General features: G+C 45.4%; 41 protein-coding genes. 28 read left to right on the top strand and 13 right to left on the bottom strand.

The annotated features are described in order from the left end of the window. Positions 1-140 precede the first annotated feature (140 nt). A complete protein-coding gene (locus R7P80_RS28395) occupies positions 141-1,319 on the bottom strand; it encodes a 2-octaprenyl-3-methyl-6-methoxy-1,4-benzoquinol hydroxylase (RefSeq protein ID WP_047102050.1) in 1,179 nt (392 codons plus the stop codon). 257 nt (positions 1,320-1,576) lie between these two features. Here R7P80_RS28395 and miaB point away from each other — a divergent pair, with 257 nt between their 5' ends. The 5 genes from miaB (at position 1,577) to lnt (ending at position 7,195) form a co-directional block, all read left to right on the top strand. Continuing rightward, positions 1,577-3,001, top strand: a complete 1,425-nt coding sequence (miaB, locus tag R7P80_RS28390; protein WP_005373038.1) for a tRNA (N6-isopentenyl adenosine(37)-C2)-methylthiotransferase MiaB — start codon at positions 1,577-1,579, stop codon at positions 2,999-3,001. 73 nt (positions 3,002-3,074) lie between these two features. Further along, positions 3,075-4,172, top strand: coding sequence for a PhoH family protein (locus tag R7P80_RS28385; protein ID WP_005373033.1), 1,098 nt, complete (start codon positions 3,075-3,077; stop codon positions 4,170-4,172). A gap of 2 nt (positions 4,173-4,174) precedes the next feature. Beyond that, positions 4,175-4,639, top strand: a complete 465-nt coding sequence (gene ybeY, locus R7P80_RS28380; protein ID WP_005373030.1) for an rRNA maturation RNase YbeY — start codon at positions 4,175-4,177, stop codon at positions 4,637-4,639. A 105-nt stretch (positions 4,640-4,744) separates the two neighbouring features. After that, positions 4,745-5,644: a CNNM family magnesium/cobalt transport protein CorC gene (corC, locus tag R7P80_RS28375; protein ID WP_005384118.1), complete on the top strand. Its 900-nt coding sequence runs from the start codon at positions 4,745-4,747 to the stop codon at positions 5,642-5,644. Positions 5,645-5,677: 33 nt separating this feature from the next. Further along, on the top strand, positions 5,678-7,195 hold the full coding sequence (lnt, locus tag R7P80_RS28370; protein WP_225492192.1) for an apolipoprotein N-acyltransferase: 1,518 nt from the start codon (positions 5,678-5,680) through the stop codon (positions 7,193-7,195). Positions 7,196-7,279: 84 nt separating this feature from the next. Here lnt and R7P80_RS28365 read toward each other — a convergent pair whose 3' ends face one another. Continuing rightward, positions 7,280-7,750: a zinc ribbon-containing protein gene (locus R7P80_RS28365; RefSeq protein WP_005373024.1), complete on the bottom strand. Its 471-nt coding sequence runs from the start codon at positions 7,748-7,750 to the stop codon at positions 7,280-7,282. Between the two features lie 153 nt (positions 7,751-7,903). Here R7P80_RS28365 and leuS point away from each other — a divergent pair, with 153 nt between their 5' ends. The 12 genes from leuS (at position 7,904) to lipA (ending at position 20,437) form a co-directional block, all read left to right on the top strand. Beyond that, the gene (leuS, locus tag R7P80_RS28360; RefSeq protein ID WP_005384121.1) at positions 7,904-10,477 is read left to right on the top strand and encodes a leucine--tRNA ligase; all 2,574 of its coding nucleotides are present in this window, start codon (positions 7,904-7,906) and stop codon (positions 10,475-10,477) included. A gap of 152 nt (positions 10,478-10,629) precedes the next feature. Next, positions 10,630-11,169, top strand: coding sequence for an LPS assembly lipoprotein LptE (gene lptE / locus R7P80_RS28355; RefSeq protein ID WP_005373019.1), 540 nt, complete (start codon positions 10,630-10,632; stop codon positions 11,167-11,169). Between the two features lie 5 nt (positions 11,170-11,174). Continuing rightward, on the top strand, positions 11,175-12,194 hold the full coding sequence (gene holA / locus R7P80_RS28350) for a DNA polymerase III subunit delta (protein WP_017635667.1): 1,020 nt from the start codon (positions 11,175-11,177) through the stop codon (positions 12,192-12,194). Positions 12,195-12,282: 88 nt separating this feature from the next. Continuing rightward, positions 12,283-12,600, top strand: a complete 318-nt coding sequence (gene rsfS, locus R7P80_RS28345; RefSeq protein ID WP_005373015.1) for a ribosome silencing factor — start codon at positions 12,283-12,285, stop codon at positions 12,598-12,600. 4 nt (positions 12,601-12,604) lie between these two features. Continuing rightward, positions 12,605-13,075: a 23S rRNA (pseudouridine(1915)-N(3))-methyltransferase RlmH gene (rlmH, locus tag R7P80_RS28340; protein ID WP_017821762.1), complete on the top strand. Its 471-nt coding sequence runs from the start codon at positions 12,605-12,607 to the stop codon at positions 13,073-13,075. A 29-nt stretch (positions 13,076-13,104) separates the two neighbouring features. Beyond that, positions 13,105-15,021, top strand: a complete 1,917-nt coding sequence (gene mrdA / locus R7P80_RS28335) for a penicillin-binding protein 2 (protein ID WP_005384126.1) — start codon at positions 13,105-13,107, stop codon at positions 15,019-15,021. After that, positions 15,021-16,142: a rod shape-determining protein RodA gene (gene rodA / locus R7P80_RS28330; protein WP_225492190.1), complete on the top strand. Its 1,122-nt coding sequence runs from the start codon at positions 15,021-15,023 to the stop codon at positions 16,140-16,142. Before mrdA ends, rodA begins: the two co-directional genes overlap by 1 nt. A gap of 2 nt (positions 16,143-16,144) precedes the next feature. Further along, on the top strand, positions 16,145-16,948 hold the full coding sequence (locus R7P80_RS28325; RefSeq protein WP_017635670.1) for a septal ring lytic transglycosylase RlpA family protein: 804 nt from the start codon (positions 16,145-16,147) through the stop codon (positions 16,946-16,948). A 91-nt stretch (positions 16,949-17,039) separates the two neighbouring features. Beyond that, on the top strand, positions 17,040-18,218 hold the full coding sequence (locus R7P80_RS28320; RefSeq protein WP_005384132.1) for a serine hydrolase: 1,179 nt from the start codon (positions 17,040-17,042) through the stop codon (positions 18,216-18,218). Between the two features lie 139 nt (positions 18,219-18,357). Further along, complete coding sequence (ybeD, locus tag R7P80_RS28315; protein WP_005384135.1) at positions 18,358-18,636, top strand: DUF493 family protein YbeD; 279 nt, start codon at positions 18,358-18,360, stop codon at positions 18,634-18,636. Between the two features lie 176 nt (positions 18,637-18,812). Then, positions 18,813-19,475: a lipoyl(octanoyl) transferase LipB gene (gene lipB, locus R7P80_RS28310; RefSeq protein ID WP_005384137.1), complete on the top strand. Its 663-nt coding sequence runs from the start codon at positions 18,813-18,815 to the stop codon at positions 19,473-19,475. Next, positions 19,472-20,437, top strand: coding sequence for a lipoyl synthase (lipA, locus tag R7P80_RS28305; RefSeq protein ID WP_005391329.1), 966 nt, complete (start codon positions 19,472-19,474; stop codon positions 20,435-20,437). The genes lipB and lipA overlap by 4 nt, the downstream gene beginning before the upstream one ends. 461 nt (positions 20,438-20,898) lie before the next feature. Here the strand turns inward: lipA and glyA are convergent, their stop codons facing one another. After that, positions 20,899-22,149, bottom strand: a complete 1,251-nt coding sequence (glyA, locus tag R7P80_RS28300; RefSeq protein ID WP_005381985.1) for a serine hydroxymethyltransferase — start codon at positions 22,147-22,149, stop codon at positions 20,899-20,901. Between the two features lie 347 nt (positions 22,150-22,496). Between glyA and R7P80_RS28295 the strand changes: the two genes are divergently transcribed. The 3 genes from R7P80_RS28295 (at position 22,497) to R7P80_RS28285 (ending at position 25,741) form a co-directional block, all read left to right on the top strand. After that, on the top strand, positions 22,497-23,099 hold the full coding sequence (locus R7P80_RS28295; RefSeq protein WP_213964612.1) for a YitT family protein: 603 nt from the start codon (positions 22,497-22,499) through the stop codon (positions 23,097-23,099). A 90-nt stretch (positions 23,100-23,189) separates the two neighbouring features. Beyond that, a complete protein-coding gene (locus R7P80_RS28290) occupies positions 23,190-24,710 on the top strand; it encodes a transcriptional regulator (protein WP_225492188.1) in 1,521 nt (506 codons plus the stop codon). A 131-nt stretch (positions 24,711-24,841) separates the two neighbouring features. Further along, complete coding sequence (locus tag R7P80_RS28285) at positions 24,842-25,741, top strand: hypothetical protein (RefSeq protein WP_222716747.1); 900 nt, start codon at positions 24,842-24,844, stop codon at positions 25,739-25,741. Positions 25,742-25,844: 103 nt separating this feature from the next. On the opposite strand, the gene treC is transcribed toward R7P80_RS28285, so the two are convergent. From treC to gmhB, 4 genes are all read right to left on the bottom strand, one after another. Next, the gene (gene treC / locus R7P80_RS28280) at positions 25,845-27,530 is read right to left on the bottom strand and encodes an alpha,alpha-phosphotrehalase (RefSeq protein WP_151514563.1); all 1,686 of its coding nucleotides are present in this window, start codon (positions 27,528-27,530) and stop codon (positions 25,845-25,847) included. 87 nt (positions 27,531-27,617) lie between these two features. Continuing rightward, positions 27,618-29,042: a PTS trehalose transporter subunit IIBC gene (gene treB, locus R7P80_RS28275; RefSeq protein WP_005381959.1), complete on the bottom strand. Its 1,425-nt coding sequence runs from the start codon at positions 29,040-29,042 to the stop codon at positions 27,618-27,620. 176 nt (positions 29,043-29,218) lie between these two features. After that, positions 29,219-30,166 carry a trehalose operon repressor TreR gene (treR, locus tag R7P80_RS28270; protein WP_033905853.1) on the bottom strand — a complete coding sequence of 316 codons (948 nt, stop codon included), beginning with the start codon at positions 30,164-30,166 and terminating at the stop codon, positions 29,219-29,221. A gap of 74 nt (positions 30,167-30,240) precedes the next feature. Next, positions 30,241-30,792: a D-glycero-beta-D-manno-heptose 1,7-bisphosphate 7-phosphatase gene (gmhB, locus tag R7P80_RS28265; RefSeq protein WP_005381961.1), complete on the bottom strand. Its 552-nt coding sequence runs from the start codon at positions 30,790-30,792 to the stop codon at positions 30,241-30,243. A gap of 341 nt (positions 30,793-31,133) precedes the next feature. Between gmhB and metN the strand changes: the two genes are divergently transcribed. Genes metN through R7P80_RS28250 form a run of 3 tightly spaced genes read left to right on the top strand, consistent with a single transcriptional unit; the run spans position 31,134 to position 33,677 of the window. After that, the gene (gene metN, locus R7P80_RS28260; RefSeq protein ID WP_005381962.1) at positions 31,134-32,168 is read left to right on the top strand and encodes a methionine ABC transporter ATP-binding protein MetN; all 1,035 of its coding nucleotides are present in this window, start codon (positions 31,134-31,136) and stop codon (positions 32,166-32,168) included. After that, entirely contained in the window at positions 32,158-32,835 is a 678-nt protein-coding gene (locus tag R7P80_RS28255) for a methionine ABC transporter permease (protein WP_005383604.1), read from the top strand. Before metN ends, R7P80_RS28255 begins: the two co-directional genes overlap by 11 nt. 32 nt (positions 32,836-32,867) lie before the next feature. Continuing rightward, positions 32,868-33,677, top strand: coding sequence for a MetQ/NlpA family lipoprotein (locus tag R7P80_RS28250; protein WP_005381966.1), 810 nt, complete (start codon positions 32,868-32,870; stop codon positions 33,675-33,677). A gap of 126 nt (positions 33,678-33,803) precedes the next feature. Here the strand turns inward: R7P80_RS28250 and R7P80_RS28245 are convergent, their stop codons facing one another. Together R7P80_RS28245 and syd are read right to left on the bottom strand one after the other, a co-directional pair. Continuing rightward, positions 33,804-34,580: a Zn-ribbon-containing protein gene (locus R7P80_RS28245; protein WP_005383605.1), complete on the bottom strand. Its 777-nt coding sequence runs from the start codon at positions 34,578-34,580 to the stop codon at positions 33,804-33,806. Positions 34,581-34,582: 2 nt separating this feature from the next. Continuing rightward, positions 34,583-35,128 (bottom strand): SecY-interacting protein, encoded by a 546-nt coding sequence (gene syd / locus R7P80_RS28240; RefSeq protein ID WP_005381970.1) that lies wholly within the window; start codon positions 35,126-35,128, stop codon positions 34,583-34,585. Positions 35,129-35,236: 108 nt separating this feature from the next. On the opposite strand from syd, the gene queF reads away from it, so the two are divergent. From queF to xni, 5 genes are all read left to right on the top strand, one after another. Beyond that, positions 35,237-36,082: an NADPH-dependent 7-cyano-7-deazaguanine reductase QueF gene (queF, locus tag R7P80_RS28235; RefSeq protein WP_225492186.1), complete on the top strand. Its 846-nt coding sequence runs from the start codon at positions 35,237-35,239 to the stop codon at positions 36,080-36,082. A 164-nt stretch (positions 36,083-36,246) separates the two neighbouring features. Then, positions 36,247-38,529 carry a tetratricopeptide repeat protein gene (locus R7P80_RS28230; RefSeq protein ID WP_017635678.1) on the top strand — a complete coding sequence of 761 codons (2,283 nt, stop codon included), beginning with the start codon at positions 36,247-36,249 and terminating at the stop codon, positions 38,527-38,529. 98 nt (positions 38,530-38,627) lie between these two features. Next, complete coding sequence (locus R7P80_RS28225) at positions 38,628-40,193, top strand: sensor domain-containing diguanylate cyclase (RefSeq protein ID WP_033905849.1); 1,566 nt, start codon at positions 38,628-38,630, stop codon at positions 40,191-40,193. A 291-nt stretch (positions 40,194-40,484) separates the two neighbouring features. Next, positions 40,485-41,861, top strand: a complete 1,377-nt coding sequence (gene ppnN, locus R7P80_RS28220; RefSeq protein ID WP_005383611.1) for a nucleotide 5'-monophosphate nucleosidase PpnN — start codon at positions 40,485-40,487, stop codon at positions 41,859-41,861. Between the two features lie 58 nt (positions 41,862-41,919). Further along, entirely contained in the window at positions 41,920-42,702 is a 783-nt protein-coding gene (gene xni / locus R7P80_RS28215) for a flap endonuclease Xni (RefSeq protein ID WP_054579049.1), read from the top strand. Between the two features lie 109 nt (positions 42,703-42,811). Here xni and rlmM read toward each other — a convergent pair whose 3' ends face one another. From rlmM to R7P80_RS28195, 4 genes are read right to left on the bottom strand one after another with little or no spacing between them, the layout of a single operon-like run. Further along, on the bottom strand, positions 42,812-43,903 hold the full coding sequence (rlmM, locus tag R7P80_RS28210) for a 23S rRNA (cytidine(2498)-2'-O)-methyltransferase RlmM (RefSeq protein ID WP_017820611.1): 1,092 nt from the start codon (positions 43,901-43,903) through the stop codon (positions 42,812-42,814). Continuing rightward, positions 43,900-44,298 (bottom strand): DUF423 domain-containing protein, encoded by a 399-nt coding sequence (locus R7P80_RS28205; protein WP_047010151.1) that lies wholly within the window; start codon positions 44,296-44,298, stop codon positions 43,900-43,902. The genes rlmM and R7P80_RS28205 overlap by 4 nt, the downstream gene beginning before the upstream one ends. Then, a complete protein-coding gene (locus R7P80_RS28200; RefSeq protein WP_053302995.1) occupies positions 44,288-44,911 on the bottom strand; it encodes an alpha/beta fold hydrolase in 624 nt (207 codons plus the stop codon). Before R7P80_RS28200 ends, R7P80_RS28205 begins: the two co-directional genes overlap by 11 nt. Continuing rightward, positions 44,892-45,812: a transcriptional regulator GcvA gene (locus tag R7P80_RS28195; RefSeq protein WP_005383616.1), complete on the bottom strand. Its 921-nt coding sequence runs from the start codon at positions 45,810-45,812 to the stop codon at positions 44,892-44,894. The genes R7P80_RS28200 and R7P80_RS28195 overlap by 20 nt, the downstream gene beginning before the upstream one ends. Between the last annotated feature and the right edge of the window lie 526 nt (positions 45,813-46,338).

Here is a 46,338-nt window from a genome sequence, read left to right as displayed (position 1 = left end):
AGCAAGGACGATGGTAGCAGAGTCCGTAGATATCTATAATCAAATGAGGCCTCATACGGCTTTAAAATACAAAACGCACGATGAAGTACATCGAGCGTTTTAGTTAAAAAGTGTCAACCCATATCAGGACGGGTCACTTACTACATACCTAACGCGTATTTCAGTACTTGAGCCTTAATTGGCCCTGAGTTTTCAGCAAGCTTCAATGCAGCATTACGTACGAACTTCAATGGCCCTAGATCGTTGCTAAAACCTTTATAGAAAAAGTCCATGCCCGTCTGCATGAGTAAGTTGTCAGGTCGACGTGCGCGTTCGTATTTCGCGAGTAAGGTATCTTCCAGCTTTTCTTGTTGTTCTGTTACCGAAAGGAGAACGTCTACATCTTTGAAGCCTAAGTTTACCCCTTGCCCTGCAAGCGGGTTGATCGTATGGGCAGAGTCACCCACTAACACGCAATTTTTGCTTGAGTAGCTTTGCGCATGACGACGAGTGAGTGGGAATGAGCCAAACTGTAAAACTTCAATATCGCCTAATTCAGCAGGGAAATGACGTAAAATTTCTTCTCTTAGTTGAGGTTTACTCATCGCACACAGTTGTTTAATACGTTTAGGCGAGTCATACCAAACCAAAGAACCTTGGCCTACTACTTGACCATCGTCGTTACTCAAAGAGCACAGAGGTAAAAATGAACGTGGGCCTGAAGGTGTAAATTGTTGCCAAGTAATATCTTGCTGAGGCAATTCTGTTTTCACGTTAATCAACATGCAGTGTTGTCGGTAATCCCACGCAGTTACACCAATTCCAGCCAATTGACGAACTTTAGAGTTTGCACCATCAGCACCAATCACCCAGTTAGCTTCAAACTGCTCCCCACTTTCTAGTGTCACAAGATTTACATCTGCAAACTCAATGGCTTTTAATCGCTCAGGACACATCACGGTTAGATTTTCATACTGAGAGAAGACTTGCCAAAGACCTAATTGGATTAGGCGATTTTCAACGATGTAACCTAGCTGATCCAATGACAATTCATCAGAGTGAAAACGAGTACGGCACTCTGGGTGCTCCCAAGTTTCTAACCGCCGATAAGGACAAACTCGCATGCTCTTGATCTCTGACCATGCTCCGAGTGAATCAAGTAACTCCACCGACTGGTGCGAGATTGCAGATACACGAATATCCATCGCCTGAGCGGCATCAAAAACTTTAGGTTTTGTACCTTCAACCAAGACAACGCTTCTGCCCTGCTTGGCAAATCCAACAGCGACGGCTGCCCCGACCATACCGCCACCGATCACGGCGATGTCATACTTGTTCATTTTTCACTCTTCATCGTGCTGATTAATTGGCGTTTTTTATTGTACTTTCCATGGCTATTTTTACAAAATTGTTTAACAAAAAACCTTGTTCTGCATAGGGCGAAAAACTAGATTTCATCAGGCTTTGCAGAGAATTAGCTAGATCACTAGTCAGGTGCTTTTTAAAGCAGTACAATACGCCGCTTACCGCCGTGATGGCGGCTATAATTTGAGCAATAGCTCTCCGATTTAAGTACAACTGAACGAGCGAAAGTGAGATGAGTAAGAAACTGCTAATTAAAACCTGGGGCTGCCAGATGAACGAATACGATTCATCAAAAATGGCCGACCTGCTTAATGCTGCAAACGGCTACGAGCTGACGGAAGAGCCAGAGGAAGCAGACGTACTTCTACTTAACACCTGTTCGATCCGTGAAAAAGCGCAAGAGAAAGTTTTCCACCAGTTAGGCCGCTGGAAAACACTAAAAGATAAAAAACCTGGCGTAGTTATCGGTGTAGGTGGTTGTGTAGCAACGCAAGAAGGTGACCATATTCGTGAACGTGCACCATACGTTGACGTTATTTTTGGCCCACAAACTTTGCACCGCCTACCTGAGATGATCAAACAATCTCAGTCCGATGATGCACCAGTTATGGACATTTCGTTCCCAGAGATCGAAAAATTCGACCGCCTACCTGAACCTCGCGCTGAAGGTGCGACAGCATTCGTTTCTATTATGGAAGGCTGCTCTAAGTACTGTACTTACTGTGTCGTACCGTACACTCGTGGTGAAGAAGTAAGCCGTCCAATGGATGACGTACTGTTCGAAATCGCCCAACTTGCTGAACAAGGCGTACGTGAAGTAAACCTTCTGGGTCAAAACGTAAACGCGTACCGTGGTCCTATGCACGATGGTGAGATATGTTCATTTGCAGAACTGCTTCGTTTGGTTGCGTCTATCGATGGTATCGACCGTATTCGTTTCACGACGAGCCACCCGTTAGAATTCACAGACGACATCATCGCAGTATACGAAGATACGCCAGAACTTGTGAGCTTCCTGCACTTACCTGTGCAAAGTGGTAGTGACCGTATCCTAACGATGATGAAACGCCCTCACACCGCTATCGAATACAAATCGATCATCCGTAAACTGCGTAAAGCTCGTCCTGATATCCAAATCAGTTCAGACTTTATTGTTGGTTTCCCTGGTGAGACAGACAAAGACTTCCAAGACACCATGAAGCTAATCAAAGATGTAGACTTTGACATGAGCTTCAGCTTTATTTTCTCTCCACGTCCAGGTACGCCGGCAGCGGATTACCCTTGTGATGTGTCAGAACAAGTGAAGAAAGAGCGCCTTTACGAACTACAGCAAACTATCAATGCTCAAGCGATGCGTTACTCTCGCTTAATGCTTGGCACAGAACAACGTGTTCTAGTTGAAGGTCCTTCGAAGAAAAACCTAATGGAACTACGCGCTCGTACAGAAAACAACCGTGTAGTAAACTTTGAAGGTAGTGCAGACCTAATTGGTCAGTTCGTTGATGTGAAGATCGTAGACGTATTTGCAAACTCACTGCGTGGTGAGCTAGTACGTACTGAAAAAGACATGGATCTTCGTAGTGTGATTTCCCCAACGCAGATGATGGCGAAAACACGTCGCGAAGATGAGCTGGGTGTAGCTACTTTTACGCCGTAAGCTCGTATAAATAGCCATAGAGAGCCTGGTCGTTATCAGGCTCTCACTAAGTGGCAAAAAATGAGAGGCAACATTGAGCAATAAAATCGTAACTCTAGAAATTAACCTAGAACCTTCAGACAACCGCCGACTAGCTAGCCTGTGCGGTCCATTCGATGACAACATCAAGCATTTAGAACGCCGCCTAGGCGTTGAAATTAACCACCGTAGTGACCACTTTACGATTGTCGGTAAACCTCATACCGCATCAGCTGCGCTGGATATCCTGAAAACTCTATATGTTGATACCGCACCTGTACGAGGTGAGATCCCAGATATTGAGCCTGAGCAAATCCATCTAGCGATCAAAGAGTCTGGTGTTCTTGAGCAGAATACTGAGTCTAATATCGAGCATGGTAAAGAAGTCTTCGTCAAAACCAAGAAAGGTGTGATCAAACCACGTACGCCAAACCAAGCGCAGTACTTGGTTAACATGGTCACGCATGATATTTCTTTTGGTATTGGCCCGGCTGGTACAGGTAAAACCTACCTTGCTGTAGCAGCAGCTGTTGACGCACTAGAGCGCCAAGAGATCCGTCGTATTCTACTTACTCGTCCAGCGGTTGAAGCTGGTGAGAAATTGGGCTTCCTACCTGGTGATTTAAGCCAGAAAGTCGACCCATACCTACGTCCGCTATACGACGCCCTATTTGAAATGCTGGGCTTTGAGCGCGTAGAGAAGCTGATTGAACGTAACGTGATTGAGGTCGCCCCTCTTGCTTACATGCGTGGTCGTACTCTAAACGACGCCTTCATCATTCTTGATGAGAGTCAAAACACCACTGTTGAGCAGATGAAGATGTTCCTAACACGTATTGGTTTTAACTCTCGCGCGGTTATCACTGGTGATGTCACGCAGATTGACTTACCTCGTGGTGCGAAATCGGGTCTTCGTCATGCTATTGAAGTACTAAGCGAAGTTGACGACATCAGCTTTAACTTCTTCTTGGCCGACGACGTTGTACGTCACCCTGTGGTTGCTCGTATCGTTAACGCGTACGAGAAGTGGGAAGCACAAGACCAGAAAGAGCGTAAAGAGTTCGAGAAACGCCGTCGTGAAGAACGCGATGCGAAGTTACTAGAAGCAGCAAAAGCCGAACTGAATGCACAAGTTGCTTCAACTAAGGAATAACCATGGCGATTGAACTTGATCTGCAACTGGCAGTCGAAAATGAAGAAGGTTTGCCTTCGCAGCAAGATTTCCAATTGTGGCTAGATAAGACCATTCCTCTCTTCCAACCACAAGCCGAAGTCACCATTCGTATTGTTGATGAACAAGAAAGTCATACGCTCAACCATGAGTATCGCGGCAAAGATAAACCAACTAATGTGTTGTCATTTCCATTTGAAGCACCTCCTGGTATGGAAATAGATTTACTTGGTGATTTGATTATTTGCCGCCAAGTTGTTGAAAAAGAGGCGGTTGAACAGAGCAAGCCTCTGCTAGCACATTGGGCGCATATGGTTGTACATGGCAGCTTGCATCTGCTAGGTTATGATCATATAGAGGATGACGAAGCCGAAGAGATGGAGTCCCTCGAAACCGAAATCATGCAAGGTATGGGTTATGAAGATCCTTACATTGCTGAAAAAGAGTAGCTATTGGCCACTCGACAGGGAAAGGCGAACCACCTAAATGACTCTCGTGTTCGCCTCTCTATGTGTGCTATCACACTTCTGATAGCGTTACTTAATTGAGAAACAATGAACGAAGATAATTCTCCCTCTTCTAACGAAGATAAGAAAGAAAAGGCAGAAGGTCCGAGTAGAAAGTCCTTCTTTGAACGTCTAGGTCAACTATTTCAGGGCGAACCAAAAGATCGCCAAGAGCTTGTGGATGTTATCCGCGACTCTGAAGTTAACGACCTGATTGACCATGACACTCGCGATATGCTCGAAGGTGTTATGGAAATCTCCGAAATGCGTGTGCGTGACATTATGATCCCGCGTTCGCAAATGGTTACAGTTGAGCGTACTCACGACCTTGATACCTTGGTTGCTTTGATTACCGATGCTCAACACTCTCGCTACCCTGTGATCAGCGAAGATAAAGACCATGTGGAAGGCATACTTCTAGCGAAGGACTTACTTAAATACTTAGGCTCAGGCAGTAATCCATTTGATATCGAAGAAGTCATTCGACCAGCGGTTGTGGTACCGGAAAGTAAACGCGTTGATCGACTGCTGAAAGAATTCCGTGAAGAACGTTATCATATGGCCATTGTTGTCGATGAATTCGGTGGTGTTTCTGGTCTTGTGACCATTGAAGATATCCTTGAGGAAATCGTCGGGGATATTGAAGATGAATTCGATGAAAGTGAAGAGACGGACATTCGTAAGCTGAGCAAGCATACGTTTGCTGTCAGAGCGCTGACAACCATCGAAGAGTTTAATGAGACATTCGGAACCAACTTCAGCGATGAGGAAGTTGATACCGTTGGTGGTATGGTCATGACTGCCTTTGGTCACTTACCTTCTCGTGGTGAACTGGTTGAAATTGAAGGCTACAACTTCAAAGTCACCGCTGCCGATAACCGTCGTGTCATTCAACTCCAAGTGACGATCCCAGACGAAGAAACCCTGGTTGAAGCCACTCAAGAGTAACGCGATACCCATTGGGAATCTCAGAAAATTACAATGATGAATGAACTCTTTCATCGCCTTAAGCGGCCCTTAGTGGCCGCTTTTGTTGGCGCCTCTACTACACTCGCTTTCGCTCCTTACCAGCTGTGGCCTATTGCCATTCTTAGCCCAGCAATTCTACTGATTCTTCTTGCTAACCAAACTCCGAAACGCGCACTATGGATTGGTTATGCTTGGGGGTTAGGTCAATTTGCAACTGGCGTTAGCTGGGTTTACGTCAGTATCTCCGGTTTTGGCGGTATGCCGCTCATTGCCAATTTATTTTTAATGGGCTTACTTGTTGCCTACTTGGCTGTTTATTCAGGCTTATTTGCTTGGCTCAACAACAAGCTGTTTCCTCAATTTACGCTCACAAAAGCACTTCTCGCTGCACCTGCTTTATGGCTGATCAGTGATTGGTTGCGTGGTTGGGTGATGACCGGCTTCCCTTGGTTATGGCTAGGCTATAGCCAGATAGATGCTCCACTCGCAAGCTTTGCACCAATTGGCGGCGTAGAACTGCTTACTCTATTTATCCTTATCAGCGCAGGGGCGTTAGCCTATGCATGGATTCATAAGCAGTGGCTGGTGGCGATTATCCCTGCGGTGCTACTCAGTACTGGCTTTGGGATTCGCAACTACGATTGGGTAACACCCCGACCAGAAGACACGACTAAGCTCGCGCTGATTCAAGGTAACGTAGACCAAAACCTAAAGTGGCTACCAAGTCAACGCTGGCCAACCATCATGAAGTACGCTGACTTAACTCGTGAAAACTGGGATGCTGACATTATCGTTTGGCCAGAAGCAGCAATTCCCGCTTTTGAAATTGAAGTGCCTTCATTTTTGAGCAATATCGACAGCGCTGCAAAAATGAATAACAGCGCAATCATCACCGGTGTCGTCAACCAAGCTGAAGATCGACAGTTCTACAACAGTATTCTGTCCCTCGGCATCACACCATACGGTGACTACAGCTTCGATTTAAGCGAACGTTACCATAAGCATCACCTACTACCGTTTGGTGAGTTTGTACCATTTGAAGATATTTTGCGCCCATTAGCGCCATTCTTTAACCTACCGATGTCATCGTTTAGCCGTGGGGCTTTTGTGCAGCCAAACATCGTTGCGAATGGCATGCACATGGCACCAGCGCTTTGCTATGAGATCATCTTTAATGAGCAAGTGCGTCAAAATGTGACTGACGAAACAGACTTCATTCTAACGCTTTCAAACGATGCATGGTTTGGTCACTCTATCGGCCCTCTTCAGCATATGGAGATCGCCCGTATGCGTGCCTTAGAGTTGGGCAAACCGCTCATCCGCTCGACTAACAATGGATTAACAGCGGTAACCGATCACAAGGGTAAAATCGTTGAGCAAGTTCCGCAGTTTGAAACTGCAGTACTGCGCGCAGAGCTCACCCCAACCGATGGGAAAACGCCATATCGAATCGTTGGTACTTGGCCATTGTATATTTGGGTAGGGTTAAGTTTAGCGCTGGCTTTCGGTTTAAGAAGAAAACAGAGCTGATAACAGCTTGAAAGTAGAAAAGACAAAAAAGAGGCGACTAAGCCTCTTTTTTATTCATTGCATTATACAGTCGTTACTCGCCATTTATGGCTTTAATGACTGACGAGTAAAGCCTTTGTGACCACATTTAATACACGGAATGATTACAGTTGGGTGGTTATACGTTGTCTTGTGACCACACTCATCACAGACTAAAGTGCCTAAGCCTATCACCTCTCCTGCTTCATATAGCCCTTGATGCTCTAAGTCATCGAACAACTCAACCCACTCAACTTTAGTTCGGTCAGTAATCTCTAACAGCCCTTGCCATATCGAGTCCGCAATCGTTAAGTAAAACGGGCCGCTTTTGCTATCCTCGTAACTCTCTGAAAACTCTTTTAAGTCTGCTTTAAGGTACGCTTTGATTAAAGCCAATTCATCTTTGGTCAAGTCATTAGCAGCATCCACCACTTTGCCCGACGTCTCAATCGCTTTGTTAACTTCTTCCGGACTGTGCTTCAAGGTTTCAATCACATCCTCGAGCATTTCCTCATAACCTGTTTTACGTTTAGGCATAACTGACCTCCATCTTTCTCCTACCTGCGTCACTTAAGGGCGCATGGGTACAGATTGGCTATTGTTGTGATCCCTAGCTTTAGGTATTCTATGACGATCTATTTAAGTCTGTTCTAACCGAACTCACAAATTCCAAGATAACGGATACCATCGATGCAAGAACAATACAACCCACAAGATATTGAACAAAAAGTTCAAAAGCACTGGGATGACAACAAAACCTTTGTTGTAAGTGAAGACCCAAATAAAGAAAAATTCTACTGTCTGTCCATGTTCCCATACCCAAGTGGTCGACTGCACATGGGTCACGTGCGCAACTACACTATCGGTGATGTAGTATCTCGTTTCCAACGCCTACAAGGCAAAAACGTGATGCAACCAATCGGTTGGGACGCATTCGGTCTACCTGCAGAAAACGCAGCAGTAAAAAACAAAACTGCGCCAGCACCTTGGACTTACGAAAACATCGAATACATGAAGAACCAACTTAAGCTTCTAGGCTTTGGTTACGATTGGAACCGTGAATTCGCAACATGTACACCGGAGTACTACCGCTGGGAACAAGAGTTCTTCACTAAACTTTACGAGAAAGGTTTAGTTTACAAAAAGACTTCTTCTGTTAACTGGTGTCCTAACGACCAAACTGTTCTTGCAAACGAGCAGGTTGAAGACGGTTGTTGCTGGCGTTGTGATACGCCTGTAGAGCAAAAAGAAATCCCTCAATGGTTCATCAAAATCACTGAGTACGCTCAAGAGCTACTAGACGACCTAGATAAGCTTGAAGGTTGGCCTGAAATGGTAAAAACCATGCAGCGCAACTGGATTGGTCGTTCTGAAGGTGTTGAACTGAAGTTTGAAGTTAAGGGTCAACAAGACCTAGAAGTTTACACAACACGTCCAGATACGCTAATGGGTGTGACTTACGTGGGTATCGCAGCCGGCCACCCTCTTGCAGCTCTTGCAGCAGAGAACAATCCAGAGCTTGCAGCGTTTATCGACGAATGTAAGAACAACAAGGTTGCAGAAGCTGAGCTAGCGACAATGGAGAAGAAAGGTATGGCAACTGGCCTTACTGCTATTCATCCATTGAACGGCCGCGAAGTACCAGTATACGTAGCAAACTTCGTACTGATGGACTACGGTACAGGCGCGGTAATGGCTGTACCTGCACACGACCAACGTGACTACGAGTTCGCAACGAAGTACGGTCTAGACATCGTGCCAGTTATCAAGCCTGCTGATGGCAGCGAGCTAGACATCTCTGAAGCGGCATATACAGAGAAAGGTGTACTGTTCGATTCAGGTGAATTCGATGGCCTAGAATTCCAAGCGGCGTTCGATGCAATTGCAGCGAAGCTAGAAGCAGAGGGCAAAGGCACTAAGACTGTAAACTTCCGTCTACGCGACTGGGGTGTATCTCGTCAACGTTACTGGGGCGCACCAATCCCAATGGTAACGACTGAAGACGGTGAAGTTCACCCAGTACCTGCTGACCAACTACCAGTGATTCTTCCAGAAGACGTGGTAATGGACGGCGTAACGAGCCCAATCAAAGCAGACAAAGAGTGGGCGAAGACAACCTTTAACGGCGAACCTGCTCTACGTGAGACAGATACGTTCGATACGTTCATGGAATCTTCTTGGTACTACGCGCGTTACTGTTCACCACAAGCGGACGACATCCTAGACCCAGAAAAAGCAAACTACTGGCTACCAGTAGATCAGTACATCGGTGGTATCGAGCACGCTTGTATGCACCTACTGTACTCACGCTTCTTCCACAAACTACTGCGCGATGCGGGTTACGTAACGTCTGACGAACCGTTCAAGCAACTACTGTGTCAAGGCATGGTACTGGCTGATGCGTTCTACTTCGAGAACGAGAAAGGCGGCAAAGAGTGGGTAGCTCCAACAGACGTAGCCGTTGAACGTGATGGTAAAGGCCGCATTACTTCTGCTAAAGACACTGAAGGTCGTGATGTAACGCACTCAGGCATGATCAAGATGTCTAAGTCTAAGAACAACGGTATCGACCCTCAAGAAATGGTAGACAAGTACGGCGCTGACACAGTACGTCTATTCATGATGTTCGCGTCTCCAGCGGACATGACACTTGAATGGCAAGAGTCTGGCGTAGAAGGTGCGAACCGCTTCCTAAAACGTGTTTGGAAACTAGTGAAAGAGCACACAGCGAAAGGCGCAGCAGAAGCAGTAGATACCTCAGCGCTTTCTGGTGATCAAAAAGCACTTCGCCGCGACGTTCACAAAACTATCGCGAAAGTGACGGACGATATCGCTCGTCGTCAAACATTCAACACCGCGATCGCAGCGATCATGGAGCTGATGAACAAACTAGCGAAAGCGCCTCAAGAATCTGCGCAAGATCGTGCAATCCTTGACGAAGCACTGAAAGCTATTGTTGTCATGCTTTACCCTATTACTCCGCATATCTCATACGAGCTATGGGCAGCACTAGGTGAAACAGACATTGATAACGCGGCATGGCCAACGTTTGACGAAAAAGCGCTAGTTGAAGACGAAAAAACTATCGTTGTTCAAGTTAACGGTAAGCTACGTGCGAAGCTAACAGTCCCAGCGGATATCTCTAAAGACGATATCGAACAGCTTGGTCTAAACGACGAAAACGTGGTTAAGTTCACTGATGGCCTGACTATTCGTAAAGTTATTTACGTTCCAGGTAAACTGCTGAACATCGTTGCAAACTAATCACAGCTTGCAATTTGTCTCTGTTTAGCGAACTTATTTGTTAACCAAGAGTCATTAAACAGGGTAGTTCGCTACCCTGTTTATTTACCTCAAACCATTCACATGAGTGGTTTAAGGTAAATAACCCCTTCAATTTAGGATGAATACAATCAATGCGCTTTTTCTCTTTGATTAAACTACCAGTGGTATTGGTATTAGCGGGGCTTCTTTCTGCCTGTGGTTTTCACCTTCGCGGCGAGTATTCCGTACCGGAAGAGCTGCACACTATGTCTTTCTCCAGCTACGATGAATACAGTGAATTAACTCGCTATGTTCGCTCTCAACTCGAACTGAACAAAGTTGAACTTGTTCAACCATCATCGACGGTACCCAACCTTCATTTGACGGAAGCGACAATCGATGAGCGTACACTATCGCTTTATCAAAATAGCCGTGCAGCAGAAAAAGAGCTGACATACGTAGTAAAATACCGTGTGACAATTCCTGGCTATGGCTCTAAAAACTTTACGACAACAGTAAACCGCAACTACCTAGACAACCCGTTGACGGCACTTGCAAAATCTGTTGAACGTGACGTAATTGAAGACGAGATGCGCTTGCAAGCTGCAAAACAGATGATGCGCCAGTTGGGCCGTATTCGTGCCGAATATGAAGCAGGACAAATCTCTGAGCCAGCGAACACAAACTCTTAATCACTATGCGAATTTATGCCGATAAATTAACGGATCATTTAACTAAACACGTTAAACAGGTTTACCTAATCTTTGGTAATGAGCCGTTACTGATTCAAGAGAGCCGCCAAGCAATCCAAAAGGCAGCGTTTCAACAAGGTTTTGAGGAAAAACACCGTTTTGCGGTAGACGCAAGCATCGACTGGAATCAAGTTTACGATTGCTTCCAAGCGATGAGCCTGTTCTCAAACCGTCAATTGATCGAGCTTGAAATTCCAGAGAGTGGCGTGACAACCGCCGTCAGCAAAGAGCTGCAAACACTGTGTGATATGCTGCATGATGACATCATGCTCGTCATTGTTGGTAGCAAACTGACCAAAGCCCAAGAAAATGCGAAATGGTTCAAAGCATTAAGCTCAAAAGGCGACTGGGTAAGCTGTTTGTCGCCAGATCTACAACGCTTACCTATGTTCATTCAGGCACGTTGCCGCACGTTGGGCCTAAAACCCGATCAACAATCACTGCAAATGTTGGCTCAATGGCATGAAGGTAACCTATTTGCATTGACACAAAGCTTAGAGAAATTGGCCCTACTCTACCCGGATGGTGAGCTGACCATCATACGTTTAGAGGAAGCCCTAAGTCGCCATAACCACTTCACTACCTTTAACTGGATCGACGCCTTACTGGCAGGTAAAGCAAACCGTGCACAACGTATTCTTCGCCAACTTGAGGCGGAAGGGGTTGAGACCGTGATCTTGATTCGAAGTGTACAAAAAGAGTTGAGCCAACTTTTAAATATGCATCAAGACTTAACTCAAATGGGAATGAACCAGGTATTTGAGAAATATCGAGTTTGGCAAAACAAGCGTCCACTCTATAACGCAGCACTGGCCCGCTTATCAGCGAGTCGTATTTGTGCATTGCTCTCCTTGTTGGCTCAAGCCGAGATAAAAGCCAAAACTCAGTATGACGAGTCTGTATGGCCAACTATTCATCAGTTGAGCTTAGAAACCTGCTCTCCTGATATTAAGCTGGCAATTTAAAAATCAAAGCGTGATATAGTGCGCGACCTGTTTTGCAAGCAAGAATGTAAAACACTGTAGAGATAAGAGACAAACCGAGGAAAACCGAGTGCTTCGCGAAGAACTGAAAGACTTTTTAGCTGATAAAGCCGACGACATGAAAGCGGAAGACATTATCGTCCTAAATGTGGAAGATAAATCAAGCGTGACAGATTACATGATCATCTGTACTGGTACATCCAAACGCCACGTTTCATCCATCGCTGACCATGTTGCAACAGAGGTGAAAAAAGCCGGTCTTGAGCCACTAGGAATGGAAGGTGAAAACGAAGGTGAATGGGTAGTCCTTGATATGGGCGACGCCATGCTTCACGTGATGCAAGAAGAGCACCGCGAACTCTACCAGCTAGAAAAACTCTGGGGTTAATCTTTTGAAAATTCAACTAATTGCTGTTGGCACAAAAATGCCAAAATGGGTTGAGGAAGGCTTTCAAGAATATCGTCGCCGTTTCCCGCATGATATGCCGTTGGAGTTGATTGAAATCTCTGCTGGCAAGCGTGGTAAGAATGCCGATATCGCTCGCATCCTGCAAAAAGAAGGGGAAGCGATGCTCGCTGCGGTACCAAAAGGCAACCGTATCGTCACGTTAGATATCCCAGGTAAAAAATGGGACACTCCTCAACTCGCTGAGCAGTTAGAAGCTTGGAAATTAGATGGCCGTGATGTATCAATATTAATCGGCGGTCCTGAAGGACTCGCTCCTGCATGCAAAGCTGCAGCAGACCAAAGCTGGTCATTGTCTGCCTTAACGCTACCCCACCCTCTAGTGCGTATCGTAATGGCAGAAAGCTTGTACCGAGCGTGGAGCATCACCGCTAACCACCCTTATCATCGCGAATAATCGTTGTTTAACTTTAGAGCCAAGCGTTAATGATTCGTAAACGCCGCAGTCAAATCCGAGATTATCAAGCCGAAGCGCGTCTGTTTGCCAGCCGCGCTATTGTTGCTTTTATCGGCATTGTTGTCTTGATGGGAGCTCTGGTTGCCAACATGTACAACATTCAGGTGAACCAGTTTCAAGACTATCAAACCCGCTCGAACGATAACCGCATCAAAGTGGTGCCTATCGCGCCTAACCGAGGTCTAATTTATGACCGAAATGGCGTTTTACTGGCAGAGAACCGTCCCGTCTTTAACTTAGAACTGACCCCAGAAAAAATTAAAGACATTGATGCAACCATCCAAGAATTACAAACTATTCTGGAAATTACACCAGACCAGATTGAACGTTTCCACCACGAGCGTAAACGGACTCGTCGATTTAAATCGGTCCCACTGCTTACCCAACTGAACGAAAAACAAGTAGCGGTATTCTCCGTCAATCAGTACCGCTTTCCAGGTGTGGAAATAAGTGCGACCTTAAAGCGCTACTACCCTTTCAGCGAAGTCTTAACCCACGTGATTGGGTATGTTTCTCGAATTAATGATCGCGACATGCAACGCCTGATCCGAGAAGAAAAAGACGCAAACTATCAAGCCACTCGCGACATTGGTAAGCTGGGTATTGAAAAATACTACGAAGACCTCTTACACGGTACAGCCGGATATCAAGAAGTCGAGGTAAACAGCCGCGGCCGAGTAATTCGTACCTTAAAGTACGTTCCACCTGTACCCGGAAAAGACATCGTTTTAAACCTTGATATCAACTTGCAGTTGTACGTACACCAATTGTTGGACGGCCGCCGAGGCAGTGCTGTAGTAATCGATCCTAGAGACAACGGCGTACTGGCTATGGTTTCAAGCCCTAGCTACGATCCTAACTCGTTCGTGCACGGAATCTCAGGTAAAGATTATCGCGCCCTTTTGAACGATAAAAACCGTCCTTTGGTCAACCGCACTACACTTGGCATTTACCCTCCGGCCTCTACCATCAAACCATTTATGGCGGTAGCCGCGCTGCAAGAAGGTGTCGTCACACCTAACACCACACGAAATGATCCTGGTTATTGGCGCATACCAAACTCTAACACACGTCCGTTCCGGGACTGGTTGCGTTGGGGACACGGACGCGTCGATATCATTAAGTCGATCGAAGAGTCTGTTGATACCTTCTACTATCAAATCGCTTATGACATGGGCATTGACCGTATTTCGAATTGGATGATGATGTTCGGTTTTGGTGATTACACTGGCATTGATATCTACGAAGAAAGTAAGGCGAACATGCCGACTCGTGACTGGAAAATGTCTCGCCATAAAACCCCGTGGTATAAAGGTGATACGATCCCTGTAGGTATCGGCCAAGGATATTGGACAGCAACACCAATGCAAATCGCCAAAGCAACCTCCGTATTAGTAAACGAGGGAGAAGTGATCGCACCTCACTTGCTCAAAGCGACGATAGAAAATGGTAACGACTTCGAAGAGCAGCAAACGACAGAATACGTGACTTACCCACCAATCAAGAATGTGCCTAAAAAGTACTGGGATATGGCGAAAGAAGGCATGCGTCGGGTAAACCATGGCACGCGCGGAACAGCTCGTCGCTCATTCTACAAAATGAATTATGAAACAGCGGGTAAATCAGGTACTGCACAGGTCTTCGGTCTGGGTGAAAACGAAGAGTACAACGCCGATGAGATCGCCGAGCACTTACGTGACCATGCGTTATTTACTGGCTTTGCACCATTTGATGATCCTAAAGTGGTCGTCACTGTAGTACTAGAAAATGCCGGTGGTGGTTCTAGTAACGGTGCCCCAGTAGTAAGGAAAATTTTTGACCGAGTCGTTCTTGGCCCAGAAGAAATTGAGCCTGAAAACAATGCGAAGAAAGAGGTAAAACAGTAATGAAGATGGATCCCTCTACAGGTAAAAATCGCGCCCTGTTTGAACGCTTCCATATCGACTTACCACTCCTACTTGGCATACTGGCCCTGATGGGGTTTGGCCTGGTGATCATGTACAGCGCCAGTGGCCAAAGTTTACTGATGATGGATCGCCAAGCCATGCGAATGGTGCTTTCACTCGTTGTGATGCTCGTCCTTGCACAGCTTTCTCCACGAACTTACGAAAGCTTGGCACCTTTGATGTTCGTTGGTGGCGTTATACTGCTTTTCGGCGTGCTGTTTTTCGGTGAAGCATCGAAAGGCGCGCAGCGTTGGCTTAACCTCGGTTTTGTGCGCTTTCAACCGTCAGAGCTATTGAAGCTCGCGGTGCCATTAATGGTGGCTCGCTATGTTGGTAGACAGCCCCTTCCACCAACGCTAAAAACACTCATTATTGCACTGATTATGGTCTGCTTACCAACCATTCTCATTGCAAAACAGCCTGACTTAGGTACCTCGATCCTGATCGCGGCTTCCGGTATTTTTGTTATCTTCCTCGCCGGCATTAGCTGGAAAATAATTGCTGGTGCTGCGATTGCATTAGGTGGTTTCATTCCAATTCTGTGGTTTTTCTTGATGCGAGAGTATCAAAAAGTGCGAGTTCGTACTCTATTTAACCCGGAGTCTGATCCGCTAGGAGCGGGTTACCACATTATTCAGAGTAAAATTGCGATTGGCTCCGGCGGTATTTCCGGCAAAGGTTGGTTGCAAGGTACGCAGTCACAACTAGAATTTCTTCCTGAACGACACACTGACTTTATCTTTGCAGTAATTGCTGAAGAATGGGGTATGATTGGCTTCCTTTGCCTTTTAGCCATCTATCTATTTATTATTGGACGAGGTTTATATCTCGCCAGCCAAGCGCAAACCGCATTTGGACGAATGATGGCAGGCAGTATTGTACTCAGCTTCTTCGTGTATATTTTTGTAAATATTGGCATGGTAAGTGGCATCCTACCTGTAGTAGGTGTACCGTTGCCACTCATCAGTTATGGCGGCACATCAATGGTAACCTTGATGGCTGGTTTTGGTATTCTGATGTCGATTCATACGCACCGAAAAGCATTCTCTAAGGCGACCTAGACATGCAAAAACGCGCTTTATATTCCTTGGTTTTCTCTGCTCTTATTTTGGCAGGCTGTTCATCAACTAGCCAAAAAGAACAAGAAGGCCGTTACGAACTCGAATCCGATGTTGCACCGGATACACCGCTTTCAGTCGAACACATCGAGGATGCGCATCCTAAATATGAACCGTACAGCCTAGGTGGGAACAAAGATTACCACTTACGTGGCAAAGACTACAAAATAGTTCGCAATGCGAAAGGCTTTAAAGAAAAAGGCCGAGCATCTTGGTATGGGAAAAAATTCCAAGGTCATTTGACTTCTAATGGCGAAATCTATGACATGTACTCAATGACGGCAGCGCATAAAACGCTACCGTTACCAAGTTACGTAAAAGTTACCAATACTGACAACGGCAAAACCACCATAGTACGAGTTAATGACCGAGGTCCTTTTCACGATGGCCGTATCATTGATTTAAGCTATGCCGCCGCGCACAAGTTAGATGTCATAAAAACAGGCACCGCGAACGTGGAAATTGAAGTGATCAGTATCAATCAGCCCACGGATAAAAAGTCATTAGAAGCGCACCCTAGGTACGTTATTCAAGTGGCATCATCAAAAAATGAAGAACGCGCGCGAACTTTAGGTACCGAGCTTGGTCAAAAATTGGATACAGAAACTTTCCTAGAGAGTGCGAAAGAGTCTTATCGCTTGTTGTTAGGGCCATTTACTGACTATTCCCTGACGCAAGCCACATTAGATAAAGTAAAGTTGCTCGGCTATTCGTCTGCATTTATTAAAAAACACAACACTGCCAAATGACCTCGTGTCATGAATTTCTCTTTGATCCCCCTCTTACATAACTAGGGATTCTGATAAGATGTCTGCAGTTAACCCAAAAATTTGAATTACCATGAATAAAAATAAGTTTGTGAAATCTATTCTCGTTTCTTCGGTTGCCCTTTCTGCAACTTTCGCTCAATCTGCTCTTGCATCACCTATCGTTGTTCCAGATGCCCCTCAAATCGCGGCGAAGGGCTACGTGCTGATGGATTACCATTCAGGTAAAGTACTGGCAGAGAAAGAGATGAACACAAAATTGTCTCCAGCTAGTCTGACTAAGATGATGACCAGCTATGTAATCGGCCAAGAGCTAGCGCGTGGTAATATCTCAGAAGATGATGATGTCACCATCAGTAAAAATGCGTGGGCGAAAAACTTCCCTGATTCATCAAAGATGTTCATTGAAGTAGGCACAACAGTTAAAGTACGTGACCTGAACCGAGGTATCATCGTCCAGTCAGGTAACGATGCCTGTGTTGCGATGGCAGAACATATTGCAGGTTCAGAAGATGCATTTGTTGACCTAATGAACGCTTGGGCCAACACATTGGGTATGACTAACTCGCACTTTGCCAACGTTCATGGCTTAGATAACGCAGAATTGTACTCAACACCATACGACATGGCACTGCTAGGTAAAGCACTTATCCGTGACGTACCAAATGAGTACCGAGTGTACTCAGAGAAGAAATTTACTTACAACGGCATCACCCAATACAACCGTAACGGTCTACTTTGGGATAAGAGCATGAACGTTGACGGCATCAAAACGGGTCACACAAGTAATGCGGGTTACAGCCTAGTAAGTTCAGCAACTGAAGGTCAAATGCGCTTGGTTGCGGTCGTTATGGGTACTAAAGATGCCAATGCTCGTAAGTCAGAAAGCAAAAAGCTGCTAAGCTACGGCTTCCGTTTCTTCGAAACAGTGGCACCGCACAAAGCAGGTGAAACGTTCGTAGAAGAAAAAGTGTGGATGGGTAACAAAGACACCGTAGCACTGGGTCTTGACCAAGATACTTACGTAACACTACCGCGTGGTGAAGCGAAAAACCTAAAAGCAAGCTTCGTCCTTGAAAAAGAGCTAGAAGCCCCAATTAATAAAGGTGATGTAGTTGGTAAGCTATACTATCAGATCGATGGTGAAGATATTGCCGAGTACCCACTAATGGCACTAGAAACCGTAGAGCAAGGTAGTCTATTTAGCCGCATGTGGGATTACATCGTATTGTTATTCAAGAGCTTCTTCTAAAAAGAACATTAGAGTAGCAAATTTATTCGCAAAGCCGCCTGAATGGGCGGCTTTTTAAGTTTGAGCTCCTCGTCTTGAGTTCCCCCTAATTTGACTGTACTATTTCGCACCGCAACGAATATCTACTGGAGTTATCGATATGCTAACCATCAACTCTGATGCAAAATTAAAAGACCTGCTTGAGTTCCCTTGTTCATTTACTTACAAGGTAATGGGTCATGCAAAGCCTGAACTTCCAGAGCTTGTTCTTGAAGTTATTCAGCGCCATGCTCCAGGTGACTACAGCCCGACCGTTAAACCAAGTGCTAAGGGCAACTACCACTCTGTGTCAATCAACATTACTGCAACCTCTATCGAGCAGGTTGAGACACTGTACAAAGAGTTAGGTGAAATTGACATCGTACGCATGGTTCTATAATTTTTTGATATATTAAATTTTTTTTGAAAGCAGCCTTGGCTGCTTTCTTTTTATTTATCAAAGAGATAACGAGGCTTTACATCGCTTTCAGTTAAAAATCTGTTACGCAGCGGTAGAGCATCAGGGTTATCCGGTTTATAATCCAAAAACTTTATATATTAGCAACAGGAATTCCCATGCAACACCAACTTGTTGTAAAACGACTTGGCCGCCAAGACTATGAGCCTGTATGGAAGGCGATGCATGAGTTCACCGACCAACGCACAGAAGAAACCCGTGATGAAGTCTGGTTGGTAGAACATAACCCAGTATTTACGCAAGGACAGGCAGGTAAAGCTGAGCACTTGATTAACACTGGCGATATTCCTGTTGTACAAAGTGATCGCGGAGGTCAGGTTACGTATCATGGCCCTGGTCAGTTGGTCGCCTACTTCTTGATCAACCTACGCCGCAAAAAATTAGGTGTACGAGATCTCGTTACCACAATCGAGAACCTCGTGATCAACACGCTAAAAGCATACAATATTGACTCAGCCGCGCGACCTGACGCACCAGGTGTCTACGTTGCCGGTAAGAAAATATGCTCTCTCGGTTTACGCATTCGTAAAGGATGCTCGTTTCATGGTTTAGCCTTGAACGTAAATATGGATTTAACACCGTTTCTGCGTATTAACCCTTGTGGTTATGAAGGTATGGAAATGGTTCAGGTCAGCCAATTTGGCGGCCCAGACAATGTAGAAGCCGTAGAAAAACAATTAATAGAAGAACTCGTTACTTTGCTCGATTATGAGCAAGTAGAATTCAGCACAGAAGCACCTTCTCAAGGTAATAAAGCATGAGCAAACCAATCCAGATGGAAAAAGGCGTTAAATATCGTGACGCCGATAAAATGGCATTGATTCCCGTAAAGAACATGCCTACAGAGCAGAAAGAAGTGCTACGTAAGCCTGATTGGATGAAGATCAAGCTACCAGCCGACAGCCAACGAATTCAAGACATCAAAGCGGCAATGCGTAAGAATAAACTTCACTCCGTATGTGAAGAAGCATCTTGCCCGAACCTAGCGGAATGTTTTAACCACGGTACAGCAACCTTCATGATCTTAGGTGCTATTTGTACTCGTCGTTGTCCTTTCTGTGACGTTGCTCATGGCCGTCCATTACCACCGGAAGCAGAAGAGCCTCAAAAACTGGCGAAAACCATTGCCGATATGAAGCTGAAATACGTAGTAATCACTTCTGTTGACCGTGACGATCTGCGTGACGGCGGTGCACAACACTTTGCCGATTGTAACCGCGAGATCCGTGCGTTAAACCCGCATATTAAGATTGAAACACTGGTTCCTGACTTCCGTGGTCGCATGGATGTAGCGCTTGATCTAATGAAAGACAATCCGCCAGATGTCTTCAACCACAACTTAGAAACCGCGCCACGTCTTTACCGTAAAGCTCGCCCAGGTGCGAACTACAAATGGTCACTTGAGCTCCTTAAGAAGTTCAAAGAGCAGCATCCCGATGTACCGACCAAGTCTGGTTTGATGATGGGCCTTGGTGAAACCAAAGAAGAAATCATCGAAGTACTGAAAGATCTACGCGCACACGGCGTAACGATGCTGACTCTAGGCCAGTACCTAGCGCCAAGCCGTCACCACTTGCCAGTAGAACGTTACGTTCCACCATCAGAGTTTGACGAGCTAAAAGAAGTTGCACTAGAACTTGGCTTCACGCATGCAGCGTGTGGTCCATTTGTTCGCTCTTCTTACCATGCCGATATGCAGGCTCAAGGTATCGAGATTAAATAAGCTCTCGCTTGTTTTGAAAAGCTTGTTTTGAAAAGAAAGGTTGGCTCAGTGCCAACCTTTTTTGCATCTGGCAAATGATGATAAAAAGCCATTCTACCACCGTCATTCTGAACAGCGAGGAACGAGCGTGATTCAGAATCTGTTTTCAGAATACTGATGATTTTTAGGGAAACTCTGAGTAAAAGAGTGTGCCTCAACAAGATTCCTGATCTCGCCTAGGCTCGTCGGAATGACGTGGTTTGGATATATTGAAAAGGGACAGTGTTGGTAGCCACCCCCTTATCACACACTCTCGCTATATCTCATTCCAAACGCCAGACAAACAAAAAAGGCCCTCAATTGAGGACCTTTAGTATATCAATGTTCAAAATAGACGAGTCGAGTTCTAGGAGAACACACGGAGTTTACGCGAGCAAATGAGTATGTTCGACACCGAAATCGACTCATTCTATGAAGAACAGTTAGGCGTAAACCGGTAGACGCTTACAAATTTCTAGCACTTTCTGTTTAGTCGCTTCGATAACTTCTTCGTTGCCGATGTTATCTAGAACGTCACACATCCAGTTTGCTAGCTCTTTTGCATCTTCTTCAGTGAAGCCACGGCGAGTGATCGCTGGCGTACCTACACGGATACCAGACGTTACGAATGGGCTGCGTGGGTCATTTGGTACTGAGTTCTTGTTTACAGTGATGTTTGCTGCACCTAGTGCCGCGTCTGCGTCTTTACCAGTGATATCTTTGTCGATTAGGTCAACAAGGAACAAGTGGTTTTCTGTACCGTTAGATACGATTTTGTAGCCACGCTCTTGGAACTGACCAACCATTGCTTTTGCGTTTTTCACTACGCGAGCTTGATAAGCTTTGAACTCTGGCTCCATCGCTTCTTTGAACGCTACTGCTTTACCAGCGATAACGTGCATTAGAGGGCCACCTTGACCACCAGGGAACACTGCTGAGTTCAATTTCTTGTACATATCTTCGCCAGCATTTGACAAGATAAGACCACCGCGAGGACCTGCTAGTGTTTTGTGCGTCGTTGTTGTTACCACGTGAGCATGCGGTACTGGTGTTGGGTATTCACCGGCAGCGATAAGACCAGCTACGTGCGCCATATCAACAAATAAGTAAGCACCTGCTTTGTCAGCGATTTCACGCATGCGTTTCCAATCAACGATTTGCGAGTAAGCAGAGAAACCACCGATGATCATCTTAGGTTTGTGTTCAAGTGCTAGCTGTTCCATCTCATCGTAGTTGATTTGACCAGCTTCATCGATACCGTAAGGGATAACGTTGTAGTGCTTACCAGAGAAGTTTACTGGTGAACCGTGAGTTAGGTGACCACCGTGCGCTAGGCTCATGCCTAAAACTGTATCGCCTGGGTTAAGAAGCGCCATGTAAACTGCGCTGTTTGCTTGAGAACCTGAGTGAGGCTGTACGTTAGCGTACTCACAACCAAATAGTTGGCATGCACGCTCAATTGCTAGTGCTTCAGCTTTATCTACGTACTCACAACCGCCGTAGTAACGCTTACCTGGGTAGCCTTCAGCGTATTTGTTCGTTAGCTGAGAACCTTGCGCTTCCATTACACGTGGGCTTGTGTAGTTTTCAGAAGCGATAAGTTCAATGTGTTCTTCCTGGCGAAGAGTTTCTTCCTGGATAGCTGCGAACAGTTCCGCATCGTAATCTGCGATGTTCATATCACGCTTAAGCATCTGTATCTCCTGACTCAGATTAGTACTGAAAGTTGCAAAAAAACTGTTGAATGACCCGACGCAAACGTTTTCGTCACCCTAATGGCGCGCATTCTACATAATTTGATTTAGGTCATAAAGAGAAATTTACAATTTTTCTCATGCAGTTTTTTCATGATGACAAGCAATGTTTATCATGCCAGCATTGCAATCGCATAACGACAATCTATTGCCTGTCAAATTTGTGCTTTACACCCTGTAAAACAGCAATTACATAGGTTTACCGTAAATTTTACCCTCTAGCTACCGAAAAGATCATCTTTTTACTACTATGCACGCCTTATTTATCACTAATGACTGCAACATTGATGGAAAAACACTCATTAAAAGAAGACTGGATAGCGATTCTCACGGGTACCTTTTTAGTAGCTCAAGGCGTTTTCTTTCTCCAATCCGCGAACCTTCTAACAGGAGGCACGACTGGATTGGCTCTGCTTATTAGCCAATTTACACCTTTTACCTTTGGTGTGCTGTACTTTTTAGCAAACAGTCCTTTTTACTTACTAGCATGGAAACGCTTCGGCCGTCATTTCGCCATTAATAGTGCCATTTCTGGCGCGTTGGTTTCTATCTTTGCCGATCATCTTTATTTGCTAATCTCGCTCGAATCGGTAAATGAAGTTTATTGCGCCGTCGCAGGCGGGCTTTTAATGGGGCTCGGTATGCTGATCCTATTCCGACATCGCTCCAGCTTAGGTGGCTTTAACGTGCTGTGTTTGTTTATCCAAGACAAATTTGGCATTTCAGTTGGCAAAAGCCAAATGGCAATCGATGCATGTATCCTGTTTTCTTCATTCTTCTTTGTTACACCAGAAGTGATTGGCCTTTCAATTTTGGGGGCGTTTGCACTCAATGTCGTGTTAGCGATGAACCACAAACCGCACCGCTATTCCGTGACCTACGGTTCATAAATTTTTGATAGTGATTGAAGCGCGATTTATAAGATTTCGCGCTCCAATCGCTATATAATACTTCGCGATTTCCAAATAGATCGGTACGGTATGCGCGACTTTCTGCAACAAGCTAAACAGACTCACAGTTGTATTGCGATTGGAGAGCTGATCTATAACCCGAAGACACAGACCCTTCATCAAGATGCTATCGCGATTGATCTTGAACCTCGCACCATTGAATTATTAGAACTGCTGCTAACAAGCGTGGGACATCCGCTCTCTGCCGATACCATTATCGAAACCATTTGGCAGAGCAAATTCATCTCTAAGAATGTGCTCACGAACCGCATTAGCACCTTACGTGCACTGCTACAGCAGTACTTACCCGAATACGATGCCGCTAAGCTTTTAGTCACTTACCCCCGCAAAGGCTACTTTCTTAACCCTGCCAATATTCGTTTAGTGCCACCAGCGAAAAGTCATCGGCGCGTTATCTCAACCCAGGTGGCGAGTAATAAGAACTTCAAGCTGATTTTTGCTTACAGCTTATGTGCCGTACTTGTAGTTTGTAGCGTGACGCTCGCAAGCTTGTTATGGCAACGCCAAGAAATCTCAACACAACAAACACGTCATCAACTACTGATTCCCAAAGTCGAGCTACTACTCAACCGTGTCGATTCAATCGGCTCTCAGGCGCGAAAATACCGCATACTGGTCAAAGCCATCTTGCTGCAACAACAGGTCGAATATCCATACACCGACATCGCCAACCAAGATGCTCCTAGTTACTTTCTTGATCCTATCGGTCATACGCCATATTTCCCTGGCGCACGAAACATGCAGACCAGCGACTACGAGCTCAATATCGAGTTAAAAGACGGCACAAAACAGGGCATCTTGAAAGCGCAGATGAACCTTATTTATCCTGCGACGGGCAAGCTGGCGTTTCGCAATGAGTACACACTGCGTTTATCTGCCTTACAATCGGATATTTTCCAAATGCACTCGGATGTCGCGCAATACTTCAATCTGCCTGCACCTTCGGCAAGTTCGTGGCAGCTTTCGGATATTCACAAAAAAATGTTATTCGAGAATGCCTTTTCTAGCCAACCTCTCCGACAATCTGATGAATTTGCGGCTATAACAACGGCAAGACATCTCGCCTTATACGAGCACGAACATCAAAAGCTGGAAGCGTATTTAACTCAAGTACAATCGTCGTTTGATGTTTTGCCAGATGAGCTGAGCCTCTGGTTAGGTCTATTGCATTTCAAATTAGGTAACTTAGACAGGGCAAAAGCTCTGTTAACGACACCAGATGGCGACTCACGTATCCAAAACGCACTGATTTATACCTTTGTGTCTCACATTGCTTATAAGCAGAACAAACTTGAACAGTTCCGTCTCAACTACATGGAATCACTGGTGGCGCTGCTGCGCGTTTTACCTTCCGAAACCTTGTTTGAGCGTCTTTCTCAATCTGAATCAAAAGAGACTTGCCTCCAACCGTGGAAAACGTTGCATGTTAGTGTGACCGATCAAGAAATCATAAGCCGATGGAAAGCGCTCATTAACGAGTATTGCACTAACGTAGCCAACGAAATAACCCCAAACAAAACAAAGACCTAAATATAAAATTAAGCTTTCATTAACCCCTGTTAGCTTTTGTTTTTTGCCCTTTTTCTCTCACTGAACTTAGCATGCTCGCATTCAAGCAACGGCCCAACATGAAACGGCCTTATCAATCAGGAATGTAAACCATGCTAAACAAAATGACGCTTATCGCAGCAGCAACTCTGGCTCTTTACGGCTGTGGCGGAGGTTCGTCTTCTGGCAGTGCGAATCCAAACAAAGTGCCTCAAGAAAGTTTCGACGTCTCGATTCACAACTCAATCTTCGCTCCCACGCCAAGCACACAGCTAAACTACGCATTTAGCTTGGATGGCCAACCAGAAGGCGACATGAAACTGAGCTTCCAAGCGATGGGTCGCGAGCAAATATTGGCAGCATTGGCACAAATCCCAAACAGCGAGGCAATGGTCCAGTTGGTTAATGACTTGGTGAACTACGGCGCCGAACAGTTCTACTATTCAGACGAGCAGTACAACGACGACGAAGAGAGCAATACGCTTTACTTTGCAGGATCAGATGGTGCACTCCATGAAATCACTGACGCTTATTTCATTGGTCATCAGTTTATTGCCATGCTTATGCACAGCGGTCCGATTTTCCGCCTAAACGGTGACGACGTAAAAGAGAAAAGCCCGAATATTGACATCGGTGAAGAAACTATGTCTCTGCAAACCACTCTTACAGGCTACGCAGTTCACAACCTTCTAGACCGTTTTGAAGAGCATGAGTGGGTACAAAACCTTCCTATGACAGCATCTTGCCAAGTGGTTTGGCAACAGCAAATCCGAGAGACTGGCGTGCGTAAAGCGTTCTCGATCTCAGGCAAGAAAATTGAAGCGGCATACCTGATGGAAGAGAACATCTACAACCTAAACTGTGATGACATGGACTCAATGGAGTTCGCCACTTCGGCAGAACGTTGGTTTAATCCGAGCTTAGGTCTGATAGAACAAATTGAACTGCTGAAAGTACAACAATTACAAATCAACGAAGAGAAAGTGCAGCTAACAGCGATTGAAACAAAATAAGCCTGTACTCCACAAGTATCTCGCATCTCAATAAAAAAGGCTTTGGGGAGCACACCAAAGCCTTCATCTCGAACATCAATCTTAGGGGTGATGACACCCGAGTTTATTCTTCTATCAATAAAATACGAGTTTCGTAAGGTCGTAACACTTGATGGTTTGACGCGACTGCGCTTGCTGAGTTTTGATAGTTAGATAGCAAGTTTTTCGCCTTACTCATATCAAAACGTTCTGGCAGAACGCATTCCACCTCTTCAGCGTAGTAGTTATTGATACACAGCAGCGTTTGCTTATCGTTCTGACGAGCGTAAGCGAAAATACGTTTGTGCTCTGGCAGCAGGTCCTCGTAACGGCCATCGGTGATGACTGGAACCTGTTTACGCAGTTCAATCAGACGCTTGTAAAAGTAGAACACCGAGTTCAAATCGGCAACCGCAGCTTCAGCATTGATTTCAGAGTAATTCTGCGCCACTTCAAGCCACGGCGTTCCCTCAGTAAAGCCCGCGTGTTTTGCACTGTTCCATTGCATTGGTGTACGTGAGTTATCACGCGACTTCTGTGCCAAGATCGCCATCATATCGTCATGAGATACACCATCACGGTTGACCATAATGTCGTACATGTTAGTACTTTCAACATCACGATATTGGCTGATTTCGGTATAACCCGGGTTGGTCATGCCGATCTCTTCCCCCTGGTAAACATAAGGTGTGCCTTGCATCATGTGCACTGATGCCGCAAGCATCTTGGCAGATTCAACACGGTATTGCTCGTCGTTACCTAATCGGCTCACAACGCGTGGCTGGTCGTGGTTACACCAGAACAGCGCCCCCCACCCTTTGCCATTTAAGCCCGCTTGCCAATGATTGAAGATCTGTTTTAGCTGAATGAAATCAAACGGCGCTTTGGTCCATTTTTCACCATTTGGATAATCGACTTTCAGATGATGGAAGTTGAACACCATGGATAGCTCTTTGCCGTCTAGCGAAGAATATTGCTGGCAGTGATCTAGTGTGGTGGAAGACATTTCACCCACTGTTACGCTGCCGTATTTTTGAAACACAGATTCGCTAATCTCTTGAAGGTATTCGTGCACGCGTGGGCCGTCGGTGTAGAAGCGGCGACCATCACCAATATCGTCACTTGGAAAATCTTGCTGCTTGGAAATCAGGTTGATAACGTCGAGACGGAAACCATCGACTCCCTTCTCTGCCCAGAAGCTGATGACTTCTTTCACTTCTTCACGCACTACTGGGTTTTCCCAGTTTAAGTCCGCTTGCTCTTTAGCAAAAAGGTGCAAATAGTACTGACCTGTTTTTTCATCCAGCGCCCAAGCGTTGCCACCAAACTTTGATTGCCAGTTGTTTGGTTCAGCACCATCTACCGGATCTTTCCAGATGTAGTAATCACGGTATGGGCTGTTTTTATCACCCAGTGCGGATTGGAACCACTTGTGTTCTGTCGACGTGTGGTTCACTACAATGTCCATGATGATACGAATACCCAACTGATGCGCTTCTGCTAGCAAAGTATCGAAATCTTCCATAGTGCCGAACTCAGGGTTGATCGAGTAGTAATCGGATATGTCATAACCGTTGTCGATCATTGGCGATTGGTAAACCGGCGTCAGCCAAATCGCATCCACACCAAGATGCTTAAGATAATCCAGCTTAGAAATGATCCCTTTGATGTCGCCCGTGCCTTTACTGCCACTGTCACAAAAGCTTTTTGGGTAAATTTGATAGATGGTTGCGGTTTTCCACCAGCTCTCATCATGCTTGGTCATAGCCATTTCTAACACTCACTTACCAGTAATCGGAAACTTAAAATTTGAAAAGAAAAATAGGAGGAGGCAGCCCAGTCACTGCCTCAAATAGAATTACGCGTTTGCAGGCTCAAGCTCACCTTTGGCTTGTGCACGCTTATAAAGAATTAACGTTAATGCAGCAGGTACTAGCATTGCGACTAACATAGCCAAAGCAAAAATGCCCCAGAACTGCGGTTGGATAGACAAGATGCCCGGCAAACCGCCCACACCGATACCGTTCGCCATTACGCCCGCACTACCACAAATAGCAGCAGCACACGCACTACCGATCATCGCGCTCAGCATTGGGAACTTGTATTTCAAGTTGATACCGTACATCGCCGGCTCGGTCACACCAAGGTAAGCAGAGATAGCCGCAGGCACCGAGATATCACGCTCGCCATGTTTTTTACTGATGATAATGATGCCGACGACCGCAGACGCTTGAGCAATATTTGAAAGCGCAATCAGAGGCCAAATTGGCGTGCCGCCTAGCTCTTGCATTAATTGAAGGTCAACCGCGTTGGTGGTGTGGTGAATACCAGTAATGACCAATGGCGCGTATAGGAAGCCGAAGATGGTTGAGCCAATCATTGCGAAGTCACCTGTCATGGCTGCTTTTGCTGCGAAAGCAACGCCGTCACCCAACATACGGCCGAATGGACCAATAATAGAGTGCGCAAGAATCACAGACACGATGATAGAGACAAACGGCACAACCACTAGGTAAAGGTAAGACGGAATGATGCGTTTTAAGTTGGTTTCAATAAACGCCAGTGCCATACCAGCGAGCATTGCCGGAATCACTTGCGCTTGGTAGCCCACTTTCTCGATGGCGAATAAGCCAAAGTCCCACACTTCGGGTACTTGCTTACCAATCAGGTAGGCGTTCATCAACTGCGGAGAAACCAATGTCACACCAAGCGTGATACCCAGAATCGGAGTACCGCCGAGCTTTTTCACTGTCGACCAACACACGCCAACTGGTAGGAAGAAGAAGATCGCCTCACCAATCAGCCATAAGAAAGAGTGTACCGTTGCCCAAAACTGGCTGATTTCCGTTAGCGTTTGACCATCAAACATCTTGATGTCGCCAATCACGTTACGGAAACCAAGGATCAGACCACCGGTGATGATCGCTGGTAGCAGTGGTACAAAGATTTCTGCAAGGTGGGAAATACCACGCTCAACGATATTCATGTTTTGACGAGCAGCGTTCTTCGCTTCGTCTTTGCTGGCTTCACTTTTACCCGTCAGTCCGATCAGTACCTTGTAAACTTCATCCACTTCAGTACCGATAACCACTTGGAACTGGCCTGCGTTGGTAAAACAGCCCTTCACCATCGGTAATGCTTCTAACTGTTTCGTATCTGCTTTGTCCGTATCATTTAGAACAAAACGCAAGCGAGTTAGACAGTGACTTACACTGGCAATATTGTCCGGCCCCCCGACCAGCTCAATAAGACGCTCCACGTCTTTACGCGCAATCTTACTCATAACTTTGTCCACCCTGTATTGGATACATTCGATTCATCATTTTGTTTTTATAAATGGGAACATTCCCATTTCTTGATTTTAATATTGCCATCCGAAGGCAAAAAACAAAATGGGAACAGTCCCATTAATTGAGAGTGATCACAGTATAATTTTAGAGCAGATCGTTTTAGTGTGGGTCAATAAACGATAGGCTGTTGAGTAAAGTGAACCACTTCCTCATCGCCATTTAATTGATTGATCAGCATGTTAGCGGACTTCTCACCTGCAAGGGTATAACCTGGGTCGACACTAAATACTTTAGGGAAAAGGAAAGAGAGCAATTCATTACCACCAACACCTGTCACAACCACGTCTTCACGTCCTAACTCTTGAAGACGCTTAATCACGCCCAACGCGATAGTGTCACTGGCGCACACGATGGCCTGAGTATCAGATTGAAGGACTTTGTCTACCAACTGATAAGCACTTTCATGGCTCAACTTACCCGTTTGGAAACAAGGTGTAATTTGCTTGCGTTGACACCAAGCTTTATAAGCATTTAGACGAGCTAAGCCAGTGGTTTTGTCTTCAGGATCAACACCAATATAAGCAATGCGAGATAAAGATTGCTGCTCAAGGTGCGACAAAGCCATGTCTATCACACCTTGGTTATCGTAGTTGATCGAGGAAACCATTTGCGTGTCCATCGCGATCACGACGATACGATTCCCCCACTCCGCCAATGCTCGCTCATCACATCCAGTAAAGCCAAACACGATCACCCCATCGACGTTGCGACGTTTAAGCACATCCAAATGTTCATTGGTTTTATCGCGATCGAATTGGCTCTCCATGATCACCGCATCATAACCAGCGGAATACAAAGCATTGAGCATGGTACCAACGGCGCGATTTTCTGATGGTGAATCCAAACGGGAGATGATAACCCCAATGACTTTTTGGCTGCCACCACGCATCGACTGCGCCGACTTTGATGGGACGTAGCCTGATTCACGAATGATTTGCTCTACCTTCTCTCGCGTTTGGGGTTTCACTTTTGGATCGTTAGTAAGCACACGGCTTACTGTCGATTTGCCCACGCCTGCCAATTTTGCGATATCAAGAATGGTGAGTTTTTTGCTCATAAGTGTTCAGATTAAAAGAAGGAATCAAACAAAAGGGAAGCAGTGGCTTCCCTTATCTCAGTCAGTAATGAATATTACTTGTTTAAGTACGCAGGCACATCTGCAATGCTATCCAATACTACCGTTGCAATGGCTTCGCCCTGTTCCGTTACTGGCTTACCAGTGCGAACCAAAATCTTAGTGCCAACGCCTGCCGCTTCTGCTGCCATCATGTCTTCAGCTTTATCGCCGATCATCACAGATTTCTCCATGTCGATCTTCAAGAAGTCACGCGCAGAAATGAACATACCTGGTTTTGGCTTACGGCACTCACAATCTTGCTTGTACTCGCCAATGCCATGTTCTGGATGATGTGGACAGTAATAGATACCATCGAACTCAACACCATTATCAGCAAAGTTCCAATCCATCCATTGAGTCAGAGACAAGAAACGGTCTTCACTGAATTTACCGCGTGCGATGCCCGATTGATTCGTCACTAACACTAGAAGGTAGCCTTTATCTTTTAGCGCTTTCGTCGCTTCAAATACACCATCAATGTACTCAAAATCATGTTCGTCATGAACGTAGCCGTGGTCAACGTTTATCACGCCATCACGATCGATAAAAACAGCAGGTTTTGCCAAAACGTATTTCTCTATTAACTCGGTTTAATCAGATTATTACATACCTTATAAACTTCAACACTATCTAATTCATTCTAGGCCTCGACAAAACGGTTGATTTGTTGGGCAAGAATCGGTAAATCTGAGGGTGCCCCGCCGTCTACCTCCTGCTTGTTATCTATACATCTTCGTTTCAAAACAGAACATCCATACATTTAGACGTCTAGACGTAAAAATATCTATTGACTTCATTCTGCTTAACCCATAGCATCAACTGAAAATTGAGATAAAGCTCAACATTAAGTTCTGTCAAAGGCCGTTTTTGACAGCGAAGTTCCCCGTATCTTTGGGCAGGTTGAAACATGATAGAAATAAAAAACGTCAATAAAGTGTTCTACCAAGGCAGTAAGGAAATCCTTGCCCTGAAAGACATTAACCTACACATCGACAAAGGCACCATCTTTGGTGTTATCGGTTCATCAGGTGCTGGTAAAAGTACGCTGATTCGCTGCGTAAACATGTTAGAAGCGCCGACCTCTGGTTCCATCATCGTTGATGGTGTGGATCTAACCAAACTCAGCAAAAAACAACTAGTCGAAACACGCCGTAACATTGGCATGATCTTCCAGCACTTTAACCTGCTTTCGTCTCGTACTGTGTTTGATAATGTAGCACTGCCACTAGAACTGGCAGGTAAAGACAAATCGCAAATCACAACAAAAGTAACTGAGTTGCTAAAGCTTGTAGGCTTAGCCGACAAACACGAGAGCTACCCATCTAACTTAAGTGGCGGCCAAAAACAGCGTGTGGCAATTGCTCGTGCATTGGCATCCGATCCTAGCGTGCTGCTTTGTGATGAGGCCACTAGTGCGCTAGACCCGGCAACAACTCAATCTATCCTTGAGTTATTGAAAGAGATCAACCGCAAACTCAACATCACGATTTTACTTATCACTCACGAAATGGAAGTCGTAAAAAGTATCTGTCACGAAGTAGCAATCATCGGTGGTGGTGAGCTGGTGGAAAAAGGCACCGTTGGCGATATTTTTGCGCACCCTAAGACAGAGCTGGCACACCAATTCATTCGCTCAACGCTGGATCTTTCCATTCCTGAAGATTACCAAGCTCGTCTGCAAGCAGAGCGTGTTGATGGCAGCTACCCGTTGGTTCGCTTAGAGTTTACTGGCGCAACCGTCGATGCACCGTTAATGTCGCAAATTTCTCGTAAATACAATATTGATGTGAGTATTTTGAGTTCCGACCTTGATTACGCTGGTGGCGTGAAATTCGGCATGATGGTCGCAGAGCTATTTGGTAACGAAGAAGATGACAACGCAGCTCTTGAATACCTGCGTAAGCACAACGTAAAAGTAGAGGTACTTGGTTATGTCCTTTAATACGATTTCTGAATGGCTGAGCTTAAACAGCAAACTACTTTTAGGTGCAACGTGGGAAACGCTTTACATGGTTGCGGTTGCCGGATTAGTCGGCTTTGCTGTGGGTATTCCATTAGGCGTAATCCTCCATATTACTAAGAAAGGCGGCCTACTTGAAAACACCAAACTAAATAGCGGCTTAGGCGCTATCGTTAACATTGGTCGTTCTGTGCCATTCCTCGTACTGATGGTTGCGATTATTCCAGTGACAAAAATGCTAGTTGGAACCTTTATCGGTACAACCGCAGCAATCGTCCCACTGACTATTGGCGCCATTCCTTTTGTCGCTCGTCTTATTGAAGGTGCTTTATTAGAAGTACCGACAGGCTTGGTGGAAGCAGCGCAGTCAATGGGGGCGACACCAACACAGATCATCACAAAAGTTCTACTACCTGAAGCAATGCCGACTATTGTTAACTCAGTAACGATTACCTTGGTCACTCTCGTTAGCTACTCAGCTATGGCGGGTACGGTAGGCGGCGGCGGCCTAGGTGACGTAGCCATTCGTTACGGTTTCCACCGCTACGATGTAACTATCATGGCCGTGACTGTCGTGATGTTGATTGTTCTAGTACAGATTATTCAGTCTATCGGTGACGCAGTGGTGCGCCGTGTAGACCACAGATAAGTATCAAAAATACAAATTATAAGGAGATAAAGATGAAATTTAGCCTTAAAGGTCTTTTGACTGTAGCAACGGCTGCCTCTGCTCTTGCTCTAGCGGGTTGCGGCGACAAAGAAGTAGACGTAAACAAAGTAAAAGTTGGCGTTATTGCTGGTGCTGAAGCACAAGTAGCCGAAGTTGCCGCTAAAGTAGCAAAAGAGAAATACAACCTAGACGTTGAGCTAGTAACATTTACCGATTACGTAACACCAAACGCCGCTCTGGATGATGGTTCAGTAGACGCGAATGCGTTCCAACACAAACCATACCTAGATCAACAAGTGAAAGACCGCGGCTACAAACTGGCTATCGCGGGTAACTCATTCGTTTACCCTATTGCTGGTTACTCAAAGCAAGTAAAATCAATTGATGAAATTCAAGATGGCGCACGCATCGCAGTACCAAACGACCCAACTAACCTAGGTCGCTCACTACTGCTTCTTGAGCAACAAGGTTTGATTACGCTACGTGATGGCGTTGGTCTACTCGCTACAGTACGTGACATCGTAGGCAACCCTAAAAATATCGAAATCATTGAACTAGAAGCCCCACAGCTTCCGCGTTCATTGGATGACGTAACGCTATCTATCATCAACACCACTTACGCAAGCTCTATCGACCTATCGCCAGAGCGTGACGGCGTGTTCGTTGAAGATAAAGACTCACCATACGTAAACCTAATTGTCGCTCGCGAAGAAAATGTTAATGCGCAAAACGTACAAAACTTCGTAAAAGCTTACCAAACGGAAGAAGTTTACGAAGCGGCAAAAGAGCTGTTCAAAGGCGGTGTTGTGAAAGGTTGGTAATCCCACTTTTCAAAACATGACTGAAAACAACGTTCTAAACATAAACGTTCTAAACACAAAAGGGCTGATGTGAAAACATCAGCCCTTTCTATTTGTCTATCTACCCATTTAAGTAGCTTCAATTCGCTACTTAAGATGGTCCCAAGAGATATTCGACACGATTCGGCAGTCATCACACTTAAAATGAAATATGTCATGTAGTGGCTCATCGAGTAGCCACTCGCCATCGCATTTTGGACACTTGCGCGCTTTCTCGCTCTCCAGCGACTGACCACCGACACGATACTGGTAATAGTACGTAGGGATCTTCGTGATGTATTCGATACGGCCACGTAAGTCCCAACCTCGGCGAAACAGCACACTATCCACATCGCAAATTTCGTGCAGCGCCGCATGTTCCGCTCGGCAGCCCCCTGCCATTTGGATTTCATCACACGCTTGCCACTCAGTCTGCCACTTAATGACGGCTTTATGGTCTCCATTAAGTGTTGGCTCATTACGATACAAAGGAATTGGCAACAGGGTTTCACCACTTCGCAAAGGCGAACACGTATGAACATAAGTCGTGTACAACACTTGCCAGCTAGGTGTCTCTTCTTCGGCTGCTTGTTCTGAATTCAAATCACGCCCCAGCATACGCATTTTCGGAGCAAGCAAAGACGCATCCGACAAACGGTTCATGCACACTTTGACGAAATCTGAGTGATAACGTGGATGTAAGCTGTCTTGTTCTGGGCAAACAACACGAACGAAAAATTCACCTTCTCCCATCACTATCGGGAATTCACGACCTAATACTTGGCCGTTGTAACGCAGAGCATCCATCAAGCCATTAATGGCTTTGTCTACCGCGCTGACGGTGGTGTTATCAAAACACTCAAACTGCAACTCAACAACATACATACTTAGACGGCAGCCTCTAACTTATTCAAGAACTCAACCAATGAATCTGCCAATACATCACGTTTAGAGGTGCCCAAACGCTCTAGAATCACATTGCCAGTGAGGTTACAAATAGAAATCACATCCATTTCCTCATCTGTCGCTGCGATAAATACTGTTGGTTTAAGTTTCAAGCGGCGCTGCGTCACCAAATGACCAAGAATATTTTCTTGTAGACGCACGAAATCGTCATCGCTCCAGACTTGCAGCAGCGTCAACGAATTACCTTGCCAAGTTGCCTCCATATCGGCGCAGTATTGAGAACCATAAAAGGCTTTAACATCATCTTGCAGTGACAACTCAATCGCATTTTCCACATTGGTGAAATCGGCCATTTCATCACGTGCGACCGCTTTCCAAAGCACCTTTCCATCACGCTTCTCTTCGACACAAGGAGAAACAAGCTCTGCAAGCTCTTCACTGCTTGGCAACTCATTGTGCTTAGCTTGCCAAGCTTGTTGGTAGCGCAGGCTGAACTCTTGTAGCGCCTGAGTAACGTTTTGGGTCATGAAGGTCTCCTCATTCCTTATTTATCAGATAGCCGTACTTGCCGGATGGCAATTGACCAGCGGATTCAGTAAAATTCTCGCCATTCTAATCGAAAACGACCACAAAGTATGAGCAAATATTCTGACGCTAAAGAGCTTGCTGGCCTAACACTAGGTAAAACGACCGAGTATGCGAACCAGTATGACCCAAGCTTGCTGCAACCAGTCCCTCGCAGCCTGAACCGAGATGACCTTCAGTTAGGCGATACTCTGCCTTTCATGGGGCACGACATTTGGACGCTGTATGAACTGTCTTGGTTAAATAGTAAAGGTTTACCACAAGTGGCCGTTGGCGAAGTATACATTCCAGCCACCAGCGTAAACTTGATTGAATCGAAGTCTTTCAAACTGTACTTAAACAGCTATAACCAAACCCGCTTTGCAAGCTGGGAAGAAGTGACTGAGCGTTTAACACAAGACCTGTCTGAATGCTCAGGTGAAAAGGTGCTGGTTGAGGTGAATCCAGTGACCCACTATACCAATCAACCTATCGTTACAATGGACGGTGAATGTATTGATGACCAAGACATTCACATCACCAGTTACGATTTTGATGCCGATTTGCTTGAAGGTGCAGCAGGTGAAGTACAAGTAGAAGAGGTGCTACATAGCCACCTATTGAAATCAAACTGTTTGATCACTAACCAACCTGACTGGGGCAGTGTAGAAATTCGCTACCAAGGCGCAAAAATAGATCGTGAGAAGCTGTTACGTTACTTAGTGTCTTTCCGCGAGCACAATGAGTTCCACGAGCAGTGTGTAGAGCGTATTTTTACGGATCTAATGAAATACTGCCAACCTAGCAAACTGACCGTATTTGCCCGCTATACGCGTCGTGGTGGCTTGGATATCAACCCTTACCGCTCAACAGAACAAGATAAGCCAGCTCACAATCACCGTATGGCTCGTCAGTAAGCGCATAGGCAACAGAAATAAGTTCGGCAATCTAAAGGGTTGCCGGACGTTTTTATTGTCCAAGCATGTTACTATATCAAATGGCTTCAACCCGCATTTAAACGGCTAATTGAGGCTTTTCGCCGTTATCGCCATATCTAAAAACAGTTCGAGGGAACGAAAGGATGTTTTGGGACAGTTCGCGTCTATTCAAATTGATTGGCTTTCTTTGCTTGCTGTTTGTACAGCCACTTCATGCAACCATTTTATCGTCCGCGTTACTCAACGAAGCACAACAATTGGCGGAAATAGAACCATCACAAGCAAAACAAGCGGCAACCAACTATTTGTCACAGCGTGAACTAACAGAACGCAAAGAAAGTGACAGCCCTTCAGCCATGTCTCGCGACGAAACAGATCGTAGCGTTCGCACACCAAGCAGCACCATCGAAGCGCACAAGATTATCGCTCAGGCAGATTACGCCATGGGTAATGTTCGTTCGGCTATCGAGCACCTAAATAAAGCGGAACGCTTAGCGCAAGAATATCAATTGCCGTACATGGACTTAGATCTCCAGCTGATGCGCAACCAAATGATTTGGATGTACGACGAAAACTACTCAAAAGCGGAAGACACGCTTAACCAAATTGAACAACAGCTCGATGAAGCCGATGCCGTATTACAACGCACCGACAGTGTTCGCTACCGACTAGTGATGCAAAGAGCACTCCTCGCTTCACATAGTGGCGATATCATTAAAGCGGAAAACTTGTACTCTGAAGCAAAGACCATGCTTGACGATAGCCGCTCTGAGTTAGCCTTGATCGACTACTACACAGCCGTCGGCGAGTTTTACCTCAATAGCAAGAAATACAATTTGGCTTTGTCAGAACTGCTATACGGTTATTGGCAATCTATTGAAAGTAACAGTGGTGCAAGGTTAGCAAAAGTGAATCGCCTTTTGGCTAGGCTCTTCCAGGAGCGACGAGTGTACGACAAAGCGATCGAATACTTATCTCAAGCCGCAGATTTTTATGACTCTTACCCTAGCTCTCCGATCCTAGCGGACGTCCTAGAGCAAATGGGCGACATCTACTTTTATCAGGGTAAGTTTAACCTTGCGTTAGTGCATTACTTCAACGTGCTTGACCATGAAAGTACCAGTAAGAACATCAATAGAATCATTAAAATTCGCTTAAGCTTGGCGGCTACCTACCTACAACTCTATAACTATGCGCTAGCAGAGCAGTACTTAGACCGCTCTAAAGAGCTTTTAGAATACACCAATATTCCTAAGCTTGAAGCAAAGGCTGCCCTGCTTCAGTCAGGTCTGGCTTATCATCAAAATGACAGTAAAGACGTCATTACTAACGCAAAGCTGGCGTTAGCGCTTGCTGAAAAGTCACCTGAAAATAACAACTTCATTAAGCAGCAGTCATACCGTTTACTTGGGTTGGGTTACGAGCAGGCAGGCGAATACAAACTTTCTCTGCAAGCTTATAAAAAATACACAAACCTCGTTCGTCTAGAACAAAAGCAGCTTAACCAAATCAGTGAGGATGCGTTCCGTCAGCAAAAAGAATTTGCCGAACAAACCATCCATTACATCGGTCAATCAGAACGCTTAGAGCAAGTGGAAAGAGAGCATCGTAAATTCCAGAAAATCTCATTTGCATTGTTTATTACTGTATTGGTCATGTTTTTGTTCATTATGCGCCGTGGTGTCATTATGCAGCGCCAAGCAAGTGAAATCGAAAAACTGCGTAACGACCTCTTCACCCACTCTCGCTCTCGTTTACGTAACTTGCGTATGCTGAATGTTAAGCTTTCTCGCTCATTGAAAAAGTCGAGCGAAACTTTCGAGCAATGGCAAATGGGTGAATTGATCCACGAACCACTTAATGATCGCCTACGCTTTGTTATGATCGATTTGCCATTCTTACGAAGCATGTACGTCCATAACGGCTATAAGGCAGGTCTAGAACTAGAACGTGCATTTGGCGACTTCCTTGCGGAAAAAATAGAAAAACCGTCGCGTCTTTACCATTTCTCAGATGCGAACTTACTCTACATAGAACCGAACGCTGACCGTGATGCTTCTGCCGAAGTCATGTTCGAAAAATTCCAGACTTGGGTGGATGAGTTCGCTCAGCAGCACAACGTCAATCGTATTATTCGTATGGGCATCAGCGATTATCCGTTCTTACCCCGAGCCTACACTGCAATTAACGATGAGGAATTACTCGATCTGTTGTTGCTTGCGACTCACATCGCACGAGAAGTCAGCTTGAAGGATAAGCAAAGCCACTGGGTGTTCTTAAAAGCCATCGATAATGCGCCTGCTGCTAGCTTTGCAACAGGTAACATAAGAACTGCCTGTCAACATGCCATTAGCCAAGGCCTGATCAAGATCCATTCGTCCTACAAGAATGAGGACGACATCAAGAAAATATTAAAAAATGGATAATTAAACGCCTGTTGAACGTAATAACTAATGACGCTATAAAGTTTTTTGTTATTATCAGATAATTGTCAGTAGTACATGGACTTAACCGTAGTCACTTCATGGGAATCTTGGAATCCGATATTCAGTCGCAGCTGCATCAGCTGAGTTGTCAACTTGACCAACTCAGACTGACTCATCGTGATACTTCACTCAAATTCAAACGTGAACAACAAGTTCTTAAACGCGTTGTGGCATCATTGTCTTCAGCTTGCCAGGGTTCGAATACTCAGGTATCCAACTACCTATTTGAAATCCAACAAGAGCTGCAACATCAAAAAGATATCAGCACTCTTATCCCGCGTTTAGCGGTATTAGAGAGGATGCTCAAACAGCAGTCGAAGACGATGGATAAACAGAACGGTTACCTTAACGAACAAATCAAGCACAGTGGTGAAACACTGCAACGTGTCACGGGCTTACCTGCGCAGTTAAAACGTGAACTACGGAACCTGATGAGTTTCTCTGAAGTTCACGCCAGCAATAAAGCTGATCAAGCCACTAAGCTACTGAGTATTTACGAACGCGCTCTGAAAATCATCACGTCTAATTCACGTCTACATCTTAGTGAATTTGAAAACAATCCCGACAGATCTCAGCTTGAGTGCTTAGCCAGCGACCTCCAACATACTATTACAGAGCTGGATTTCGAGGGAGAATCAGGCGATAGATTGCTGGATATTCGCGCTAAGTTGCTCCTTGGCGTGAGTGCCGAGTCTCTCATTGAGCTTACGCTCTCAACGCTGAAATTGGTTGTCGAAGCAACAAAGTTCGAGCGCGAGGCGTCTAGCCAATTCCTTGATCAGCTGAACACTTCTCTCGCAAGTAACCTAAAAACCGTTCATCAGAACGTCGACCAGCATCATACCTACTTTGAACACCGCCAAGAGCTCAACACAGAAATGAACAGCTTGGTTGAATTAAGCCAAAAGTCACTTAATCAAGCTCAAGATATCGCGGTTGTGAAAAAAGAAATCACGCCTCTTCTCGAAAAAATGGCGTCGCTGACAGAGCGACTGAAAATGACGGAAGAGCGAGAGCAAGCGCTGCAAGAACGGTTAAGTTACAGTAAGAACCAACTCGAAGCGGTATTTGAAACTACGCAAGATTATCGTCGACGCTTAGATGACCAAGCTCAGCGTATGTTGCTCGACCCGCTGACTAAAGTTTATAACCGCACTGCATTTAACGATCGACTAGAGCTAGAGTATCGCCGTTGGATTCGCTCTCAGCAAAACCTTCGTGTTGTGCTGTTTGATGTAGACAATTTCAAAGCGGTGAATGATAGCTATGGTTATACGGCTGGCGATAAAGCGCTGAAGATTATCGCTCGTACTATTAACAAGCGCGTATCAGAAACGGAAACAGTGGCTCGCTTTGGTGGCGAGGAGTTCATTCTACTCGTCCCGGAACAATCTGAAGAATACACACTGGATCTGATTAAGCATATCCAGCGTGATATTAGCCAATTACCCTTTAAGTTCCGTGAGCAAAATATCATGATTACCTTAGCTGCAGTATCGACGTCTTTCAAAGAGTCCGATACGCCAGAGTATGTGCTCGATCGTCTTGGCAAGATGCTTGCGGACGCTAAAAAACGTGGAACAAACCAGCTTAACTGGAGCTAAGATTCGTACAAAAAGCGAGCAAACAAACCAAGTTTGGTGCAATCTGCGCTTTATAACCACCCATTTTCAACGAGTTATCACATTTCTTCCCTTTTAGTCTGCTAAGCTGTAAAAACCCAAGTCACTTCAAGATGATGTATTTATAAAAGGCAAATGTATCATCTTGAGGTTGCTTGGGAGTTGATAACCATAAAACCAAATCGGCCAACTACCTTTCATCAAACCATACGTATAACACCAAAAAGGTAAGTTGGTACTTTCCCTCAAATTAATGCAACACAAGGAGGCGTTATGATTACCCATATAAGCCCCGCTGGTAGCATGGACTTGCTATCTCAACTAGAAGTAGAGCGCTTAAAGAACACAGCCTCGAGTGAACTTTATCAGCTGTACCGTAATTGCACATTAGCGGTGTTGAACTCCGGTAGCCATACCGATAACTCGAAAGAACTGCTCGATAAATACCAATCGTTTGATGTCAACGTCGTGCGTCGTGAGCGTGGTATTAAGCTTGAGCTGACTAATCCGCCAGAGCACGCTTTTGTTGACGGCGAAATAATTAAAGGTATCCAAGAGCATCTGTTCTCCGTATTGCGTGATATCGTTTACGTAAACATGCATTTGGCAGACGCCCAGCGGCTCAACCTTACTAACCCAATTCACATTACGAACCTCGTGTTCGGCATTCTTCGTAATGCCAGAGCATTAACTCCAGGTATCGCACCTAATCTTGTCGTATGTTGGGGTGGTCACTCTATCAATGGAGTGGAGTATCAGTACACACGTGAAGTGGGTAACGAACTGGGCCTGCGTGAACTTAACATCTGCACAGGTTGCGGCCCTGGTGCAATGGAAGGGCCGATGAAAGGTGCAGCAATTGGGCACGCAAAGCAACGTTATACTCAGCAACGTTATCTTGGTTTAACCGAACCCTCGATTATTGCTGCCGAGCCACCAAACCCAATAGTAAATGAACTGGTCATCATGCCCGACATCGAAAAGCGCTTGGAAGCTTTCGTCCGTATGGCTCATGGTATCGTTATTTTCCCAGGAGGCCCGGGCACAGCGGAAGAGCTACTGTACATTCTTGGCATCATGATGCACCCGGATAACGCCGATCAACCAATGCCTATCGTATTAACAGGACCAAAAGAGAGTGAAGAGTACTTCCGCTCTATTGATGAGTTCATTCGCGACACACTTGGTGAGGAAGGGCAAAAGCACTACGAGATCATCATTGACGACCCGGCAGAAGTCGCTCGTATTATGAAACGCTCCATGGACTCGGTACGCCTTCACCGAAAAGAGAAAGGCGATGCGTACAGCTTTAACTGGTCATTGAAAATTGAGCCAAACTTCCAACTGCCATTTGAACCTACTCATGAGTCGATGGAACAATTGGATTTAAGCCTAGATCAAGAACCGCAAGTTTTAGCGGCCAACTTGCGTCAAGCCTTCTCTGGCATAGTTGCAGGTAACGTAAAGGCTGAAGGTATTCGAGAAATAGAACGTAGAGGGCCTTTCACCATTCATGGCGACGCAGTCCTCATGAAAAAACTCGATAAGTTGCTAAAAGACTTTGTCGAACAGCACCGAATGAAATTACCTGGCGGTTCAGACTACGAACCGTGTTATCGAATCGCTCACCCGGAAATTGGTGGTCGATAGTCAGGCTAGCATTCGTTACACTAGGGGCATTACGCCCCTTTTTTATTGCTAAGTCATTATGTCTATTCATCTTGTTATCATTGATGCCCTAAACCTGATCCGCCGAGTGCACTCAGCACAACCAGATCCAACCGACATAGCAAGAACCATAAGCACAACGCAAAGAACCCTCACTCGCATTCTGTCAGAGGCCAACCCGACACACATCATCGCGGTTTTTGATCACCACGAACAAGACAGAGGTTGGCGCGCTGAAATTCTCCCTGACTATAAGCAAAACCGAAAACCAATGCCTCAGCCATTACTGCAAGGGTTAGATGCGATTCAACAAGCGTGGTGGGAGCAAGGTATTGATTCATTGCTGTCTGAAGGCGATGAAGCAGATGATTTGGTTGCTACACTCGCAACGAAAGTGGCCAGCCATGGTGAAAAAGTCACCATCGTTTCCACAGACAAAGGTTACTGCCAGCTACTTTCCCCTACCCTACAAATCCGTGATTATTTCCAACATCGTTGGTTAGATGAACCATTTATCGAAAAAGAGTTCGGCGTAAAACCAAGTCAACTAGCGGATTACTGGGGATTAACAGGGATAAGCTCTAGCCAGGTTCCGGGCGTACCTGGAATTGGCCCGAAAGCAGCGAAAGAGATTCTCACTCAGTTTGAGAGTATTGAAGCTGCCTACGCTAGTGAAGATCTCGTACCGAAATACCGTAAAAAATTGGATGAGCACATTGAGTCTGCTCGTTTATGTAAACGCGTCGCCGCTTTAAAGTGCGATATAGAACTAGGCTTTAACTTGCAAGATATTCGCTTTTTAGGGCCAAACAAAGCGGAGTAGTGTCCGATGGTAGTTTCACACCATGAAATCCGGCAGATATTAAAAAAGCGCCATTTGAAGGCGCTTTTTCTATTCTAATCACTATTCCCAAAAGACTCGGGGAATAAAGTTAGTAAGGTGAAATATTCGACAGACATTGGATATGAATCGTGATCTCTTCACGATCATGATACAAATGTTTAGCTTGTAGCTTGAACTTTACCTTATTATCAATGAGGAACTGCTTCAGATTTTCAAGGTCTTGCAGCACTTCGTCATAACGCCCTTTCATTGGCAGCTTAAGGTTAAAGATAGCCTCTTTTGCCCAACCTTTTAACAGCCACTGTCCCATCAGGTGAGCAACACGAGCTGGCTTTTCCACCATGTCACAAACAATCCATGTTACGTTCTTGCGGTCTGGTTCGAACTTAAAGCCATCCACCATATGGTGCTTGATCTGGCCAGTTTCCATCAAACTATCTGCCATCATGCCGTTATCAACGCAGTGAACGAACATTGAGCGCTTCACTAATTGGTACGTCCAACCGCCTGGACATGCACCTAAATCCACACCCCACATACCTGGTGCCAAACGCTCATCCCACTCTTCACGTGGAATAAAGACATGAAATGCTTCTTCCAGTTTAAGTGTTGAACGACTTGGAGCGTCTGCTGGGAATTTAAGGCGAGGGATACCCATGAAGAACTGTGAGTTGTTGTCAGTATAAGAGTAACCAACGTAACAGTGGCCAGGCTCAACAAAGCAAATGTGCAGTACTGGTTTTTTCGCGTTATCTTTGTTCAGCATTAAGCCTTTGCCGCGCAACGCTTGACGCATTGGGACGGTAAACTTACGGCAGAATTTCAGTAGCTCTTTCGCTTCATTTGTATCTGGCGTTTCAATTCTCAAATCACCACAACGAGGGAATGCTTCGATGTCTGCTAGTTCATTCAAAATTGGACTAATGCGGTCATCGCTTGGCAACGATTGAAACTCAGCTGCTACCGCAAACATTTGTCGAGCAAAAATTAAAGACTTAAAGTCTAAACCTCTCGCAAGTTTGTCGGCATCTCCATCTTGGTAACACTCGAAGACAACATAACCTGAGTTTCTCTTCACACGAGGGAAGCCATACACTTCCAACTGTGTCGCTTTGTCCTGAATTTCACCAGCACACTCTTTCTCAAAGCCAGAACGGCAATAGAGCATTAGTTGTTTCACTTGGAGACCTCTTTGATATTGAACGCAGCAAAAAAGAACAGACACCAACCAATCATGAACAGTAATCCTCCCACAGGAGTAATTGGCCCAAACCACTTAATGCCCGTCAGCGCCAGCGCGTAAAGACTGCCGCTAAAACAAAAGATGCCGATAATAAAGCAAATCGCCGCAATGAAAAAATATTTTTGTGCTTTTTGTCCCAAATTGAGCAGAAGCAGAATGGCACAAAACACAATCGCCAACGTGTGAATAAATTGATACAGAACTCCGGTCTCAAATACACCGAGCAAATAAGGGGCCAGTGTCGCTTTTAGCCCATGAGCAGCAAATGCTCCAAGAGCGACCGAAAGCAGCCCAGACAGACCAGAGAATGAGAGTAACCACTTACTTTTCACTGTACACCTCTTTTATAAACGCCGCTAACTGCTCTATCGCGAGTGCAATGTTACCCACTTCAGTATGACCTGAGCTCTTGCGCGGTTTGAAGCTGTGGTCACCATCAGGTAAAAAGCTCACCGTTACTTGTGACGAAAGGACGAAATCATCGAATTCCTCACGCTTACCAAAGGTGTCTCGTTCCCCTTGCAGAATCAGCGTAGGTTTCTCAATGGTTGCTAAGTGCTCGCCTTTGTATTTCTCTGGCTTTCCTGGCGGGTGAAATGGAAACCCTAAACAGGCAATGCCCGACACCAGCTCATTTTCAGCCAACAAGCTCGACATACGACCGCCCATTGACTTACCACCAATAACCACGGGAGAAGAAGTAAAGTGAGCGATCACTTCGCTGTATGCTTCGAGCAACTTTGGCGCGCGATCGGGCGGACGCTTTTTGCCATCTTCCGAACGTTTCACCATGTAAGGGAAATTAAAACGCACTACACGAATACCTTGCTCCACTAATCCTTTGGCGACCGCTGTCATGAAATCATGCTCCATCCCCGCACCTGCGCCGTGAGCAAAAATAAACAGCGGTCCGTTTTCAGGTCCCTCAGCTATCCAGTGATTCATCCAATACTTCCTCTTGTTCTTTTCTCGCGGTTGCTAACATCCAGTCTCTAAACGTTGCGATTCGGCCCATATCTGCCTGCTGTTCATGACACACCACATAGAATGCATTCTTAGATATCAACACCTCGTCGAATGGTGCAATGAGTCGTCCGGCTTCCATTTCAGGTTTGGCGAGTACGTTGTTACCGAGCGCGACCCCCTGACCGTGCGCAGCAGCCTGTAGCACCATCGTTGAGTGACTAAAAATAGGACCGTGGTTTACGTTGATGCCTTCAATGTTGTAATGACGAGCAAACTGCTTCCAGTCTTTACGCGAAGTATCGTGTAACAAAGTATGTAATTTGAGGTCACTTAAAGATTCTAATGGTTTGTTACCCAAAAGTAATGAAGGTGAACAAAGTGGGATCAAAAACTCTTGGTACAATTTATCTGCTCGCAAACCTGGCCAGTTCCCACGGCCATAGTAGATCGCCACATCAACATCATCAGTCAGTGAGCCTTCATCCATATCTACGGCTTTAATACGTACATCGATATCGGGCTCTTGAGCATTAAAATCGGCCAAACGAGGTACAAGCCATTGGATAGCAAAACTCGGCGGTAGGCTAATCGTCAATGCCCCTTTTTCGCTACGTTCCAACACCTTATCTGTCGCTTCCGCAATCGAGGTGAAAATATCTTTGATATCGAGAAAGTAACTTTGGCCTTCTTCTGTTAACAACAAAGAACGATTACGTCGACGGAAGAGCTTCAATGATAAGAACTCTTCAAGCGCTTTAATCTGGTGACTGACCGCGGCTTGAGTAACAAATAACTCTTCTGCTGCTCGTGTAAAACTGAGATGACGAGCAGCCGCTTCGAAGACTCGAAGCGAATTTAATGGAGGCAATCTGCGAGACATATGGGACCTCTAATAGGATTAGTTTTTTTAATCTGAAACATTATAAAATGTCCGTTGTCGAACAGCCAGATAAATTCTATATTTCACCCCGCAACACGGGCCTGAACGGCTTGATTTCTTTGGAAATCAATTGGCTTCGTTGTTGCGATGTTGTGTTTGCAAACTCGTATTTCGAGTTAGGTAGATTTCTACCATAATGTTTTGTCCACACTCCCTGTGACAAAACATATACTTCCTGTATTTATTTTTGACCTGTCTGTCAAATTTGTTACACCGCCTAAATTAGGCGGTGTTTTTTTATCTATCAAAAATCTCATCCGCATATCTGGCAGCAATATCACTTTATTACTCTTCTTTCGGATTAATTATCGTTATATCAACACAAAGTGTATGGCTTTGCGATGAGCCTCAACATTATGCTAAGTAATGGTTGTCTGTAACGCGATCAAAAGTAAATTACCACCTTCTAAAGAAGGTGGCTTTGTGTGAGCCCCCTAAAAGGGGGCCTTTGTTTAGTCCATCGCCA

The organism is Vibrio sp. 2092, assembly GCF_033339635.1.
GTDB classification, from domain to species: Bacteria; Pseudomonadota; Gammaproteobacteria; order Enterobacterales; family Vibrionaceae; genus Vibrio; species Vibrio alginolyticus.
This window is presented reverse-complemented; position numbering and strand designations above follow the sequence as displayed.

Excerpts from the sequence above, each read along its gene's own strand:
- R7P80_RS28395 (WP_047102050.1), bottom strand. The coding sequence starts at position 1,319 with ATGAACAAGTATGACATCGCCGTGATCGGTGGCGGTATGGTCGGGGCA.
- miaB (WP_005373038.1), top strand. The coding sequence starts at position 1,577 with ATGAGTAAGAAACTGCTAATTAAAACCTGGGGCTGCCAGATGAACGAA.
- ybeY (WP_005373030.1), top strand. The coding sequence starts at position 4,175 with ATGGCGATTGAACTTGATCTGCAACTGGCAGTCGAAAATGAAGAAGGT.
- corC (WP_005384118.1), top strand. The coding sequence starts at position 4,745 with ATGAACGAAGATAATTCTCCCTCTTCTAACGAAGATAAGAAAGAAAAG.
- lnt (WP_225492192.1), top strand. The coding sequence starts at position 5,678 with ATGATGAATGAACTCTTTCATCGCCTTAAGCGGCCCTTAGTGGCCGCT.
- R7P80_RS28365 (WP_005373024.1), bottom strand. The coding sequence starts at position 7,750 with ATGCCTAAACGTAAAACAGGTTATGAGGAAATGCTCGAGGATGTGATT.
- leuS (WP_005384121.1), top strand. The coding sequence starts at position 7,904 with ATGCAAGAACAATACAACCCACAAGATATTGAACAAAAAGTTCAAAAG.
- lptE (WP_005373019.1), top strand. The coding sequence starts at position 10,630 with ATGCGCTTTTTCTCTTTGATTAAACTACCAGTGGTATTGGTATTAGCG.
- holA (WP_017635667.1), top strand. The coding sequence starts at position 11,175 with ATGCGAATTTATGCCGATAAATTAACGGATCATTTAACTAAACACGTT.
- mrdA (WP_005384126.1), top strand. The coding sequence starts at position 13,105 with ATGATTCGTAAACGCCGCAGTCAAATCCGAGATTATCAAGCCGAAGCG.
- rodA (WP_225492190.1), top strand. The coding sequence starts at position 15,021 with ATGAAGATGGATCCCTCTACAGGTAAAAATCGCGCCCTGTTTGAACGC.
- R7P80_RS28325 (WP_017635670.1), top strand. The coding sequence starts at position 16,145 with ATGCAAAAACGCGCTTTATATTCCTTGGTTTTCTCTGCTCTTATTTTG.
- R7P80_RS28320 (WP_005384132.1), top strand. The coding sequence starts at position 17,040 with ATGAATAAAAATAAGTTTGTGAAATCTATTCTCGTTTCTTCGGTTGCC.
- ybeD (WP_005384135.1), top strand. The coding sequence starts at position 18,358 with ATGCTAACCATCAACTCTGATGCAAAATTAAAAGACCTGCTTGAGTTC.
- lipB (WP_005384137.1), top strand. The coding sequence starts at position 18,813 with ATGCAACACCAACTTGTTGTAAAACGACTTGGCCGCCAAGACTATGAG.
- lipA (WP_005391329.1), top strand. The coding sequence starts at position 19,472 with ATGAGCAAACCAATCCAGATGGAAAAAGGCGTTAAATATCGTGACGCC.
- glyA (WP_005381985.1), bottom strand. The coding sequence starts at position 22,149 with ATGCTTAAGCGTGATATGAACATCGCAGATTACGATGCGGAACTGTTC.
- R7P80_RS28295 (WP_213964612.1), top strand. The coding sequence starts at position 22,497 with ATGGAAAAACACTCATTAAAAGAAGACTGGATAGCGATTCTCACGGGT.
- R7P80_RS28290 (WP_225492188.1), top strand. The coding sequence starts at position 23,190 with ATGCGCGACTTTCTGCAACAAGCTAAACAGACTCACAGTTGTATTGCG.
- R7P80_RS28285 (WP_222716747.1), top strand. The coding sequence starts at position 24,842 with ATGCTAAACAAAATGACGCTTATCGCAGCAGCAACTCTGGCTCTTTAC.
- treC (WP_151514563.1), bottom strand. The coding sequence starts at position 27,530 with ATGGCTATGACCAAGCATGATGAGAGCTGGTGGAAAACCGCAACCATC.
- treB (WP_005381959.1), bottom strand. The coding sequence starts at position 29,042 with ATGAGTAAGATTGCGCGTAAAGACGTGGAGCGTCTTATTGAGCTGGTC.
- treR (WP_033905853.1), bottom strand. The coding sequence starts at position 30,166 with ATGAGCAAAAAACTCACCATTCTTGATATCGCAAAATTGGCAGGCGTG.
- metN (WP_005381962.1), top strand. The coding sequence starts at position 31,134 with ATGATAGAAATAAAAAACGTCAATAAAGTGTTCTACCAAGGCAGTAAG.
- R7P80_RS28255 (WP_005383604.1), top strand. The coding sequence starts at position 32,158 with ATGTCCTTTAATACGATTTCTGAATGGCTGAGCTTAAACAGCAAACTA.
- R7P80_RS28250 (WP_005381966.1), top strand. The coding sequence starts at position 32,868 with ATGAAATTTAGCCTTAAAGGTCTTTTGACTGTAGCAACGGCTGCCTCT.
- R7P80_RS28245 (WP_005383605.1), bottom strand. The coding sequence starts at position 34,580 with ATGTATGTTGTTGAGTTGCAGTTTGAGTGTTTTGATAACACCACCGTC.
- syd (WP_005381970.1), bottom strand. The coding sequence starts at position 35,128 with ATGACCCAAAACGTTACTCAGGCGCTACAAGAGTTCAGCCTGCGCTAC.
- queF (WP_225492186.1), top strand. The coding sequence starts at position 35,237 with ATGAGCAAATATTCTGACGCTAAAGAGCTTGCTGGCCTAACACTAGGT.
- R7P80_RS28230 (WP_017635678.1), top strand. The coding sequence starts at position 36,247 with ATGTTTTGGGACAGTTCGCGTCTATTCAAATTGATTGGCTTTCTTTGC.
- R7P80_RS28225 (WP_033905849.1), top strand. The coding sequence starts at position 38,628 with ATGGGAATCTTGGAATCCGATATTCAGTCGCAGCTGCATCAGCTGAGT.
- ppnN (WP_005383611.1), top strand. The coding sequence starts at position 40,485 with ATGATTACCCATATAAGCCCCGCTGGTAGCATGGACTTGCTATCTCAA.
- xni (WP_054579049.1), top strand. The coding sequence starts at position 41,920 with ATGTCTATTCATCTTGTTATCATTGATGCCCTAAACCTGATCCGCCGA.
- R7P80_RS28200 (WP_053302995.1), bottom strand. The coding sequence starts at position 44,911 with ATGAATCACTGGATAGCTGAGGGACCTGAAAACGGACCGCTGTTTATT.
- R7P80_RS28195 (WP_005383616.1), bottom strand. The coding sequence starts at position 45,812 with ATGTCTCGCAGATTGCCTCCATTAAATTCGCTTCGAGTCTTCGAAGCG.